51 protein-coding genes and 1 pseudogene (1 of these 52 running past the window's edge) are annotated in these 57671 nt (G+C 45.1%); 36 read left to right on the plus strand and 16 right to left on the minus strand.

The window, feature by feature from the left end; translation table 11 throughout:
• The first annotated feature begins 304 nt into the window (after positions 1 to 304).
• Both AACV20_RS01155 and AACV20_RS01160 read left to right on the plus strand, forming a co-directional pair.
• On the plus strand, positions 305 to 2377 hold the full coding sequence (locus tag AACV20_RS01155; protein ID WP_170907822.1) for a hypothetical protein: 2073 nt from the start codon (positions 305 to 307) through the stop codon (positions 2375 to 2377).
• Between the two features lie 13 nt (positions 2378 to 2390).
• Positions 2391 to 3584, plus strand: a complete 1194-nt coding sequence (locus tag AACV20_RS01160; RefSeq protein WP_088728801.1) for a HEPN/Toprim-associated domain-containing protein — start codon at positions 2391 to 2393, stop codon at positions 3582 to 3584.
• 138 nt (positions 3585 to 3722) lie between these two features.
• Here AACV20_RS01160 and AACV20_RS01165 read toward each other — a convergent pair whose 3' ends face one another.
• The 5 genes and pseudogenes from AACV20_RS01165 to AACV20_RS01185 form a co-directional block, all read right to left on the minus strand.
• Entirely contained in the window at positions 3723 to 5084 is a 1362-nt protein-coding gene (locus tag AACV20_RS01165; RefSeq protein WP_170907831.1) for a site-specific integrase, read from the minus strand.
• Entirely contained in the window at positions 5084 to 5614 is a 531-nt protein-coding gene (locus AACV20_RS01170) for a hypothetical protein (RefSeq protein WP_095470098.1), read from the minus strand. Before AACV20_RS01170 ends, AACV20_RS01165 begins: the two co-directional genes overlap by 1 nt.
• 11 nt (positions 5615 to 5625) lie before the next feature.
• A complete protein-coding gene (locus AACV20_RS01175) occupies positions 5626 to 8031 on the minus strand; it encodes an integrase (protein ID WP_170907823.1) in 2406 nt (801 codons plus the stop codon).
• The gene (locus AACV20_RS01180) at positions 8025 to 10364 is read right to left on the minus strand and encodes a hypothetical protein (RefSeq protein ID WP_170907824.1); all 2340 of its coding nucleotides are present in this window, start codon (positions 10362 to 10364) and stop codon (positions 8025 to 8027) included. The genes AACV20_RS01175 and AACV20_RS01180 overlap by 7 nt, the downstream gene beginning before the upstream one ends.
• Before the next feature lie 154 nt (positions 10365 to 10518).
• Positions 10519 to 11427 (minus strand): annotated as a pseudogene (locus AACV20_RS01185) (YifB family Mg chelatase-like AAA ATPase); the annotation flags it as partial.
• A gap of 477 nt (positions 11428 to 11904) precedes the next feature.
• Between AACV20_RS01185 and ilvG the strand changes: the two are divergent.
• From ilvG to acuI, 6 genes are all read left to right on the plus strand, one after another.
• Positions 11905 to 13551: an acetolactate synthase 2 catalytic subunit gene (ilvG, locus tag AACV20_RS01190; protein WP_017044151.1), complete on the plus strand. Its 1647-nt coding sequence runs from the start codon at positions 11905 to 11907 to the stop codon at positions 13549 to 13551.
• Positions 13551 to 13835 (plus strand): acetolactate synthase 2 small subunit, encoded by a 285-nt coding sequence (gene ilvM / locus AACV20_RS01195; RefSeq protein WP_010319930.1) that lies wholly within the window; start codon positions 13551 to 13553, stop codon positions 13833 to 13835. Before ilvG ends, ilvM begins: the two co-directional genes overlap by 1 nt.
• 12 nt (positions 13836 to 13847) lie before the next feature.
• Positions 13848 to 14786, plus strand: a complete 939-nt coding sequence (gene ilvE / locus AACV20_RS01200; protein ID WP_010319931.1) for a branched-chain-amino-acid transaminase — start codon at positions 13848 to 13850, stop codon at positions 14784 to 14786.
• A gap of 16 nt (positions 14787 to 14802) precedes the next feature.
• The gene (gene ilvD / locus AACV20_RS01205) at positions 14803 to 16644 is read left to right on the plus strand and encodes a dihydroxy-acid dehydratase (RefSeq protein WP_017046358.1); all 1842 of its coding nucleotides are present in this window, start codon (positions 14803 to 14805) and stop codon (positions 16642 to 16644) included.
• Positions 16645 to 16647: 3 nt separating this feature from the next.
• The gene (gene ilvA, locus AACV20_RS01210) at positions 16648 to 18186 is read left to right on the plus strand and encodes a threonine ammonia-lyase, biosynthetic (RefSeq protein WP_017046359.1); all 1539 of its coding nucleotides are present in this window, start codon (positions 16648 to 16650) and stop codon (positions 18184 to 18186) included.
• Positions 18187 to 18333: 147 nt separating this feature from the next.
• The gene (acuI, locus tag AACV20_RS01215; RefSeq protein ID WP_170889558.1) at positions 18334 to 19314 is read left to right on the plus strand and encodes an acrylyl-CoA reductase (NADPH); all 981 of its coding nucleotides are present in this window, start codon (positions 18334 to 18336) and stop codon (positions 19312 to 19314) included.
• Positions 19315 to 19360: 46 nt separating this feature from the next.
• On the opposite strand, the gene AACV20_RS01220 is transcribed toward acuI, so the two are convergent.
• Entirely contained in the window at positions 19361 to 20305 is a 945-nt protein-coding gene (locus tag AACV20_RS01220) for a LysR family transcriptional regulator (protein WP_013855564.1), read from the minus strand.
• A 156-nt stretch (positions 20306 to 20461) separates the two neighbouring features.
• A complete protein-coding gene (locus AACV20_RS01225; protein WP_010319936.1) occupies positions 20462 to 20647 on the minus strand; it encodes a hypothetical protein in 186 nt (61 codons plus the stop codon).
• 133 nt (positions 20648 to 20780) lie between these two features.
• Here AACV20_RS01225 and tusA point away from each other — a divergent pair, with 133 nt between their 5' ends.
• On the plus strand, positions 20781 to 21029 hold the full coding sequence (gene tusA / locus AACV20_RS01230) for a sulfurtransferase TusA (RefSeq protein WP_020977692.1): 249 nt from the start codon (positions 20781 to 20783) through the stop codon (positions 21027 to 21029).
• Between the two features lie 99 nt (positions 21030 to 21128).
• Here the strand turns inward: tusA and AACV20_RS01235 are convergent, their stop codons facing one another.
• On the minus strand, positions 21129 to 21389 hold the full coding sequence (locus AACV20_RS01235) for a hypothetical protein (RefSeq protein ID WP_170907826.1): 261 nt from the start codon (positions 21387 to 21389) through the stop codon (positions 21129 to 21131).
• 155 nt (positions 21390 to 21544) lie between these two features.
• Positions 21545 to 22099: a TMEM165/GDT1 family protein gene (locus AACV20_RS01240; RefSeq protein WP_017046363.1), complete on the minus strand. Its 555-nt coding sequence runs from the start codon at positions 22097 to 22099 to the stop codon at positions 21545 to 21547.
• A 414-nt stretch (positions 22100 to 22513) separates the two neighbouring features.
• On the opposite strand from AACV20_RS01240, the gene glyQ reads away from it, so the two are divergent.
• The 3 genes from glyQ (at position 22514) to AACV20_RS01255 (ending at position 26975) form a co-directional block, all read left to right on the plus strand.
• The gene (glyQ, locus tag AACV20_RS01245; protein WP_013855568.1) at positions 22514 to 23431 is read left to right on the plus strand and encodes a glycine--tRNA ligase subunit alpha; all 918 of its coding nucleotides are present in this window, start codon (positions 22514 to 22516) and stop codon (positions 23429 to 23431) included.
• A gap of 1 nt (position 23432) precedes the next feature.
• Positions 23433 to 25514 (plus strand): glycine--tRNA ligase subunit beta, encoded by a 2082-nt coding sequence (glyS, locus tag AACV20_RS01250; protein ID WP_019281084.1) that lies wholly within the window; start codon positions 23433 to 23435, stop codon positions 25512 to 25514.
• 213 nt (positions 25515 to 25727) lie between these two features.
• Entirely contained in the window at positions 25728 to 26975 is a 1248-nt protein-coding gene (locus tag AACV20_RS01255) for a valine--pyruvate transaminase (RefSeq protein WP_170907827.1), read from the plus strand.
• A gap of 68 nt (positions 26976 to 27043) precedes the next feature.
• Here the strand turns inward: AACV20_RS01255 and AACV20_RS01260 are convergent, their stop codons facing one another.
• The 6 genes from AACV20_RS01260 to dnaA form a co-directional block, all read right to left on the minus strand.
• Positions 27044 to 27481, minus strand: a complete 438-nt coding sequence (locus AACV20_RS01260) for an Hsp20 family protein (RefSeq protein ID WP_010319943.1) — start codon at positions 27479 to 27481, stop codon at positions 27044 to 27046.
• Between the two features lie 536 nt (positions 27482 to 28017).
• Positions 28018 to 28290 carry a GreA/GreB family elongation factor gene (locus AACV20_RS01265; RefSeq protein WP_017046366.1) on the minus strand — a complete coding sequence of 91 codons (273 nt, stop codon included), beginning with the start codon at positions 28288 to 28290 and terminating at the stop codon, positions 28018 to 28020.
• A gap of 507 nt (positions 28291 to 28797) precedes the next feature.
• Positions 28798 to 31215 (minus strand): DNA topoisomerase (ATP-hydrolyzing) subunit B, encoded by a 2418-nt coding sequence (gyrB, locus tag AACV20_RS01270; RefSeq protein ID WP_094147612.1) that lies wholly within the window; start codon positions 31213 to 31215, stop codon positions 28798 to 28800.
• A gap of 19 nt (positions 31216 to 31234) precedes the next feature.
• Complete coding sequence (recF, locus tag AACV20_RS01275) at positions 31235 to 32314, minus strand: DNA replication/repair protein RecF (RefSeq protein ID WP_094124052.1); 1080 nt, start codon at positions 32312 to 32314, stop codon at positions 31235 to 31237.
• A gap of 9 nt (positions 32315 to 32323) precedes the next feature.
• On the minus strand, positions 32324 to 33424 hold the full coding sequence (gene dnaN / locus AACV20_RS01280) for a DNA polymerase III subunit beta (protein ID WP_170907828.1): 1101 nt from the start codon (positions 33422 to 33424) through the stop codon (positions 32324 to 32326).
• 73 nt (positions 33425 to 33497) lie between these two features.
• Positions 33498 to 34901 carry a chromosomal replication initiator protein DnaA gene (gene dnaA / locus AACV20_RS01285; RefSeq protein WP_010319947.1) on the minus strand — a complete coding sequence of 468 codons (1404 nt, stop codon included), beginning with the start codon at positions 34899 to 34901 and terminating at the stop codon, positions 33498 to 33500.
• Between the two features lie 309 nt (positions 34902 to 35210).
• Between dnaA and AACV20_RS01290 the strand changes: the two genes are divergently transcribed.
• The 23 genes from AACV20_RS01290 (at position 35211) to glmU (ending at position 55365) form a co-directional block, all read left to right on the plus strand.
• Positions 35211 to 35960, plus strand: a complete 750-nt coding sequence (locus AACV20_RS01290; protein ID WP_026027668.1) for an amino acid ABC transporter substrate-binding protein — start codon at positions 35211 to 35213, stop codon at positions 35958 to 35960.
• Positions 35961 to 36035: 75 nt separating this feature from the next.
• Positions 36036 to 36707, plus strand: coding sequence for an amino acid ABC transporter permease (locus AACV20_RS01295; RefSeq protein WP_010319949.1), 672 nt, complete (start codon positions 36036 to 36038; stop codon positions 36705 to 36707).
• Complete coding sequence (locus AACV20_RS01300; RefSeq protein ID WP_013855580.1) at positions 36704 to 37453, plus strand: amino acid ABC transporter ATP-binding protein; 750 nt, start codon at positions 36704 to 36706, stop codon at positions 37451 to 37453. The genes AACV20_RS01295 and AACV20_RS01300 overlap by 4 nt, the downstream gene beginning before the upstream one ends.
• Before the next feature lie 196 nt (positions 37454 to 37649).
• Positions 37650 to 37787: a 50S ribosomal protein L34 gene (gene rpmH, locus AACV20_RS01305; protein WP_010319951.1), complete on the plus strand. Its 138-nt coding sequence runs from the start codon at positions 37650 to 37652 to the stop codon at positions 37785 to 37787.
• A gap of 12 nt (positions 37788 to 37799) precedes the next feature.
• Positions 37800 to 38156 carry a ribonuclease P protein component gene (rnpA, locus tag AACV20_RS01310; RefSeq protein WP_026027667.1) on the plus strand — a complete coding sequence of 119 codons (357 nt, stop codon included), beginning with the start codon at positions 37800 to 37802 and terminating at the stop codon, positions 38154 to 38156.
• Entirely contained in the window at positions 38123 to 38383 is a 261-nt protein-coding gene (gene yidD, locus AACV20_RS01315; RefSeq protein ID WP_010319953.1) for a membrane protein insertion efficiency factor YidD, read from the plus strand. Before rnpA ends, yidD begins: the two co-directional genes overlap by 34 nt.
• A gap of 2 nt (positions 38384 to 38385) precedes the next feature.
• The gene (gene yidC, locus AACV20_RS01320) at positions 38386 to 40008 is read left to right on the plus strand and encodes a membrane protein insertase YidC (RefSeq protein WP_017046370.1); all 1623 of its coding nucleotides are present in this window, start codon (positions 38386 to 38388) and stop codon (positions 40006 to 40008) included.
• A 112-nt stretch (positions 40009 to 40120) separates the two neighbouring features.
• A complete protein-coding gene (gene mnmE / locus AACV20_RS01325; protein WP_026028056.1) occupies positions 40121 to 41482 on the plus strand; it encodes a tRNA uridine-5-carboxymethylaminomethyl(34) synthesis GTPase MnmE in 1362 nt (453 codons plus the stop codon).
• Positions 41483 to 41525: 43 nt separating this feature from the next.
• A complete protein-coding gene (mioC, locus tag AACV20_RS01330) occupies positions 41526 to 41960 on the plus strand; it encodes an FMN-binding protein MioC (protein WP_013855584.1) in 435 nt (144 codons plus the stop codon).
• A 481-nt stretch (positions 41961 to 42441) separates the two neighbouring features.
• Positions 42442 to 44340: a tRNA uridine-5-carboxymethylaminomethyl(34) synthesis enzyme MnmG gene (mnmG, locus tag AACV20_RS01335; protein ID WP_010319957.1), complete on the plus strand. Its 1899-nt coding sequence runs from the start codon at positions 42442 to 42444 to the stop codon at positions 44338 to 44340.
• Positions 44337 to 44969: a 16S rRNA (guanine(527)-N(7))-methyltransferase RsmG gene (rsmG, locus tag AACV20_RS01340; RefSeq protein ID WP_010319958.1), complete on the plus strand. Its 633-nt coding sequence runs from the start codon at positions 44337 to 44339 to the stop codon at positions 44967 to 44969. The genes mnmG and rsmG overlap by 4 nt, the downstream gene beginning before the upstream one ends.
• Positions 44970 to 44983: 14 nt before the next feature.
• Positions 44984 to 45757 (plus strand): ParA family protein, encoded by a 774-nt coding sequence (locus AACV20_RS01345; protein ID WP_013855586.1) that lies wholly within the window; start codon positions 44984 to 44986, stop codon positions 45755 to 45757.
• A gap of 24 nt (positions 45758 to 45781) precedes the next feature.
• Positions 45782 to 46663: a ParB/RepB/Spo0J family partition protein gene (locus AACV20_RS01350; RefSeq protein ID WP_017044113.1), complete on the plus strand. Its 882-nt coding sequence runs from the start codon at positions 45782 to 45784 to the stop codon at positions 46661 to 46663.
• A gap of 188 nt (positions 46664 to 46851) precedes the next feature.
• Positions 46852 to 47241, plus strand: coding sequence for a F0F1 ATP synthase subunit I (locus AACV20_RS01355; protein WP_013855588.1), 390 nt, complete (start codon positions 46852 to 46854; stop codon positions 47239 to 47241).
• An 8-nt stretch (positions 47242 to 47249) separates the two neighbouring features.
• A complete protein-coding gene (atpB, locus tag AACV20_RS01360) occupies positions 47250 to 48080 on the plus strand; it encodes a F0F1 ATP synthase subunit A (protein WP_013855589.1) in 831 nt (276 codons plus the stop codon).
• 57 nt (positions 48081 to 48137) lie between these two features.
• A complete protein-coding gene (gene atpE, locus AACV20_RS01365; RefSeq protein ID WP_002540812.1) occupies positions 48138 to 48392 on the plus strand; it encodes a F0F1 ATP synthase subunit C in 255 nt (84 codons plus the stop codon).
• 76 nt (positions 48393 to 48468) lie between these two features.
• Positions 48469 to 48939, plus strand: a complete 471-nt coding sequence (gene atpF, locus AACV20_RS01370) for a F0F1 ATP synthase subunit B (RefSeq protein ID WP_013855591.1) — start codon at positions 48469 to 48471, stop codon at positions 48937 to 48939.
• A gap of 15 nt (positions 48940 to 48954) precedes the next feature.
• A complete protein-coding gene (atpH, locus tag AACV20_RS01375) occupies positions 48955 to 49488 on the plus strand; it encodes a F0F1 ATP synthase subunit delta (RefSeq protein WP_013855592.1) in 534 nt (177 codons plus the stop codon).
• Between the two features lie 13 nt (positions 49489 to 49501).
• Positions 49502 to 51043, plus strand: a complete 1542-nt coding sequence (gene atpA / locus AACV20_RS01380) for a F0F1 ATP synthase subunit alpha (protein WP_170907829.1) — start codon at positions 49502 to 49504, stop codon at positions 51041 to 51043.
• A gap of 63 nt (positions 51044 to 51106) precedes the next feature.
• Positions 51107 to 51973 carry a F0F1 ATP synthase subunit gamma gene (gene atpG / locus AACV20_RS01385; RefSeq protein WP_013855594.1) on the plus strand — a complete coding sequence of 289 codons (867 nt, stop codon included), beginning with the start codon at positions 51107 to 51109 and terminating at the stop codon, positions 51971 to 51973.
• Between the two features lie 34 nt (positions 51974 to 52007).
• Complete coding sequence (atpD, locus tag AACV20_RS01390; protein ID WP_010319968.1) at positions 52008 to 53411, plus strand: F0F1 ATP synthase subunit beta; 1404 nt, start codon at positions 52008 to 52010, stop codon at positions 53409 to 53411.
• 18 nt (positions 53412 to 53429) lie between these two features.
• A complete protein-coding gene (locus tag AACV20_RS01395) occupies positions 53430 to 53852 on the plus strand; it encodes a F0F1 ATP synthase subunit epsilon (protein WP_013855597.1) in 423 nt (140 codons plus the stop codon).
• A gap of 151 nt (positions 53853 to 54003) precedes the next feature.
• Positions 54004 to 55365: a bifunctional UDP-N-acetylglucosamine diphosphorylase/glucosamine-1-phosphate N-acetyltransferase GlmU gene (gene glmU, locus AACV20_RS01400; RefSeq protein ID WP_026028518.1), complete on the plus strand. Its 1362-nt coding sequence runs from the start codon at positions 54004 to 54006 to the stop codon at positions 55363 to 55365.
• Positions 55366 to 55427: 62 nt separating this feature from the next.
• Here the strand turns inward: glmU and punC are convergent, their stop codons facing one another.
• Entirely contained in the window at positions 55428 to 56633 is a 1206-nt protein-coding gene (punC, locus tag AACV20_RS01405; RefSeq protein WP_170907830.1) for a purine nucleoside transporter PunC, read from the minus strand.
• 148 nt (positions 56634 to 56781) lie between these two features.
• Here punC and punR point away from each other — a divergent pair, with 148 nt between their 5' ends.
• Positions 56782 to 57671, plus strand: partial view of a DNA-binding transcriptional activator PunR gene (punR, locus tag AACV20_RS01410; protein ID WP_094147384.1) — the 5' portion only. It continues 16 nt past the right edge of the window; the window shows 890 of its 906 coding nt (coding positions 1-890); the start codon lies at positions 56782 to 56784; the stop codon falls past the right edge of the window.

The following is a 57671-nucleotide window of genomic DNA, read 5'->3' on the forward strand; positions in this document are numbered from 1 at the left end:
TGACCAGTCTTCGTTACATTGTCAGACTCGCTACTTTATTCAGAGTCCTAGGTTCATCTGGTGATACAGATGGTTCACACATTAAGCGGTGAACAGCGCTTCATACGACCTCACGTCGCACGCCCCAAAATAATTTAGACGAATAACGCTGTGGCATATTTTGCACCTGAAACAGCTGTACATTTTATAATCCTTGAGCGTATGTAAACTTGAGCGCTTGATGCTTCTAGTTTTTCTCTGGCTTTACGACCTAGCATCGTACTAATATCATGTATAATATTTAAATTTCAAAGGGTTATAGAATATGGCCAAGGTGCTTGAAGAGACGTTTACAGAAAGCGTTCGTAAAGGGAAAATTAAGGCTCCGAATAGTAACCGTTTTACTGCTGAAAAGTGGAACAAAGAGTGGGGGAAGTTTGAGGCAGATGCTTCAGAAAGAGACCAGAAGGTTTACAAAGCGGGAATCATCATTGATAGCTTGCTAGGTGAGGTTCGTGGAAAGTTGGCAGAACTCTATTCTAAAGCCCCTAAAACAACTTATGAAAAACTGATGTTGTCTTATGTGGCTTCCTCTAACCGAACACTAGCAGTTGCAATTAAAAATACCATAAAGGAAGTGGAAGCTAACGTTCAAGATGCTAATGCTAAAGGAGCTAACGTTCATGCAGCAATGATTGAAGCCAATATGATGGGTGATAAGAAAAGTCTTGGAGAATTGGCTCATGGGGCTGTTGATGGCTTTCAGTTGGCAGTTCGAGTTTGCCTTGGGAAAGTAGAGAAAGGTGAAAAGCTAACAGTTTCTGAAAATCCAATAGATGAAATGTCGTTTGTAATGCAGGAGTCTGGGCTCTCACAACTCTATTCGGGATACCTACATTTGTGGCAATGTGTTCTATGGTCTGATTATGACTTGATTGAGTTAGATGACGAGCACAAAGTCTTCTCTATTCAGCAACCCAAATCAGAAATTGAGGTTTCATTTCTAAGTAGCTCGAATAGAAAAGATCGTCTTTCAGGGCAGAATACCATGCTCGCTTCAAGGCCAATGATTCGCTCTAAGTTTCTTGGTGATAAATTCGTTATGATGAAGCGCGAGAACAAAAGGCGAGTGGCTTACGTCGCAAACGTCAAAGATGCTGGGGATAAGCTAATTACATTCAATGCTGAATGGAGAATTAGAGAGTTAGACCTCCAATCCCATTACCCTGAGAAGTGGTTAACTGGCGACTACGGTAAAGGTTTCTCTCTTAATGAAAGCTTGAACGTATTCCGTTGTATGATGTTGATGGCGAATACTTTGAAGCATAAATTTCCTGAAGACGATAGCGCATTCACCATTAACAAACTCAAAGAGTTTTGCCCGACAGTTCCAATCTTCTCTTTGAAAAGAGCTTTGTGCGAGGCGACAGGTTTGGCTGCGGAAAAAATAGATAAAATTCTTGAGTTTATGACTATCAAAGCATCGCCTACTAGTGATTTGTGGTGCCAGCCTCTAATTAAGACCAGCAAGAACGAATATGCGATTGTTGTTAGTGCACTGTGCTCTCCTTCTATGTTTAGAGTTTTCGAAAGATGGGTTGATGACTTGGGTATAGACCTTGGGGAAAAGGGGTACACATACGAAGATACCGTTCTAGAAGAGCTGAATGATTCCCTAGAGAAGAACACTCTAATCACCGATTACGACAAGGGAGTTAGTAAAAGAATTAGACTCGATGCAGGTGAGGAAGAGTTTGACTTGTTAGCTCGTATTGATGACCTAGTCATCATTGGTGAGGCAAAGTCTATTGTTACCACTGACTCTGAAATATCTAAAGCTCGTGCTGCTGGTATCCTTGAACATGCAGGCCAGCAGGTCACAAGGAAAACAGAGTTTTTGAAAGCCAATTTGCAAGCAATTTTCGAGCGTTTGGGCTGGAATTACGACCCTAGCGTAGATTACAAATTTGCTCAGTGCATTTTGAATAGCGGGAGGGTTTTTGTTGGTTATGAGTTCGATGGTGTTCCTGTAATTGATGAGAAAATACTGAGAGCATACTTTGCATCTGACAAAGTGAACTTGTTCAGTTTTCCGTCAAGGCAAGGAGGAACTAAGACTATTGCTTGGTTGCAGCTCTACAGTAATCTTGATGAGTTGAAATCAAACTTTCAGATATATGCTTGCAATCCACCGCAGCTAAATGAAGATGCGGATTGTTTTGAATACAACGTAAACAAATTTCCGTACATGACGGAAGACTCATACAAGGTAATCAAAAACTACTTAGTGCTTAAACAGAGATCACCTATAGAAATGCTTGAACGAGAGCATCATTTCCCAGTTGTTAAGTCTGATGATTTTGATGCCGAATTTGCTAGTGTAGATGTTGTGATGTGATAGGGAGATTGCAGTGGGAAGTTATGCTGGTGTGAATATCGGTGATCATGAGCTCTGGTCATGGAAAAACTACTACGATCAGTGGTACTTCACCAAACAGGATCGAGTTAGGGAGGTCTCTAGCGATGATGAATCTAATAATTTCATTGGTTATAAAATTGACGCTAAGGCCTTGACTAGGAGACTGCAGTTAGCAGGATATGATCTTAATTCAGCACGCTATGATTTCGAAGAAGTGAAGGCTTCTTGGATTTCAGAGATGAAAGAGTCACTTGGATATGATCACGGTGAAGATAGTGCTTTAAGCCATGAAATTACTGAAAATTTAAAGGTAGTCGAGGCGCATAGCTTCGACGATTGGCTAAGAGCACTGCCTAGAGCGTTAGAGCTTTCTCAAAACAGGTTCGAAGATGGTAACTTTGACTCCAAAATTCAGATTGAAGGTGAGCCACTATTATCTTTTATGCTTTCAGAGTTTTACGGGGTGTACGATGGTAATCAGGGCTTTGCTGGGGCTATGTTTCCTTGTAAGAGAGTCGAAACTTATGCGCTAGTTTTACTCGAAATTTCATCAGATGATGTAGTGTGTACCCTTGATATAACAGACCTTGTCTCGGGTGGTTGGGTAGATGATTTTGATGACGTTGCCCAAGTACAAGTTGGTGAAACGCATTTCTACGGGCTATTAACTGCTTCATTGGATGAGTTGAATACTTTGAGCTCAACTTCTGAGAATCCTGTTCTACAGAGGATGGTATTTGCTAGTGTTATTACAACGATGGAAGCATACCTATCCGATACAATGAAACGTCATGTGCTAAATCGCGATGCGATAAAGCGAAGGTTCGTAGAGTCTCATACTTCATTCAGTAAGAAAATGAACAAAAGTGAAGTCTTCGCATTCTTAGACAACTTAGATAGAACTCTTAATGAAGAGATAGACAGGATATCCTTTCATAACATAGACATAGTGAAAGAGCTCTATAAAAGAGTGTTGCTTTGCGAGTTTCCAGAAGATCTCCTATCTAAACTACGCCCTTTGATATTCATAAGGCATGACATTGTTCATCGGAATGGGAAGAAGACTGACGGTAATATCGTTAGCGTATCCCAGCAAGATGTTGTCGAGCTAATTGAATTAGTCACAAATGTTACTAAAGCTATCGATCTTCAGATAATCGATGGGATGCTGGTTGATTTGGTCTGAGCTAGTACACATAAAGTTCGAAATGGGTACTCAGATGCGAAAGAGTCAGATTCAACATACTTTTCCTAATTTGTGAGTTAGTTCGAAAGTATTTTCTCTAGCTCATTTTTGTCCAAAAGTAAGTTAGCAACTTTATTATCACGATGAGACGATGCTTTTATCGATATCAGACCGAAAAGCTTCTAACAATATCTTGATCTCCACGAGCGCTGCGGTAGATGTTAACTCCTTCCTTGCTATCTGTTCTTCTAACAACTCGATCTGACGTTTAGCAAGCTCAACACTTGTCTTCAGAGAAACAGCGTTGTAAACCTCTGTGTAGCCGTGAATATCTGCAAAAGCCAGGTCAATGTAGATATCTAAAGAACTAAGATTTGTGTGACCTGTCCATTGCTGAAGCTGCATTTTAAATGTTTGCGTATGAAGCAGATGTTTTCGGAAGTCGTCTTTATTATTCACCTCTTTAGTGGTCAGAATAAGCTCTTTAAGCTTGTCAGTAATGAATGCGTGTCTCCACAGGTGAGGATGCAACTCACCCTCGATACCAAGCTCTTTTTTCCATAGGTTCATGTATGTTGTCCATGAATCGGCGGATAAGCGATGACCTGTCTTTAAGCTAATAAAGAGATAGTCATGCTGAACTTTCTTCTTCCTCATTACCTTCTTTCGAACTTTGATGTAATCCGCAATCACTGATAATAAAAGATGTGGGACAGGAACCTTTCGAGTTGTGTTATCGTCCTTACGCTTTAGAGTGGTAAGAGTGAGCATACCTGTGCGTCTAGCTTCCTCATAATCGGTCATTTTAATCAAATGAAGCTCCGATACACGACCACCTAGTTGCTCCATTGCTGTATATAGCGCCATGTCCCTTCTGCGCTTATCTTTGTTTTTCTGAGTCTTTATGAACTCCCACACATGCAAGGCATCATCTTCCGAAACAGGGTGGCGTTTCTTGATTTCATCTTTTGTTGGTACAGCAGGGTGCGTAATTTTGGTGCCTTCAATGAACCCTTTATAGCCTTCCTGTTTGCGCTTGTAAGGTTTTTCAAGTATTTGAATTGAGTTAGCTTTATCCTTACCAATAAAAGAACTCAAATCATGAAAGTCTTGGATAAACTGCAAAAAATCAAGACAGGTATGAGCAATCTTTATAACCGAATTATTACTGCGTTTTAGCTCACCGAGTGGTGTTCTCTCTGCTTGTAACGATTGAATAAAAAGGGTGAATGTTGCGTCTGTAAGCTGGCTAAATCGGCTCAATAGTGGCTGTTTTTCAATAAAGTGAACCAAGTGAATAATATCGTGTGCATATCCACGAATCGTGTCACTTTTTAAGTTTCTCACCATCAAACTATGGATGTAGGCATTGGCTTCATAGCAAGGCACATGGTTACTGTAGGTTACGAAAGGAATATCCAGTGGCTTACGAAAGACAAGCTTGCCATCAAACCCAAGATGACTCCATTGCTCAAAGTCTTTAAGCTTACGAACCGCCATCATACCTCTCCATTCAGAGTGTAATTCATCTGTGCTTCAATCTTCCGATTGTGTTCTCGATAAACCTCCTGTCGCTCTTCTACTGTTCCTTCATGGTTCGCTAGCTGCTTTAGCCTAGAGCGCAGCTCTGAGACCATAACGGTCAGCAAAGAATTGCTGCGCTGCGCTGCATCTAATTCAGACTCTAGCTCTGCGACTCTATGCTTTAAACCCACGACGGTTTGCTTGTTACCTTTAGAAGCTTTCTCATCGTGATGTGCAGCCTCTATCGCCAGTTTTGCATTAATACGAAGCTCATCTATGGATAAGAAGCCTCTCTCTAGAAGTGCTTCTGAGATACTTTTGACCGTGTTTAATGAGCATGATGTGATATTACGCTCTTGGTTCTGATACTTAGCGATGCCAGATTGGGATTTGAGAGCCTTCATCAGCTCTACATCATCTTTAAACTCAGCGGGAGATGTGATTATCTCTCTCAACAGCTTTTCTGTTTCAAGTACCTTGGTTTGGTTTTTCTCTAAAACTTTCATTAGCCGAATCCTTAATCAAGGTCTTTGATTTTTAAAATAAGATTAAAGGTTTGAGTGGCATTGCCATCACTATCATCTATGATAAAAAACTCTGGTTCCAGTGTGATTTGCCCCTCTTCCAGAAGGTGAATAACCTCTGTTTCAATGTCCTGCTCTTTTTGAATTTGGCTAATATGAGGAACGGTTAGGTAAGACTCATCATCGTAATCTCCTGCTGCCTCGCTCACTGACTCTATAGTAATAGGTGTTGAGCTATCACCAGTCAGCCGCTCAGCAATCATTTTGCGAACCTCTTCTATCCCTTCGAGCTTCGCAAGTTCAGAGGTGGAATCAACCACACCACGAACAATCACACTGGCTTTAGCCCCATTTAGTACCGCCCCAGTTTCCGATTCAGAGATATAGTGATACAGATGTTCCATGTCTGAATGTCCGAGCATCCAGCGCAGAGCATCCATGCCATCAAATCCTTTAGACCAGAAGAATGCCATTGCAAAGAAGCGGCGCAATTGATGCTGACGAACATAATTACGGCGATACTCACCGTTGTCGTACTCCACCAAGTCCGTTTCGACGTAATCACACAAAGCATCGAGGTGTGTATTGTAGGTAATGTGTACTACCTGACTTAACTGGCAATCTTTTGAGTTTAAATTATTAAATAGAGACAGCTTTCCTTTGGCTAAATTTAACTCATTAGCTTTGATGTTAAATTGCTCAAGTTGCCAAATGAACCTTGCGATAGCTAAGGGAATTGGCCTTTCTATTGTTGCGTTGACCCCTTTTGAGCCAGTTTTTTTTACCTTAAATATCAGGTTGTACTCTGCTTTTGCGCCATCTTCTGAAAAGGGATTTACATTAGGTGATAGATTACCATGTGACTTCAACTTGATTAATTCATCTTGTCTTCGAGCCATGATGGCACCCACCAAGACCTGTATTGCACCTTGCAGTACAGAGAACAAATCAAACAAGCTCTCATTAGCTCGAATCCGCTCAAAGCGATTTTCAACGCTATCAGCAAAGCCTTGAGCCTGTTTTATTCCTTTTTTCAGGTATTCACTACTCAGGCAATTGATCGCCTCCGTTTGAAACCAGTAACCTCGCTCCGAACGAGACATATCTCGATGCAATTCTTCATTCCAAGCAAGGGAGTCTTGGTGTGGACGGAGTGTGTTAGAATTTTTTACAGTAGATTTGCTTCTTGCTGTAGACAGCAGCGTTAACGTTTCGTCTAGCAAAGTAACAGCGCCTTCCTCTGTCGGTAGATGCTCTTTGGCAAACTCATAGCACTGACGAATTAAATTAAACACAAACTTAGGCGGCAAGGTGCGAGTACGCCCTACTTTTTTTAAGCTAACTAACTGACTAATGTGACCTGCACTGACACGCTCGGACAAGATTGAAGGACTTGCCGCATCTTTACGCTCAAGGTTGGTATGAATCAATCGAATGGCTTCAATGTATTTCGAGATAGTCCGTTGACTCGTGCCTGTTGAGGTATCTCTATTCTCAACTGCACGATACTCTGAGTATTGGTTTGGCGCTTTGAGGTGTAGTTCTGCGTAGTTGGGGAGATTAGTGTCGTGATAAAGCATCTTACCTTTAAACAACAACTCACCCAGCACAGTACTGTTGCCAGTGTATTTTATGGCTTCTCCAGTGTGATAATAACCTTGCTCAAAAAGCCAAGCACACGCCTTCTCTCTCTCTGCTAGAAATAAGAAACTTTCATCTTGCGCAATGTCTTGGGTAACGTAGGGAAACTTCTCTTTAAACGTTTGTGCATCTGAAACACTCTGGGAAGCGTTATCAAGTAATACCTTGGTGCGCTTATCAATCTCATACACACCTTGAAAATTTCCGTGCTCAGCGTATTTCGTCAAGATGTTCAACCAGAAGTCATCATTCACATTCAGAAGGTGATATTTTGCTATCTTCAATTCTTTCGAGTGCAGCAAGACGGCATTGATGAGAGCGATAACTTTGAGAACTTTTTGATAAGCCGTTGTTGGACTGATAATCTTCCCACCGTTTTCCAGCGGATTATCTGCCGCTGTGATCCAGTATTTAAAGCTGTTTAACAACTTTTGGTGTTTTTTATCCGTGAGTTTCTTACCATCATCTAAGCACACTGTATCCCAATGTATCGTTTTTGGGTGTTTGCCAAATGTTAGTACCCACTTGTTTTCAGGAAAGCGGGATTCTAACCATTCGGGCTGTCTATCATCGTAACCGTAGATGCCAGTATGGATATTCGTGATGATATCTAATGCTCGATAGTCATCATTTGCTACTGAGAAATTGATAATATCTTCAAGAGTTTCGGCACTTAGACCATTCAAAAGCGAATGGTCTAGCACGATGCTTTCAATGAGGTTAGCAATTGAGGTATTGTCGATAGCAACACTTAACATAGCAGCGCTCCTTTAATCGTGTCAGCATTCAGTTTGTTATTGGTTGCAATATCAAGCATTCCCATCAAATCATCATCAGCACTATGCTTGCCTGAACTCAGGGTATCTAAAACAAACACTGCTGATTGATACCAGTGAGCCACAATATCTAAAAAAGATTCCTCATCATCACTACTCTCAACGACAAGGCGTATCGCCATCAAAAGCTGCAAAAGAGAGGTGGAAATAGTGTAGGTCAACTGGTCGAACGCTAAGGATTCAGAGGTTTCATTATCAGTTGTGGTCTTTTGAACAAAACCGTGGTCGAAACGCTCTGGAATATTACTGATACCGTGATTGTTTAAGAATTCCTCAATGTCCTCTGTACTCATATTCACAGCATCAAGTCGATGCACTGAATCTTTCATGGCTTCAAGTAAAATAGCGTTCTGAAACTGACGTACCCAACGTGCATTAAAGAAGTCCATGAGTGGTTTAGGAAGGTAAGAGGTCAGTAGGTTTGCATCCTTCTTTTCATGACCAAGCGCCTCGGCAACGGCATCCATTGAACGTGTTTCCAAGTAAATTTGAAAGCCTCTGTGTCGTCTGATTGAGCGTAATGAATGGATGTCAGAAATAGCTTGGGCATCTTTCAGGGTGATATCGCTGCTCTTATCAAAGAGCGTTTTATCCTGAAGCCAATCATAAAAATCATTTGCCGATAAAAGAGTGGTATTGAGGGTGCTTGGGCGCGTCGCACTGGTAGTGGTTGCAGTCAAAATCATCTTTCGCCAACTCACATTCCCTTTTTGCCTCAGGTGTTCACGGCTCATGCGTGTATGCTGTATCAAGAACTCAACTATAGATTTAGAAAACTCATTGAGCACTACTTCTTGTTGCGCATTGGTAGACCCTTTGCGTGATTTGTAACTGACCGCAATGTGTTGATTACCAACTTTCTTATAGCCTACCATATTGCCATTTACATCAAATAAGTCCCACTTTGCTAACCAAGACGGTGTTATCAGAGGATGCTCCATCACAAGAAGCGTCAAAAGAACGTTCAGTATTGAAGGGTTTGGTAAGTTTAACTCTGCGGAGAGTTGGCTAGCATTACCGTGAAACCCCAAAAATGATAGATAGTTGTCTTTCGCAGCGATGCCATGTGCATAAAAGGTTGCGACTGTATTGTCTAACTTATCTGCACCAACACAGTTTTTATATTGAACATTGCCTAACGTGCCGTTCAGTGGTTTAACTAAGCCCGTGCTCTGAAAAACTTTATTTCTATCCTCTCGCTCTAAAAGCTCATCGAATTTCAAGAGACACACATGCTTGATATGCGCCATATCTCTATCTATACGTTGCTTAATAATTAAAACAGCCTCTTCATCTTTAATTTTAAGTGGGATGTTAGCAAACCATCTAAGGTTTTCTGGCTGCGTAGCATTGCCGCCAATAGAAAAGGTAGGCGCTGCATCTTTTGGGTCTTTCCAGTCTGGCACGATGAATGGCTTGTGAGGCTCAGCAAAAACACCCGTGTTGATGAAGCACTCGGTATAATAGTTACTGATATTTCGCCACTTAACATGAAAATCTTTTGGGCAGTTCTGGGCAGCTTGGGAGCGCACAAATAGCACTTTAAACAGCTTGTGGAAAAATAGCTGCACATGATTACGACTGAGAAGGATTTCTATTGATAGTCCGTCTCGGTCGTTATAAACAGTGGAGAAACCCACAAAAAGTTTTCTGAAGCCTGTTAATGCATAACTCAGAGATGATGATTTTTGAGTAAAAGCATAGTTTTTTAGAGCAAGATGAACCTTGTTTGTAAACGCTTCGCCAAAATTAACATAAAGCGTATCAAGGTGAGCCTCATGTTCTTTGCCTTCTTTTGATGTTACTTGCCAACCATCAAGGTAGTCAGCTTTTGATTTATCTATATTGTGCTTTCGAAACTGAGCTAGACAGCTCGAAACGTCTGTTGAGAATTTAGTGGGCGAAAGCTTTACGTCATTGAGGTCAAGTTGCTTATCTTGCGCAATGTAGCGGAAAAGGACTTTGAGTAGATTACCGTAGTTATATCGGTACCTGATAGTGATATCATCATTGCTATAAACAAATCCAATGAGCGACTGGAAGTGCGCATTAAGTGAACTTGAGTCATTCAGTATATCCAATGCACTGTAGTTACCTTGCCCAACCAAGTAGCAGTAAGCTGCATAAACATTCAATACAGGCTGTATTGTATTTTTGTGAACTGAGGATTCAGCAGCAAGTGTTAGGTAGTTAGAGTATTCGACTGACAGTGCAGTTTTTAATAAAGAAAGCTCATTTAGTGTTTTTACATTCACAACCACATTCCATAGATTGACAACTCATAACTACACTAGTTGTCATAGTGATTAGTGTCAATGTAAATTTAAGATATTAATTAGCGTTTTAATTATTAATATTCAACAATTTATTTAGTTTTTGATAACTTTTAATTATTGGGATTACGGACGTTTCATCAAGAAACAATAACCCATTGTGTGCCAAAGAAATTTCCCCCGGCCTCGGAATAGAACCGCCACCGACCAGCGCCGCCATTGAACTGGAATGATGAGGCGAGCGAAATGGCCTTTGCTTCCAGTTGTGCTGGTTGATGTCTTGTGGAGTCAGAGAAGCAACCGAAGCAGTTTCCATCGCTTCATCTTCATTCATTTCTGGTAATAAATCACACAACCGAGAGGCAAGCATGGTTTTACCCGTTCCGGGTGGACCGAGAAAAAGCAGGTTATGGTTGCCCGCGGCTGCGATTTCTAACGCTCGCTTTCCTTGCTGTTGACCAATGATATCTTGCAGATCGCGAGTATTTTTCGCTCGGCATAGTTTAGGTTCGGTTTGAAAAAGAGAGAGGGTTTGCTGGCCACACAAATCAGCACACACCTCAAGCAGCGTTTGCGCCGATTTATGCTGATCCTTTGCCACTAACGCGGCTTGATCACCATTACCATGAGGCACCACCAAACAGCGCTTGGCTCGATTCGCAGCTAAAGCGGCGGGTAACACACCTTTAACAGGACGCAACTCACCAGATAAGGCTAATTCACCAATAAACTCATACCCATCTAACTTCGTTAGCGCTATCTGCTGTGAGGCTGCCAAAATCCCCAACGCGATCGGTAAATCAAATCGACCACCCTCTTTGGGGAGATCCGCAGGGGCTAGATTGACCGTAATACGCTTGGCGGGAAACTCAAAGCGGGAATTAATGATAGCGCTGCGCACGCGATCACGAGACTCTTTGACCGTCGTTTCTGGCAAGCCGACCAACGTAAAACCGGGCATACCATTGCTAATATGTACTTCAACTGTCACTGTCGGTGCTTGCACGCCAACACTGGCTCGGCTGTGAATAATTGCGAGTCCCATTTCATTCCTTTGTTGTTGTTTAAAAAGTGTTCGTTCTGTTTCTGCGCCCTTATTTGCACACGAGAGATTGTTATATAGCTTGTTGTGATGCTGAAAGAATGTGAAAAAAGAATGAGTTTTTGCTTGTCATTTAACGGAATTGTGTGTTACCACTAGAGACGCAAACAATTTCGTAAGATATTACGCCAACTATTTTAAGAATTAAGTGATGAATTTGAACGCTCACATTAACCTACTGCTAAGCCTGATTATCGTGGTCATTATTGATTCCGCGCGGGGGCTAGTGGGCGCAAAATAACCACCAGATTCAAAAGACCCCCGCACTGAAAAGTCCGGGGGTTTTTTTACAACTATTAAACTAAAAAGTTCATACTGGTTGGTGATTATCCAACCCGATATGACAGGAAGAATGGGAGCGCACATGAAGTGCAAACACAACATGGTTTACTGTGCCATACACAGTTTGGGAGGGTTACGATGACAGGAGCACAACTGGTTGTAGCCGCATTAAAGCAGCAGGGAATCAAAACCGTTTTTGGTTATCCCGGCGGTGCTATCATGCCAATCTATGATGCATTATACGATGGCGGTGTAGAACACATCCTCTGTCGCCACGAACAAGGTGCAGCCATGGCGGCGATTGGCATGGCGCGCTCGACACAAGATGTCGCGGTGTGCATGGCCACCTCAGGACCCGGAGCGACCAATTTGGTCACCGGTCTTGCCGATGCATTTCTTGACTCAATCCCCCTCGTCGCCATCACCGGCCAAGTCGCAAGCTCGCACATTGGTACCGATGCTTTTCAAGAGATGGACGTGATTGGTATGTCACTCTCTTGCACCAAACACAGCTACCTCGTTACCGATATCCACGATCTCGCACCCACCCTTGCCGAAGCCTTTGAGGTAGCGAAAGCGGGTCGCCCCGGCCCGGTGATTGTGGATATCGCTAAAGATGTACAACTGGCAAAAACCCCCGTGACTGAGCTACCTGCGTTCACTGCGCCAGCCATGCCAGTTGCCAGCCAAGAGCAGCTTCACGCAGCGCAACAACTGCTTTCACAAAGCTCTCGTCCTGTATTGTATGTTGGCGGTGGCGTTCAACTGGCCAAAGCGACCGATTCCGTACGCGAGTTTTTACGCCTCAATCCGATGCCATCAGTAAGCACTTTAAAAGGCTTGGGCACGATTGAGCGCCATGACCCGCATTACCTTGGCATGCTTGGTATGCACGGGACTAAGGCGGCAAACTTGGTCGTTCAAGAGTGTGATTTGCTGATTGTGGTTGGAGCGCGCTTTGATGACCGAGTAACGGGAAAGCTGGATACTTTTGCACCACACGCCAAAGTGATTCATATCGATATCGATGCGGCCGAGTTTAATAAACTCCGTATCGCCAATGCGTCACTACGTGGTGACATCAATCTCATTCTTCCACAACTGGAACTGACGCGTGATATCGCACCGTGGGTTCACCACAGTGAAAGTTTGCGCAGTGGCTTTAAGTGGCGCTATGACCACCCGGGCGATCTCATTTTTGCGCCATTGTTACTCAAACAACTGTCCGACATGATGCCCGATTCAGCCATCGTCTCAACCGACGTTGGCCAACATCAAATGTGGGCCGCGCAGCACATTCAGCCGCGTGCTCCACAGAACTTCATCACCTCAGCTGGCCTTGGCACTATGGGCTTTGGGTTGCCCGCCTCAATGGGTGCTGCCGTTGCTCGCCCAGATGATCAATCCATTCTCATTTCCGGGGATGGCTCGTTCATGATGAATGTTCAAGAACTTGGTACGCTCAAGCGCCGCCAAATCCCGGTCAAGATGGTACTACTGAACAACCATCGTTTGGGTATGGTGCGCCAATGGCAATCGCTGTTCTTTGATGGCCGCCATAGTGAAACGATTTTGGATGACAACCCAGATTTCGTGATGCTAGCTAAGGCGTTCGATATTCCTGGCAAAACCATCACCAAAAAAGAAGAAGTTGAACCAGCACTTAAAGAAATGCTGGCCAGCAAAACAGCTTATCTGCTTCACGTTTTGATTGATGAAGAAGAAAACGTATGGCCGCTTGTACCACCGGGCGCCTCAAATAGTGATATGTTGGAGAACACCTAATGGATAGATACCTATTAGACATCAAAGCCGATGATAAACCGGTGCTATTAGAGCGTGTTCTGCGCGTGATTCGCCATCGTGGATTTGTGATAAAACAAGTGGCCGCAACGCAAAACCACGCCAGCAAAGTCGCCAGTGTTGAAATCATTGTTGATAGTGATCGCCCCATCAGCACACTGATCAATCAAATTGAAAAATTATGGGATATTCGCAGTGTCGATGTCACCCCAATAAAAAATAACGAACTACCGAATAACAATTTACAACAAAAGATTTGTGCATAAGGAAGGCAATAAATGGCAACAAAAACTGCAGATTACATTTGGTTCAACGGTGAAATGGTTCCGTGGGCAAATGCAAACGTTCATGTACTGACACACGCAATGCACTACGGCACCTCGGTGTTTGAAGGTGTGCGTTGTTATAACACTCCTAAAGGTCCAATCGTCTTCCGTCATAAAGAGCACGCTCAACGCCTGAAAGATTCAGCAAAAATTTACCGTTTCCCTATCCCCTATACGATAGAAGAGATCATGGAAGCGACACGTGAAACATTGCGCGTCAATAAACTGGATTCAGCCTACATTCGCCCACTTGGCTTTGTTGGCAACGTTGGCCTTGGCGTTTGCCCACCAGTGAATACTGAAATGGAGTTAATCATTGCCGCCTTCCCTTGGGGTGCTTACTTAGGTGATGAAGCGCTAGAAAATGGTGTGGATGCGATGGTTTCTAGCTGGCATCGCGCTGCGCCAAACACCATTCCAACCGCAGCCAAAGCGGGTGGTAACTATTTATCGTCTCTGCTTGTCGGTGGTGAAGCTCGTCGTCATGGCTATGCCGAAGGTATCGCCTTAAGCGTGGATGGTTATTTATCTGAAGGTGCAGGCGAAAACATTTTCGTCATCAAAAACGGTGTGCTGCTCACGCCACCAACCACCAGCTCCATCTTGCCGGGCATCACGCGTGATTCGATCATGACGCTGGCTAAAGAAATGGGTTACGAAGTGCGTGAAGTGAACATTGCGCGTGAAGCACTCTACCTTGCTGACGAAATTTTCATGACCGGCACCGCCGCCGAAATCGTCCCTGTACGGAGCGTAGACCAAATTACGGTTGGAGAGGGCAAACGTGGGCCAATCACGAAAGTGATGCAAGAAGCTTACTTTGGCCTATTTAACGGCACCACTGAAGACAAGTGGGGCTGGTTGGATTACGTGTACCCACAACCGAAGTAATAGAGGACGATAGACAATGCCAAAGTATAGATCCGCAACAACGACACACGGACGTAATATGGCTGGAGCGCGCGCATTATGGCGCGCCACTGGCGTCAAAGATGAAGATTTCGGTAAGCCGATTATTGCGGTGGTTAACTCGTTCACTCAATTCGTACCGGGCCACGTGCACCTCAAAGATATGGGTCAATTGGTTGCGGGTGAAATCGAAAAAGCCGGCGGCATCGCCAAAGAATTTAATACCATCGCGGTAGATGACGGTATCGCCATGGGGCATGGCGGCATGCTGTACTCACTACCATCACGCGAGTTGATCGCAGACTCTGTCGAGTACATGGTTAATGCGCACTGCGCTGATGCGATGGTCTGCATTTCCAACTGCGACAAAATCACCCCTGGGATGATGATGGCGGCACTGCGCATTAATATTCCCGTCATCTTTGTTTCTGGCGGGCCAATGGAAGCGGGTAAAACCAAGCTTTCTGATCAAATCATCAAACTCGATTTAGTCGATGCGATGATCCAAGGCGCTGACCCTAAAGTCTCCGATGCACAAAGTGAACAAATTGAACGCTCGGCCTGCCCAACCTGTGGTTCTTGTTCTGGCATGTTTACCGCCAACTCAATGAACTGTCTCACCGAAGCGTTGGGGCTTTCTCAACCAGGTAATGGTTCAATGTTGGCCACGCATGCCGATCGTGAGGCGCTCTTCATCAACGCAGGTAAACGCATTGTTGAATTAACCAAGCGTTACTACGAACAAGATGATGCATCCGCCTTACCGCGTAATATTGCCAACAAAGCCGCATTCGAAAATGCGATGGCGCTCGATATTGCCATGGGCGGCTCAACCAACACCGTATTGCACCTATTAGCAGGCGCTCAAGAAGGTGAAATCGATTTTGACATGGGTGATATCGACCGCATGTCACGCCGCGTACCTCATCTGTGTAAAGTCGCGCCATCGACTCAAAAATATCATATGGAAGATGTACACCGCGCGGGTGGCGTGATGGCGATTCTTGGTGAATTGGATCGCGCCGGTCTCATCAACAATCAAACTCGCACCGTGTTGGGTTTATCGATGAAAGAGCAGTTGGCTCAATACGACATTATGCAAACGCAAGATGAAGACGTCTTAACCTTTTTCCGTGCCGGTCCTGCGGGTATTCGTACCACTAAAGCTTTCTCACAACAATGCCGATGGGATCGCCTCGATGACGATCGCAAAGAAGGCTGTATTCGTACCAAAGAGCATGCTTTTAGCCAAGATGGTGGCCTAGCCGTCCTATCAGGCAACATTGCCGTTGACGGCTGTATTGTCAAGACAGCAGGGGTTGATGAAGGTAGCCTGAAATTTGCAGGCCCAGCCGTGGTCTTTGAAAGCCAAGAAAGTGCCGTTGAAGGTATTTTAGGCGGTAAAGTGAAGGCTGGTGATGTTGTCGTCATCCGCTATGAAGGCCCGAAAGGCGGCCCGGGTATGCAAGAAATGCTTTACCCAACCACGTACCTCAAATCAATGGGGCTAGGCAAAGAGTGCGCGCTACTGACTGACGGTCGTTTCTCTGGGGGGACTTCCGGTTTATCAATTGGTCACGTTTCTCCAGAAGCTGCGAACGGCGGAACGATAGGTTTGGTGAATTCTGGGGATATTATCGCCATCGATATTCCAAACCGCTCCATTACGCTCAACGTTTCAGAAGCTGAACTGGCTGAGCGCCGCGTAAAACAAGACCAGCTCGGTTGGAAACCTGTCAATCGCCAGCGTGAAGTCTCTTTGGCATTGAAAGCCTACGCAAGTATGGCCACCAGCGCTGATAAAGGGGCTGTTCGAGACAAATCTAAGCTAGAGGGCTAGCGGATGAGCGACTCAGGTAACGCAACTCAAACTGGCGCAGATTATCTGCGCCAGATCCTGCGCGCCCCCGTGTATGACGTCGCAACGGTGACGCCATTGCAGGATATGCCCCGCTTATCGGCGCGCATCAAAAATCGCGTTCAGCTCAAGCGTGAAGATCGCCAGCCTGTGCACTCTTTTAAATTACGCGGCGCTTATAATATGGTGTCGAGTTTATCTGAGGTGCAAAAACAAGCTGGGGTGATTGCCGCGTCAGCAGGCAACCACGCGCAGGGAATGGCTCTATCGGGAACAAAATTAGGCATTAAAACCACCATTGTGATGCCTAAAACTACCCCTGATATCAAAGTCGAAGCGGTGCGCGGTTTTGGCGGTTTGGTGATTTTGCATGGCAACAACTTTGATGAAGCCAAAGCCGAAGCGGAACGCTTGGCTCACGAGCAAGGTTATACGTTTGTCCCACCGTTCGATCACCCACTGGTCATTGCAGGGCAAGGCACGATTGGCATGGAAATGCTGCAACAAAATGGCCACCTTGATTACATTTTTGTACCAGTCGGCGGTGGCGGTTTAGCCGCTGGGGTCGCGGTGCTCATCAAACAGCTGATGCCAGAAATCAAAGTCATTGCGGTTGAACCTGAAGATTCTGCTTGTTTAAAAGCAGCACTCGAGGCAGGTAAACCCGTGGTGCTTGACCAAGTCAGCATGTTTGCCGACGGTGTCGCGGTAAAACGTATTGGTGATGAAACCTTCCGTTTGTGTCAGCAATACATTGATGGCCACATCACGGTATCAAGCGATGAAATCTGCTCGGCGGTTAAAGATATCTTCGAAGACACGCGTGCGATTGCCGAACCTTCTGGAGCGCTTGCTCTGGCTGGTCTGAAGAAATTCGCGGAAAAACATAAGCTGGTGGATAAACAGTTAGGCACCGTACTTTCAGGGGCTAACACCAATTTCCACGGCTTGCGTTACGTGTCGGAGCGATGTGAGCTAGGCGAAAAACGTGAAGGGCTTTTGGCGGTGACCATACCTGAACGTCAAGGCGCGTTTTTTGAGTTTTGTAATATCATTGGCGGTCGCGCGGTCACCGAGTTCAACTATCGCTATAACGATGACAAGCTGGCCAACATTTTCGTCGGTGTACGCCTGTTAAGTGGGCAAGAAGAGCTCGACAACATCATTCACGATTTACGCCAAGGTGGCTACCCTGTGGTGGATCTATCGGATGATGAAATGGCCAAACTGCATGTCCGTTATATGATTGGAGGCAAACCCTCTAAGCCGCTAAAAGAGCGATTATACAGCTTCGAATTTCCGGAATATCCGGGCGCTCTGCTGAAATTTCTCAGCACGCTTGGCACACACTGGAACATTAGCTTGTTTAATTACCGCAATCATGGCGCCGATTATGGCCGCGTATTGTGTGGTTTTGAACTCGAAGAGAGTGATTTAAACCGCTTCTCCGCTCACCTTAGAGAATTGGGTTACCAATGCAAAGATGAGACGGACAATCCTTCATACCAGTTCTTCTTATCCTAAAGCTCAATGCCAGTCCCACGACTGGCATTTTTTATGAGTGATGCATAATACGCATAGAACCAATGCTAAAGTTTCATTTTAGTCATAGTTAATTCAGTACTACACTTAGCGACATCTTATGCTTGCTGTGCCAATCTGGAGATCCGAATGTTTAAAGCGTTAATCCTTAATCAACAAGAAAAAAACACAGTTGCCACCATTGAACAAATCGACGAATCACAATTACCGCAAGGTGAAGTTTTAGTCGCGGTCGATTACTCATCATTGAATTACAAAGATGGTTTAGCCATTACAGGTAAAGGCAAAATCATTCGCAATTTCCCTATGGTACCGGGCATTGATCTTGCGGGAACCGTACTTGAATCTCAAGATACTCGCTACCAAACCGGTGATAAAGTTGTACTAACCGGCTGGGGAGTAGGTGAAAACCATTGGGGTGGTATGGCGCAAAAAGCACGCTTGAAAGCCGATTGGTTAGTACCACTCGCGCACGGCCTTGATAGCAAAAAAGCGATGATGATTGGCACTGCTGGCTTTACTGCCATGCTTTGCGTGCAAGCCATTTTAGATGCGGGTATTCAACCGGAAAAGGGTGAAATATTGGTGACGGGTGCCAGTGGCGGCGTGGGTTCAGTTGCTGTAACACTATTAGCTAAGCTAGGTTATACAGTTGCTGCGGTAACGGGTCGTGTTGAACAAAATGGTCCACTGCTAGAAAAACTAGGAGCAAGCCGCATTATTGATCGCAGCGAATTTGAAGAACCAGCTCGTCCGCTGGAAAAACAGATTTGGACTGGCGCGGTCGATACAGTAGGCAGCAAAATGTTAGCCAAAGTGTTAGCCCAAATGGACTACAACAGCACGGTTGCCGCGTGTGGTTTAGCGGGTGGTTTTGATTTACCCACCACCGTCATGCCGTTCATTTTGCGCAATGTACGCCTGCAAGGTGTCGACTCCGTCTCTTGCCCGCTAGAAAAACGCATGGCAGCATGGGAAAGCTTAGCGAAACTGCTACCTGCAAGCTACTTTGAGCAAGCGTGTGAGGAAATCACCCTCGAACAAACAGCGCAGTACGCTGAAACGATCACCAATGGTCAAGTGACTGGTCGCGTGGTGATTAAGCTTTAAACCATTCATTCATCAAGCTTTGGTCTTACTCAAAGCTTGATGATTTTTACCCCTCTAACTGCATCTCTTCAATACGCTTAGCAATCAACCGACTGCACTCTTGTTTGACGATCTGCCTTAACCATTCTTGGGCAGGAGAATGCTCACATCGCGAGTGCCAAATCATAGAGTAGTCAAACGGCGTAAACTGAAACGGTAACGGCTTCACCACCAATGCGTAACGCTCTGCCACTAAATAGGCCAGATCCGCAGGCACCGTAATAATCAATGGCATGGTATCAACAATCGCTAGCGCGGCTTCTAAATGATAGGCTCTGAGCACCATTTTCCGTTTAGGCTGCCCACTTAATGCTTGCTCAATTAAGGCATTAACACCATCACTGATCGCAATCATCGCATGAGGGTATGTCAGGTAATCCGCTAAAGAGATCTGCCGATTCGCCAACGGATGGTGTTGGGAGAGCAAACAAAGCACACCGACTCGCCCAAGTACCTCACTCATCAATGGTGCTACTGGCGACGTTGGGCGACAAATCGCTAAATCAGCCCCTTCATAAGTCAGTTGATCGGCCAACCTATCATGCTGCAAAGGTAAAAACTCAAACGACACGTTTGGTGCCTCTTGATATATCCTTGGTAAAGCAAACGGTAAGATGGTCTGCATTGCGTAATCTGTCGTGGCAATGGTGAAGGTTTGTTCACATTGCTGGGGGTCAAATTCAACAGGTGAAAGGATTTGACGTAGAGACTCCAATGGCTCGCCTAAGGCGCGATTAAGCTCCAGCGCTTTTTCAGTCGGAATGAGATGCTGACCTTGGCGCGTAAAAAGAGGATCATTGAGCAGATCACGTAACCGACCTAATACACGGCTCATGGCTGACTGACTAAGATTTAAACGCTGGGCCGCTTTACTGACACTGCTCTCTTCTATCAACACTCTCAGTGCAATCAATAAATTCAGATCGCGACGATAGATATCTTCCAACTCCATGCAATAACCCCACTTTTGTCATTGGTAAATAGGCTCAGTGTACGCGTTAGGCAAAAAAAATCCCGCCTTTCAGCGGGGAAGCCCAAGAAAATGGGGATAGTGTCGGAATGTGTTACGTGTCGTATTAGTGCAATGCGTTGATCAATATGTGATGGATTAGTGATTCTGCTCTTCTGAGATGCCTTTCCAAAGATGCATCTCAAGCCAGATCCCAACCAGTGACGCACTGACACCAAAAAGTGGCATCCATGACGTTTCTGCAGGCGTTCGCATCACTAAGGCACAAAATGAGATAAAGCAGAGAACCGAATAAATGGTTAACCTATCAAGCGCTGTTAACATAAGTGCCTCACTAAATTGTTATCAACTTGTTAAGTAAGTTAAAACAAAAAGATCACTTTGCCAAGTGGTTATTGAATATTTTTTCCTCGCCAGTATTATCTACGCCTTGCGATAACATCGATTAGGTTTGAATATGACATTTGATCCGGCACTTGCCACACAAATACTCGAAGCCGAAGGATTGCGCTGTCCCGAGCCTGTAATGATGGTCAGAAAAACCATTCGAACCATGCAAGATGGCGAAATTTTACTAGTGAAAGCCGATGACCCGTCAACCACTCGAGACATTCCCAGTTTTTGCCGCTTTATGGATCATCAGTTAATTGCGGAGAAAGTGGATACATTGCCCTATCTCTATTTGATTAAGAAAGGATTGAGTTAAGCCTCGATCTAAGTGATGCGTACGCAAAAGAAAAGGCGACCTCAAAAAGGCCGCCTTTTGCTATTAATTCATTGATTCATTGATTCATTGCGCTGCACACTACTCATTAAACTCGATGGTGCGGATCTCTGATTGCAGTTTTGTGACCTGCTTTTGCAGGGTTCGAATTTCATCGTGCATCGGGATAATGTGCGCGACTCGGATCCAAGATTCCACCATTAAGCCACACAATATGATTGCGCCGGCCACCATGGGTAGCCACATTTCCGTCAACGCCATACCCAACAACGTCAGCACAAAACCGAACGTAAACAAGTAACTTTGGCTCTTGGCGGTCATTCCCATATAACGTGTCAGCATATGCATTCCCTCTTAGACTTGCATCATCTAGCACTACAGTAACATGACCAGTATGGCATAAATTTGTCACTCATCACGCAACCGTAGACGTTGGGCGACAAGTTGAGTAATAAATTGTGTCACGCTCACTCGCCCAATCATCTAATCGATTGGAATTACCAAATCGCCGCGCCGATCGCTAATATCAAAAAGAGTACCGCCGTGATTTTACGAATAAGTCCTAGCGGCATTTTATCGGCGGATAATTTACCAATCAGCACCACAGGTACGTTAGCCAGCAACATACCAATCGTCGTTCCGAGCACCACCCACAGTAGAGCATCCGCATATTGCGCACCAAGAATAGACGTTGCTATTTGGGTTTTATCGCCAATTTCAGCGACAAAAAAGGCGATGAAGCTAGCGACAAAAGGGCCTCGATTGGTAATTTTTTCATCACCGTCGAGTTTGTCTGGAATTAACACCCAACCCGCCATGGCAAGGAAGCTAGCGACCAACACCCATTTAAGGATTTCTGGTGACAGGTAGTCGGCAACGACCACGCCCAGCCAAGCAGCGAGTGCATGGTTAACCATCGTTGCGACAAAAATGGCGGCAATAATAGGCAAAGGTTTACGATAACGACTGGCTAGCAGCAGAGAAAGCAGTTGGGTTTTATCGCCAATTTCAGCTAAGGCGACGGTAGTAATTGAAATAGCTAATACGCTCACGACAGGCTCGATGGGGCGGGATAATTATAATAACCATAGACAAACGCCACTCCCCGCCCCGGTTTGTGATGTTTGTCTAAGGTCTTGCTAAGCTAAAATGACTTTAGCCTCGAACGCCACGGTGATTTGGCACCAATTATGTTGACGAACGAACCGTTAAGATAAGAAATCTCACTGGTAAGCTACTCCCCAAAGACGGCGCAATTCTAATCAGGCCGAGTGAAAATCTCAAGTTAGAAATAAGTCAAAATCGTTCATGTGCAGGAATTTGGCACAATCGATGCGATAAATTCGACCAAAACGGATTTTCGACCATTAATTAAGCAAGATTACCCCTACTCGCTGAGCGAATATCTGGGTATACTTGTTCGTTATTTTCATCCATTCAGACAGAAGAATCGCGCGAACCTGACTATGCAAAAATACGATATCAAAACCTTTCAGGGTATGATCCTCGCGCTGCAGGATTATTGGGCCCAACAAGGCTGTACCATTGTTCAACCATTAGACATGGAAGTTGGTGCAGGAACCTCTCACCCAATGACATGCCTGCGAGCTTTAGGCCCAGAGCCCATTGCAACGGCGTATGTTCAACCCTCTCGTCGTCCAACGGACGGTCGTTATGGTGAAAACCCAAACCGCCTGCAACACTATTACCAATTCCAAGTCATCATCAAACCTTCACCAGACAACATTCAAGAGTTGTATCTGGGGTCTTTAGAGGTGCTCGGTGTTGACCCACTAGTACACGATATTCGTTTCGTGGAAGATAACTGGGAAAACCCAACCTTAGGTGCTTGGGGTCTTGGCTGGGAAGTGTGGCTAAACGGCATGGAAGTAACTCAATTTACTTACTTCCAACAAGTCGGTGGCCTTGAGTGCAAGCCTGTCACCGGCGAAATCACTTACGGTATTGAACGTCTCGCCATGTATATTCAAGGCGTGGATTCAGTGTATGACTTAGTCTGGACAGATGGCCCATTAGGTAAAGTCACCTATGGTGACATTTACCATCAAAATGAAGTTGAACAATCAACTTACAACTTCGAACACGCGGATGTCGATTTTCTTTTCACTTTCTTCGACCAGTGCGAAAAAGAGTGTAAGCATCTACTTGAGCTAGAAAAACCGCTGCCACTTCCTGCCTATGAGCGTATTTTGAAAGCGGGCCATGCCTTTAACCTATTGGACGCGCGTAAAGCGATTTCGGTGACAGAACGTCAACGTTACATCCTACGCATCCGTAACCTGACCAAAGCGGTTGCAGAAGCGTACTACGCATCTCGTGAAGCACTTGGCTTCCCTATGTGTAAAAAGGGTGAGGACAAATAAGATGGCAAAAGAATTTCTAATTGAATTAGGCACAGAAGAGCTACCACCAAAACAACTTCGCACTTTGGCTGAAGCGTTTGCGGCTAACTTTGCCGCAGAATTGAAAACCGCTGAACTGGCACACGAAGGCATCAAATGGTTTGCAACCCCTCGCCGTTTAGCACTGAAAGTGACCAACTTGGCCCAAGGTCAAGCGGATAAAGTGGTCGAAAAACGTGGCCCCGCTATTTCTGTTGCTTTTGATGCCGATGGCAATCCAACCAAAGCAGCACAAGGCTGGGCGCGTGGTAACGGCATTACTGTTGAGCAAGCGGATCGCCTAACAACAGAACAAGGTGAATGGCTACTGTTCAAACAGGAAGTCAAAGGCCAAGATGCCAAAGCTATTGTGGTTGAACTTGCCGCCAAAGCGTTAGCAAACTTGCCTATCGCCAAACCCATGCGCTGGGGTGATAAAGAAACACAATTTATCCGCCCAGTAAAAACTCTGACTATTTTGATGGGTGATGAACTGATCGAAGGTGAGATCTTAGGCGTAGCTTCTGCGCGCACCATTCGTGGCCACCGCTTTATGGGCGAAAAAGAGTTCACCATCGATTCAGCAGAGCAATACCCAGCGATTTTAGAACAGCGCGGTAAAGTAATCGCCGATTACGATGCACGTAAAGCAATAATTATTGCGGATGCACAAAAAGCAGCGCTACAGGTTGGCGGTGTTGCCGATCTTGACGATGACTTGGTTGAAGAAGTGACCTCACTGGTTGAATGGCCAGTGGTGCTGACGGCGAAATTTGAAGAAAAATTCCTTAAAGTACCGTCAGAAGCTTTGGTTTACACCATGAAAGGTGACCAAAAATACTTCCCGGTTTATTCTCATCAGATGAGCGATGCGAATAAGCAATTGCTGCCTAACTTTATTTTCGTCTCTAACATCGAGTCGAAAGAGCCTCGCCATGTTATCGAAGGCAACGAGAAAGTCGTTCGTCCACGCTTAGCGGACGCGGAATTCTTCTTTAATACCGATCTCAAAAGCAAATTAGTCGATCGTCTACCACGACTAGAAACCGCGATTTTCCAGCAGCAGTTAGGTACGATTAAAGATAAAACTGACCGTATTACTGAACTGGCTGGTTACATTGCAGAACAGATTGGCGCGGATGTAGAAAAATCAAAACGTGCGGGCTTACTGGCTAAATGCGATTTGATGACCTCAATGGTGTTTGAATTTACCGACACGCAAGGCGTGATGGGTATGCATTATGCTCGCCATGACGGAGAAGCAGAAGAAGTCGCCGTTGCACTAAACGAACAGTACATGCCACGCTTTGCTGGCGATGCTCTGCCAACCAATGGCGTTTCCGCCGCTGTGGCAATCGCAGACAAGCTAGACACCATAGTCGGCATCTTCGGTATTGGCCAAGCACCAAAAGGCTCGGATCCCTTTGCTCTGCGTCGCGCATCACTGGGTGTACTGCGCATCATCGTTGAATACGGCTATAACTTGGACTTAGTTGACCTCGTAGCAAAAGCGAAATCGCTGTTTGGTGATCGCCTTACCAACGACAACGTTGAGCACGATGTAATTGAGTTTATGCTTGGCCGTTTCCGTGCTTGGTATCAAGATGAAGGTTTTAGCGTCGACATCATCCAAGCGGTACTTGCTCGTCGTCCAACCAAACCCGCTGATTTTGACAAACGTGTTAAAGCAGTTTCCCACTTCCGTGAACTGGAAGCGGCTGAAGCCCTAGCGGCGGCAAACAAGCGTGTCGGTAACATTTTAGCGAAATTTGACGGTGAACTGGCTGCAGAAATCAACCTAACACTTCTTCAAGAAGCGGCCGAAAAAGCCTTAGCGGAAGAAGTGGAAGTGATGACCGAAGCACTAGAACCTGCTTTCGCTACCGGTGATTACCAACAAGCACTGAGCAAGCTGGCAGCACTACGTGAACCTGTTGATGCTTTCTTTGATAATGTCATGGTGATGGCAGACGATGAAGCATTAAAACAAAACCGTTTAACGCTGCTCAACAACTTGCGTAATCTGTTCCTACAAATTGCTGATATTTCACTGCTGCAAAAGTAGTCGCTGATATTTCGGCACACAAATTAATCTATCAAAGCCCAGCGGCCATCCGCTGGGCTTTTTGTTTTATCTGACCGCAGTGTGTTATTTGGCGAAAAATAGTGCTTTGACTCGCAAAAACATTGGGGTATGTTCAAGGATTACTCGATGGGCGTGGCATCGTTTCATGCCCCTTTATGCAAGCAAATACAAGAATGAATTAGGCAGTCAGCAATGCAGTTTTCGAAATTTGGTGAAAAATTTAATCAGTATTCCGGTATTACCCAGTTAATGGACGATCTCAATGATGGCCTGCGCACTCCCGGAGCCATTATGCTCGGCGGTGGTAACCCAGCTGCCATTCCCGCCATGATTGACTACTTTCATCAAACCAGTGCTGACATGCTTAGCAGTGGTGAATTGATCGCTGCCCTCGCCAACTATGATGGCCCACAAGGTAAAGATCTGTTCGTTAAATCTCTCGCAAAACTGCTCAAAGAAACCTATGGCTGGGAAATCAGTGAAAAGAACATCAGCTTAACCAATGGCAGCCAGAGTGGATTTTTCTATCTATTTAATCTGTTTGCTGGCCAGCAAGCTGATGGTTCACATAAGAAAATTTTACTGCCATTAGCGCCTGAATATATTGGTTATGGTGATGCCGGGATAGATGAAGATATTTTTGTCTCCTATCGCCCAGAAATAGAACTACTCGACAATGGCTTATTCAAATACCACGTGGATTTTGAAACCTTGAGCGTGGATTCGTCGGTAGCCGCCATTTGTGCTTCCCGTCCAACCAATCCGACGGGAAATGTGCTCACAGAACAAGAGATCCACAAGCTCGATAAGCTGGCTAGAGAGAACAATATCCCACTGATTATCGACAATGCATACGGCGTTCCATTTCCCAACATCATTTTTGAAGAGATTGAGCCCTTTTGGAATGACAACACCATTTTATGCATGAGCCTTTCGAAACTGGGTTTACCCGGTGTGCGCTGCGGTATCGTCATTGCCAACGAAACCATTACCCAAGCATTAACCAACATGAATGGCATCATTAGCTTAGCGCCAGGCAGCATCGGCCCAGCCATTGCTCATCACATGATTGAAAAAGGCGATCTATTAAGGCTCAGTCGTGATGTGATCAAGCCCTTCTACCAGCAGAAATCACAAAGAGCAGTCGAGTTACTCAAGCAAGCCATTAGCGACCCGCGCTTTCGTGTCCATAAACCAGAAGGGGCGATCTTTTTATGGCTCTGGTTTGATGAGCTCCCCATCACCACTATGGAACTTTACCAACGTCTAAAAGCCAGAGGAGTATTGATTGTACCGGGTGAATATTTCTTTATTGGTCAACAAGACGATTGGCAACACGCGCATCAGTGTCTGCGCATGAACTACGTGCAAGATGATGAAGCCATGCAAAAGGGCATTCAAATTATTGCTCAAGAAGTGGCATTAGCTTATCAACAGTAATTCATCCTTTCTGCCATGAAAAAGAGCGCCAAAAGGCGCTCTTTCACTACTTTAATGTGGCCAGTAACTTAATTGTTCTCAATTAAGTTTTTGCCATTAATCGCAATTTTACGTGGTTGCATCGCTTCAGGTGTTTCACGTTCAAGATCCACGTGTAGCAAGCCATTTTCCATTGTGGCTCCGAGTACTTTGACATAGTCGGCCAATTGGAATTTACGTTCAAAATCGCGCTCAGCAATACCTTGGTAGACGTAGTTTTTATTCTCTTCGGGTTTACGTTCGCCACGCACAATCAGCGTATTTTCTTGTTGAGTAATCTCAATCTGCTCTTCAGAAAAACCAGCTACCGCCATCGTGATGCGATATTTATTGTCGTCTTGCTGTTCAATATTGTACGGAGGGTAACCCGCAGAGCTATTCTTCGCTGAACTGGATTCCATCATGTTTAATAGACGGTCAAAACCAATTGCGTTGCGGTATAAAGGAGTGAAATCTACTGTTCTCATCATACTATCCTCATCATAAGCAATAGCCTTAGCGCATAGGCGCTAAGCCGTTAGCAGCCATTCTTTCAACATGGAGCTAACAACACATTTAATGATCACAACACAAGGCTCCTCTTAAGAGAGCAAACCTGTGTCGCCATTCCAGAGGTCCTTACGGCATCCTCTTCATTGATAGATATAGGGGCACTAAAATTCTTTTCAAGGATTTTTTGAAAAATTTTTTAGTCCTCGCTAAAGCGAACAGAAACTAGAAAGAGGACATCGAATCAAACTGATACTCCGTAGAGTTACAAAGCCTTCATTAGCAGGATATAGAGTCAATACAGAGACATAATAAAGCCTAACGATATCATTAGGCTTTATTTTGCACTTTAACCGATGAAAACTTATTTTATTTTCCGCGTTTTTTCCTTTCTTTAATTACACTGCTTTCTTCCATTTTTTCTTGCTTTAATTTCCGCTTTTCTTTTAGGCTAAGTTGCGCTTTTTTCATATCTTTCTTACTCATAGTAATCTCCTTATTTTAACGAAGAAATTTAATTTACACACGTTAGTGACTTTTCAGGAAGAATATTAACCACTTTATATTCTCGCTCTTTTCCTAAAATATATAATTTAAAACACTCTTGTTCACGTAATCCAAAAATAGAAGCGCCTAAATAAGAGTAAAGTGATACGAGACCATCATTAGGGTTGTTCCGCTCACCAAGCACTATAATAATTTGATAAGGTTGACACTTTTCTGTATCAACAAAGCTGACCCTATCTCCAACGTTGACTCGGCGCTCTGCCGTAGAATATCTGGCCAATGATTCTGCTTCTATTCTCTCGAAAAGAGTCAGTAAAATCAGTGGAGACTGATAGGTAACAAATAAGCTTGTTATTATTTTACTTTTGAAAAAAACAAGCCAATGCTTAAATAAGTTGATATTTATTACTCCTTACAATAATTCCAAAAATAGATTAGATAATATCCGAAAGTTAGACCTTCGGATTTATTACTGTAAGATAAATAACAAACCCACATCTCCTAAAAAGTAATTAATGAATACTATATCGGCCAAAAAATATAATTCAAGCTCATAAAAACCTCTAAAAACATGGAATAAAATAAAATAGTAGATACTTTTTTTTATTGAGAGAAAATCCCAATAAAAAAACGTTTATGACCTTTTATCCTTGAAGACAACCTAAGATAAGTAGAAAGTGTTGATGCTAAAAATGGTTGCTCCCACGTTGGGTGACTTTGTATTGACCATAAAAAAACACCGCTCTTGCGAAACGGTGTTTTTTGGGATTTGCTTTATAGCAACGACTTAGACATCGAGGTTGGCAACTTTTAAGGCGTTCTCTTCGATGAATGCGCGACGCGGCTCAACTTGATCACCCATCAAGGTGGTAAACAGTTCATCAGCACCAACAGCATCTTCAATCGTGACTTGCAGCATACGGCGAGATTCAGGATCCATCGTCGTTTCCCACAACTGATCTGGGTTCATTTCACCTAGACCTTTGTAGCGTTGCAGGCTTAGGCCACGGCGAGACTCTTTAATTAACCAGTTCAACGCATCAACAAAGTTATCGACAGGTTGAATACGCTCACCACGTTGAATGTAAGCCCCTTCTTCAACTAAGCCATAAAGTGCTTCAGAAAGGTCCGCCAGCTTGCTGTACTCTTTCGAATTGAGCAAATCAGCACTTAATAGATGTTGGTGCGTTACACCATGAGTGCGCACTACAATCTTAGGCTGATAAATACCAAGGTCCGCATTGTGCTCAGTTTCAATGCTGTATTGGCTTGCGCCAACTTCTTTCGCATTTAACTGCTCCACCAGCTGTTTGCCCCACGCTTCTACTACTGCAGAATCAGCGCATTGATCAACAATGATACGCGGCATATAGATGAATTCATGGATCAAGGCGTAAGGGTAGCGGCGGCTCATGCGCTCCACCAGCTTAATGGCGACATTGTATTGCTTAACCAAGGTTTCTAACGCTTCGCCTGCTAATGCTGGCGCTTGAGGGTTAACATGCAGTGAGGCACCATCCAATGCCAAAGCAACTTGGTATTGGTTCATCGCATCTTCATCTTTAATGTACTGCTCTTGCTTGCCTTTTTTCACTTTATACAAAGGCGGTTGAGCAATGTAGATGTAGCCACGCTCAATAAGCTCAGGCATTTGACGATAGAAGAAGGTCAACAGTAGCGTACGGATGTGCGAACCGTCGACATCCGCATCGGTCATGATGATGATGTTGTGATAACGCAGTTTGTCTGGGTTATATTCATCACGGCCAATGCCACAGCCTAATGCGGTGATAAGCGTTGCGACTTCTTGCGAAGAAAGCATTTTGTCGAAACGAGCTTTTTCAACGTTAAGAATTTTACCTTTCAGCGGCAAAATCGCTTGGTTTTTACGGTTACGTCCCTGCTTGGCAGAACCGCCAGCAGAGTCCCCTTCCACTATGTACAGTTCAGATAGTGCAGGATCTTTTTCTTGGCAATCGGCGAGTTTACCCGGCAAACCGGCAAGATCTAACGCACCTTTACGACGTGTCATTTCACGCGCTTTACGCGCCGCTTCACGAGCACGAGCCGCATCAATGATTTTTGAACAGACCATTTTGGCTTCACTTGGGTTTTCAGCCAAAAACTCCGCCAATTTCTCACCCATTGCTGACTCAACCGCAGATTTCACCTCGGATGAAACCAATTTATCTTTAGTTTGGCTAGAGAACTTAGGATCCGGCACTTTCACTGAAACCACCGCGGTTAAGCCTTCACGAGCATCATCACCCGAGGTCGCCGCTTGCGCTTTTTTCGAGAAGCCTTCCTTATCCATGAAGGTGTTTAGGGTACGAGTTAACGCCCCACGGAAACCCGCTAAGTGGGCACCACCATCACGTTGAGGAATATTGTTGGTAAAGCAGTAAATGTTTTCTTGGAAACCATCGTTCCACTGCATCGCCACTTCCACGGTAATCCCATCGTCACGCTCAGAGCTGAAATGGAATACTTTTTCATGGATCGGCGTTTTATTGCGGTTTAAATGGCCAACGAACGCTTTAATACCACCTTCATATCTGAAATGGTCTTTTTTATCTTCTTCGCGTTCATCAAGCAATTTGATGGATACACCAGAGTTTAGGAAAGAGAGCTCACGCAGACGCTTAGCTAAAATATCGTAATGGAATTCAATGTTGGTAAAGGTTTCAGCACTTGGCCAAAAACGCAGGGTTGTCCCGGTTTTATCGGTTTCACCCACCACAGCCAACGGTGCTTGTGGCACACCGTGACAATAAGTTTGTGTGTGAATAGCGCCGTTACGATAGATAGTCAGTAGCACTTTTTCAGACAGCGCGTTGACGACGGACACACCGACACCATGCAGACCACCCGAAACCTTGTATGAGTTGTCATCAAATTTACCGCCCGCATGCAGAACCGTCATAATAACTTCCGCGGCAGAAACTTGTTCTTCTTCGTGAAGGTCGGTAGGAATACCACGGCCATCATCGCTAACTGAAACTGAATTGTCTTCGTGAATAGTCACTACGATGTCTTTACAGTGACCTGCCAACGCTTCATCAATTGAGTTATCCACCACCTCAAAAACCATGTGGTGCAGACCGGTGCCATCATCCGTGTCGCCGATGTACATTCCTGGACGTTTACGAACCGCGTCCAGACCCTTCAGTACCTTAATACTCGATGAATCGTAATTATTCGACATGAGTTACTCTCTCACTATTTTATCCGTGCTCTATTGTGCCATGTTCCACATGAAACATCTTGCTGTTTGACTCAATCATGTCTGCAACTTGGCCTTGCGTAATAGAACTTACAAAAACTTGTGCCCCCGTCGATTTTAAGCAATCCGCTAAACGCTTACGACGATGGCTATCTAATTCGGAAGCAAAGTCATCAATTAAATAGATGCATTGCTTACCTGTCAGCTCGGTTAAGTGTTGTCCTTGTGCGACGCGCAGTGCACACACCATTAATTTAAGCTGACCGCGTGATAGAACATCTTCAACCGGTGTTCCATTGACCTTTATTTTTAAATCCGCTTTATTCGGGCCACTGAATGTGTAGCCTAGCGATTGATCGCGTTCGAAGTTTTTCTCGAGGATTTGTTGATAGGGCGTCTCTTTTTCCCAACCACGATAATACTTCATTTGCACATCAAATTCTGGCAAAAAACTGCGACACAACACCTCGGCAACACACTTCATTTGCGTCACATAATGTGTGCGCCATGCATCGATTTGTTCAGCCAAGCGCGCCATCTCCTGATCCCAGTAACTGAGTTCACGATAATGGGTTGCCGTTTTTAACAACGCATTGCGCTGCTTATTGAGGCGCTTAAAACGCCCCCATGCATCATAAAAGGCAGGTTCACTATGAAATACCCCCCAATCAATAAATGCACGTCGTTGTTTTGGTCCATCGGTGAGCAGATCAAACCCTTCCGGATGAATCAATTGCAAAGGTAAAACTTGTGCCAGTTGCGCCAGTTTTTGCCCAGATTGACCGCCTATTTTAACCTCTGTTGAACCGTCACGCTGCTTATTAATGCCAATCGGTAGCTCAAATTGATCCGAGGTCAAAAAACGCCCATGCACAAACAGCTCCTGGCACTCATTTTGTATGACGCGTCCGGTTAAGGCGCTTTTGAACGAGCGACCATGACCCAGCAGGTAAATCGCTTCCAGTACACTGGTTTTTCCGCTGCCATTAGGGCCAATAAGAAAGTTAAAGCCTGATGATAATGGGATATCACAGGCTTTAATATTACGAAATTGTTGGACGATTAAACGAGTCAGCGGCATTACGCAAACTTAAAGTCGGATCGGCATGACGACATACATCGCGCTGTCGTCATCGCGATTTTCAATCAGCGCGCTGGCGTTGGCGTCAGACATCGATACACGAACCTGTTCACAACGTAATGTGTTCAGTACATCGAGCACATAGCTGACGTTAAAACCGATTTCGATGGCGTCGCCTTCAAAGATGACATCCAACAACTCTTCCGCTTCTTCTTGCTCTGGGTTGTTGGCGGTAATGCGCATTTCATTATCCGCAAGATTAACCCGTACCCCGCGAAACTTTTCATTTGAGAGAATCGCGGCACGAGAAAATGCCTGACGTAACTCATCACAGCCCGTTTCTAAGGTTTTGGTCGTTTGCTGCGGCATAACGCGGCGATAATCAGGGAAGCGGCCATCAACCAGCTTAGAAGTGAAGATGAAGTTATTCACTTGGGCGCGCAAATTTGAGCTACCAATTTGCAGCACAACCGGCTGTTCTGGCGCATCAAGTAACTTGACCAGTTCCTGTACCCCTTTACGCGGCACGATGATCTGTTTATTGGCAAAATCCGCGCTGAGTGCCGTTTGCGAAACCGCCATACGGTGTCCATCGGTTGCCACAGAGCGCAAGGTTGAACCGTCGATTTCAAATAGCATACCGTTCAGGTAATAACGCACATCTTGGTTAGCCATCGAAAACTGGGTTTTCTCAATTAAACTGCGCAGTTCTGCCTGAGTGAGCGACACTTCCACTTCACTTTGCCAATCTTCAATATTAGGAAAGTCACTGGCAGGTAAGGTTGCCAGAGAGAAACGGCTACGGCCAGAACGCATCTGAATGCGATCGCCTTCCAATACCACAGTGATCACGGCGCTATCGGGCAAGCCGCGACAAATATCTAAAAATTTACGCGCAGGGACAGTGATGCTTCCTGCTTCGCACTCACCTTCAAGTGTCACGCGGCTAATCAGTTCGACTTCAAGATCGGTCGCCGTCATCGACAGCTCGTTCTCTTCCACTTTGAGCAACAAATTACCAAGAATTGGCAAAGTCGCACGTCCGCCTAATGTTCCAGATACTTGCTGAAGTGGCTTAATGAAGTGGCTACGTTCAATAGTAAATTTCATAGTTAGCTCTTACGATGTTATCGGGCAACCCTAAATGTGAGGGTTAAAATAGCTGATATAAGAAGGTTGTGCATCAAGAAGACAGGGTACGAATTAAATTCGAATAGTCTTCTTTGATGTCGTGGCTCTCTTCACGTAACTGCTGGATTTTACGGCAAGCGTGCAGCACTGTCGTATGATCTCGGCCACCAAACGCATCACCAATTTCAGGCAAGCTGTGGTTAGTCAGCTCTTTAGCCAGTGCCATCGCCAACTGGCGTGGACGAGCAACCGAGCGAGAGCGACGTTTAGAAAGCAAATCCGCCACTTTAATTTTGTAGTATTCCGCCACGGTCTTTTGAATGTTATCAATGGTGACCAATTTTTCTTGCAAAGCTAATAAGTCACGCAGCGCTTCACGCACAAAATCGATGGTGATCGGACGGCCGGTAAAGTTAGCGTTGGCGATAACACGGTTTAGTGCACCTTCCAATTCACGCACGTTGGAACGTAAGCGTTTGGCAATAAAAAAGGCAACTTCATCGGCAAGATGAATTTGGTGATCTTCTGCCTTCTTCATTAAAATCGCGACACGCGTTTCAAGCTCTGGTGGCTCAATCGCAACCGTCAAACCCCAACCAAAACGAGATTTCAGGCGATCTTCCACCCCATTGATCTCTTTAGGGTAGCGGTCGGAAGTCAAAATGATTTGTTGGTTACCTTCAAGCAATGCGTTAAAGGTATGAAAGAACTCTTCTTGCGAACGCTCTTTATTGGCAAAGAATTGAATATCATCGATCAAGAGTGCATCAACACTGCGGTAATAGCGTTTGAACTCTTCAATCGCATTATTTTGAAGCGCTTTCACCATATCTTGCACGAAACGCTCTGAGTGCATGTAAATCACTTTTGCATTCGGGTTGTTATCAACAATCGCATTACCAACTGCGTGCAATAAGTGTGTTTTACCTAGCCCTGTACCACCGTATAAGAAGAGTGGGTTATAGGCCGCGCCAGGGTTATCAGAAACTTGACGCGCTGCAGCCAAACCAAGTTGGTTCGATTTACCTTCAACGAAGTTATTGAACTTATGTTTAGGGTTAACGTTTGATCTGTGATTGATGTCTGCCACAACCGTGTCGTTTTCCCACGTACGATGTACTGGTTTACGCGCTTGTAACTGTGCAGGAGCTGAAGATTCAGCCGCGACATCCGCTTGAGTACGAACGGGAGCAGCTTTAGGCGCGCTGACCCGGCGACTACCCACTTCAAAACGCAGGTTCGGGGTATCGTGGCCACAATGCTCTTGCAGTAGTCGGTTGATGCTGTTGATGTATTTATCGCGCACCCAATCAAGCACAAATCGGTTTGGGGCGAATAAAGTGAGAGTATTGTCATTGAGCTCCGCTTGTAACGGACGTACCCACATGCTGAATTCCGCTGCTGGTAACTCTTCTTGAAGCTGTTGCAAACATTGCAACCAAAGCGAAGATGACACGGTTGCCCTCACCCTAAGTAAATGATCGAAAAGACTGGCGATTTTACCTGTTGATAACCAAGATCGCCAGCGATTGATCCGTGATCCAGTGAATAAGATCGAAGTTATTCACACAATTCGCGCTTGATTTTTGTCGATCTTCACAATTAGCACCACTTTACCCACACGATGATCCACATATACAAGGATCCTCTATACTTATCCCCAATTGTGTCACTATGTTCGGTTATGGTTAATAACTACTGGTTATTTATTCTATTGAGTGCTTTACCAGTAACATCCCTCTCTATAAATATAAGGAGTTTCAAGATGAAAAACTGGGTTAAAGTCGCCATTACTGCAATTGCACTATCCGCTGCAAGCGTACACGCGGCAACGGAAATAAAAGTCGGCATGTCAGGGCGCTATTTTCCATTCACTTTTGTCAAACAAGACAAGCTGCAAGGCTTTGAAGTGGATGTTTGGGATGAGATAGGTAAACGCAATGATTACGATGTAAAATATGTTACTGCTAATTTCTCCGGTCTCTTTGGCCTGCTTGAAACTGGCCGAATTGATACCATTTCAAACCAAATCACCGTCACAGAAGCACGTAAAGCGAAATACTTATTTGCTGACCCGTATGTCATCGACGGTGCACAAATTACCGTTCGCAAAGGTAATGACAGCATTAAAGGGATTGACGATCTTGCTGGCAAAACGGTCGCGGTCAATTTAGGCTCAAACTTCGAGCAGCTACTGCGCAGCTTTGACAAAGACAATAAAATCATCATCAAAACTTACGATACTGGCATTGAACATGACGTTGCTCTTGGCCGTGCCGATGCGTTTGTGATGGATCGCCTTTCGGCTCTGGAATTGATTAAAACAACGGGCTTACCGTTACAATTGGCTGGTCACCCTTTTGAAACCATTGAAAACGCTTGGCCGTTTGTTAACAACGAGCAAGGCCAAAAACTGCAAGCTGAAGTGAATCAAGCGTTAGCCTCGATGCGCGCTGATGGCACACTGAGTGCGATTTCTGAAAAATGGTTTGCTGCCGATATCACCAATAAGTAAATTCCCCTATTATCAAAAGATAGGATTGAGGTGGAACCACACATTCCACCTTTTTTGTTTTAAAAAGGTAAGCCGATGGGATTTGATTTTCACTATATGCTTGAGCTGATGCCAATACTGCTCAGGTATTTAGGCACCACCATGGAGATGGCGACTTGGGGCTTAGTGTTTGCTTTGATCCTGTCGGTCATTTTAGCCAATATTCGTGTGTTCAAAGTGCCCATTTTGGATCCGCTAAGCCAGCTGTACATCAGCTTTTTCCGCGGTACTCCCCTGCTGGTACAACTATTTCTACTCTACTATGGTCTGCCGCAAGTGTTACCGTGGATGGTCGGTTTAAATGCATTTAGCGCCGCGGTGATCGGGCTAACTCTTCACTTCGCCGCTTATATGGCAGAAAGTATTCGCGCCGCCATTTTGGGTATTGATCGCAGCCAAATGGAAGCGAGTTTGTCTGTGGGTATGACCACAAGCCAAGCAATGCGCCGCATTATTTTGCCGCAAGCTACTCGTATCGCGTTGCCATCATTAATGAATTACTTCATTGATATGATCAAATCGACCTCATTAGCTTTTACATTAGGAGTCGCTGAGATCATGGCCAGAGCGCAGATGGAAGCTTCGTCAAGCTTTCGCTTCTTTGAAGCTTTCCTCGCCGTTGCATTAATTTACTGGGCCGTAGTGGTGGTACTGACTCGGGTACAAATTTGGGCTGAAGAGAGACTCAATAAGGCGTATGTACGATGATTAAACTCGATAATATTCATAAGCGCTTTGGCGATACTGAAGTGCTCAAAGGCATCAGCTTAGCAATAGAAAAAGGTGAAATCATCGTCATTATTGGCTCAAGCGGTACAGGTAAATCGACCTTACTGCGCTGCGTCAACTTCCTAGAACGCGCAGACCAAGGCTCCATTACTATTGATGATGTCACCGTCGACACCCAGCAACAGACCAAAGCAGATGTATTAGCACTGCGCAGAAAAACAGGCTTTGTTTTCCAAAACTACGCGCTGTTTGCTCATATGACAGCGAGGCAAAATGTCGCCGAAGGGCTCATTACGGTGCACGGTTGGAAAAAAGATCTCGCCCTGACCCGCGCACAGCAGATTTTGGATGACATCGGTCTTGGGGATAAAGGAGAGAGTTATCCCGCAGCGCTTTCTGGTGGCCAGCAGCAGCGCGTTGGGATCGGTCGTGCGATGGCGCTACAACCAGAATTGCTGCTATTTGATGAACCTACGTCAGCACTCGATCCTGAATGGGTTGGCGAAGTGCTTGCTTTAATGAAGAAATTAGCTACTCATCACCAAACAATGCTGGTGGTTACCCATGAGATGCAGTTTGCAAAAGAGGTAGCCGATCGCGTGATCTTCATGGCCGATGGGCAAATTGTAGAGCAAGGCTCTCCACAGGATATCTTTGGTAATCCACAGGATCCTAAGCTCAAGAAATTTTTAAATCAGGTGGGGATCGACGAAGGATCCTTGTGATTTAAAGGAGACTGCGTATAATCCCCCGACCGGAATTTTAGTGAACCCAATCGTTGACACTTATTGTGACAGTGATTACAATTCCGCCTCTTTGTTGAGAGGCGTCGGATTCCTTTCTTTCTATTAAAGAAGCGAAAATATGCCCACGCCGGGTTTATTTGAACCTAAAAACTACTGATCAGTAAGGTAATTACACATGTCTAAACGCACTTTTCAACCTACCGTTCTAAAGCGCAAGCGTACTCACGGTTTCCGTGCACGCATGGCAACTAAGAATGGCCGTAAGGTTATTAATGCACGTCGTGCTAAAGGCCGCGCGCGCCTGTCAAAATAATTCGCGATTATTTTGAATACGTACGCGTTCAATCGGGAGTTACGTTTGTTAACTCCCGAACATTATAAAAAAGTCTTCCAGCAAGCGCACAGCGCAGGCTCCCCCCATTTCACTATCATTGCTCGCGAAAACGCTCTTACCCACCCAAGGTTAGGGTTGGCCGTCCCCAAAAAACAGATCAAAACTGCTGTTGGCCGTAATCGCTTCAAACGCCTCGCTCGCGAAAGCTTCCGTAATAAACAGCATCAACTTCCTAACAAAGATTTTGTTGTGATTGCGAAAAAGAGCGCGCAAGATTTAAGCAATGAAGAAATGTTCAAACTATTTGAAAAATTATGGCATCGCCTGTCTCGCCCTTCGCGTGGTTAGCAATCGGATTCGTCCGTCTTTACCAAGGAATCATCAGTCCTCTGCTTGGACCACGCTGTCGTTTTACTCCAACCTGTTCAAACTATGCGATAGAAGCGTTGAAAGCTCACGGTTTTGTAAAAGGGTGTTGGTTATCAGGCAAACGTCTATTAAAATGCCACCCTTTGAACGAAGGGGGTTTTGACCCCGTTCCGCCACCAGTCCAAAAACAAGACAGAGATAATTAACGATGGATTCTCAACGTAATATCCTGTTAATCGCCTTGGCACTCGTTTCTTTTTTACTTTTCCAGCAATGGCAAGTAGCAAAGAACCCAGCACCTCAAGCGGTTGAGCAGGCACAAAATAGCAGCACTTTAACTGCACCATCTATGGCTGATGAGTTAGACCCAGCACCAGCAGTAACCAATGCGTCTGCAAAAACCATCACCGTCAAGACTGATGTACTGACTCTGTCAATTGACACGGTAGGTGGTGATGTAGTGAAGGCCGAGCTGAATAAGTACGATGCTGAACTCAATTCAGAAGACCCATTTGTGCTACTTAAAGACATTCCTGGTCACCAGTTTATCGCGCAAAGTGGTTTAGTGGGACCGCAAGGGATCGATTTAAGCAGCAACAATCGTCCAAACTATACTGTTAGCGCCGACACCTTTGCTCTAGCGGATGGTCAAGACGAACTGCGCATTCCCATGACTTATCAAGCCAATGGCCTTGAATACACCAAAACCTTCATCCTTAAACGTGGCAGCTACGCCTTGGATGTTGAATTTGATGTAGTCAACCAATCTGGTAATAACGCGACACTGGGTATGTATGCACACCTACGCCAAAATTTATTGGACGCTGGTGGCAGCTTGGCTATGCCAACTTACCGTGGCGGTGCTTACTCAACACAAGATACACGTTATAAGAAATACAGTTTCGATGATATGCAAGATCGTAACTTGTCACTGCCTTTAGTTAACGGTGAAGGTTGGGCGGCGATGATCCAACACTACTTTGCCAGCGCGTGGATCCCACGTGATGCAGCAGGGTCAAACTTATACACTCGCGTGATTGGCAACTTAGGTGATATTGGTGTTCGCATGCCAAATAAAACCATCGCCAACGGTGAAAAAGCGACATTCTTAGCCACACTTTGGGTCGGTCCAAAACTGCAAGATGAGATGGCTGCAGTTGCGCCAAATCTTGATCTAGTTGTCGACTACGGCTGGTTATGGTTTATTGCAAAACCACTACACATGTTGCTTTCATTCATTCAAAGCTTCGTTAGCAACTGGGGTGTAGCAATCATCTGCTTAACCTTCATTGTTCGCGGTGCTATGTACCCACTGACCAAAGCACAATACACCTCTATGGCAAAAATGCGCATGCTGCAACCGAAGCTGCAAGCAATGCGTGAGCGCATCGGCGATGACCGCCAACGCATGAGCCAAGAAATGATGGAGCTGTATAAGAAAGAGAAAGTAAACCCACTCGGTGGTTGTTTACCTATCTTCCTGCAAATGCCTATCTTCATTGCGCTTTACTGGTCATTAATGGAATCGGTTGAACTGCGTCATTCACCTTTCTTTGGTTGGATTCATGACCTTTCAGCACAAGACCCATACTACATCTTGCCACTGCTGATGGGTGTGAGTATGTTTATGATCCAGAAAATGAGCCCGACGACAGTCACTGACCCGATGCAACAGAAGATCATGACCTTTATGCCGGTTATGTTTACGTTCTTCTTCTTGTTCTTCCCATCAGGTTTAGTGATTTACTGGTTGGTATCGAACATCGTTACCTTGATCCAGCAAACCTTGATTTACAAAGCGCTGGAGAAAAAAGGCTTACACTCTAAGTAGCCACTTCAGCAAGAAGTCACACTGACAAGTGAAACAAAGGCGACCTTTTGGTCGCCTTTTTGTTTTTGGCTGATTACAATTGCGCTCATACACCCCTATGTTAGGTACCCTTATGTCTACAGACACCATTGTTGCTCAAGCAACCGCTCCAGGCCGAGGTGGCGTGGGGATTATTCGCGTCTCAGGCCCGAAAGCCGCTCAAGTCGCGCTTGAAGTAACCGGGAAAACGCTAAAACCTCGTTATGCGGAATACTTGCCTTTTAAGCATCAAGATGGCACCGAACTTGACCAAGGCATCGCGATCTATTTTCCTAACCCTCACTCCTTTACCGGCGAAGATGTGCTCGAACTACAAGGACACGGCGGTCCGGTCGTCATGGATATGCTGATCAAACGCATTTTGGCTATCAGTGACTTGCGCGCAGCGCGCCCGGGTGAATTTTCTGAGCGTGCGTTTTTAAACGACAAAATGGATTTAACCCAAGCGGAAGCGATTGCCGATTTGATTGACGCCAGCTCTGAAGAAGCGGCCAAATCCGCCCTTCATTCATTGCAAGGTCAATTTTCCAAACGCATTCATACCTTGGTCGATTCCCTAATCCACCTGCGAATTTACGTTGAAGCAGCGATTGATTTTCCTGAAGAGGAGATCGATTTTCTTGCCGATGGTAAAGTTGCCGCAGATCTGCAAAATATCATCGACAACTTAGACGCCGTGCGCAAAGAGGCGAATCAAGGGGCCATTTTACGCGAAGGGATGAAAGTGGTGATAGCAGGGCGTCCTAACGCGGGCAAATCGAGTCTATTGAATGCGCTTTCAGGCAAAGATTCAGCCATCGTTACAGACATAGCAGGAACCACGCGTGACGTGCTGCGAGAGCACATCCACATCGATGGCATGCCACTGCATATCATCGATACCGCTGGTCTACGTGATGCCAATGACGAAGTCGAAAGAATAGGTATTGAGCGTGCTTGGGATGAAATAGCAAAAGCAGATCGTGTGCTCTTTATGGTTGATGGCACCACCACCGATGCCACCGATCCGAAAGAAATTTGGCCAGATTTTGTCGATCGATTGCCTGAAAACATCGGTATGACGGTGATCCGCAACAAAGTCGATCAAACCAAAGAATCACTCGGTATCTGTCATGTTAATTCTCCAACCTTAATCCGCCTGTCGGCAAAAACTGGAGAGGGAGTTGATGCTCTGCGTACTCATCTCAAAGAGTGCATGGGCTTTGCTGGGGGCAATGAAGGCGGCTTTATGGCCAGACGACGCCATTTGGACGCGCTAGAGCGCGCCGCACAGCACCTCATGATTGGTCAGCAGCAGCTCGAAGGCTACATGGCTGGTGAAATCTTAGCGGAAGAACTGCGTTTATCGCAGCAACATCTAAACGAGATAACGGGCGAATTTAGCTCCGATGACTTGTTAGGGCGCATCTTTTCGTCGTTCTGTATCGGCAAATGATCGCAGTGAGAAGCTTGATCACTCTTAATTATAGGAATATCTCATGATCCATATCATCACTGGCAGCACCTTAGGAGGCGCTGAATATGTCGCCGATCATCTCAACGATCTACTGCAAGAGCAAGGTTATACTACGACTATCCACAACCAACCCAACTTAAGTGAACTCCCCGCACAAGGGACTTGGCTCATTGTCACCTCCACGCATGGAGCGGGTGACTACCCAGACAATATCCAACCTTTTATCGCTTCTTTGCAATCAACACCACCGAATACGAGCGAGTTAAAATATGCCGTGGTAGCACTTGGCGATTCAAGCTATGACACGTTTTGCGCAGCAGGTAAGCATGCATATCAACTGCTTGAGGATATAGGTGCAACGCCAATTAGCGACTGTTTCACCATAGATATATTAGAATATTCCGTTCCTGAAGATGCCGCTGAAGTATGGCTCAAACAGCACATCGAACAATTCTAGCGAATGGCATAAAGTCACCAAGCGGCCTGTGAGCCGCTTTTTTTGTACCCTTAAGCTCTGTGTATAACTGTCTCAATACTCGCCATAGAAAAGTTAAGTCCATTTTAAATATTTTAATGTGTATAACTATGCTGTTATTCGGTGATTAACCTATAGTTATCCAATTAATAACTTATGCATTTCACGACCCTGTGCATAACTGGCCTTTTTGATCCCAGCTAATACACGATTAGATCATGTCAGGATCACAGCTTGTGATCCTCTTAAAAACCATGATCTTGTTGATCATTTATCGGTTATCCACAGATATGCTCGATCCTAATAATAGATCTAATAAAAGATCTCTATATAGATCTTATATATTATTAACTTACCAAGTTCAGATTAAAAAAGCAGAAAAGCGATTTTCTAGCCAGTGGAAAGCAGGTAGAATACGCCTCTTTTGTCAGTCCATGCTTCATTGAATACCTGAGGTCGGTTCATGCTTTATCACGAAAAATTTGACGTCATTGTGGTCGGTGGTGGCCATGCTGGAACGGAAGCCGCTCTCGCTGCAGCTCGTACTGGTCAAAGTACGCTATTGCTTACCCATAACATTGAGACTCTAGGACAGATGTCGTGCAATCCTGCGATTGGCGGAATTGGTAAAGGACATCTGGTTAAAGAAGTCGATGCCATGGGCGGTTTAATGGCACAAGCGATTGATCATGCAGGTATTCAATTTAGAACACTCAATGCCTCAAAAGGGCCAGCGGTTCGAGCGACTCGAGCCCAAGCAGATCGTGCGCTTTACAAATCGTATGTGCGTGATGTGCTTGAAAACACGCCAAACTTAACTTTGTTCCAACAAGCGGTCGATGATCTTATCGTTGAAAATGATCGTGTAATGGGCGTTGTGACTCAAATGGGCCTCAAATTCCACGCCAAAGCGGTGGTGTTGACGGTAGGCACCTTCCTTGGTGGAAAGATCCACATTGGTCTTGAAAACTTCTCAGGAGGCCGCGCAGGAGATCCTCCATCGATCGCATTAGCGCAACGTTTACGTGAACTGCCGTTTCGAGTCGATCGTTTAAAAACGGGTACGCCACCAAGGATCGATGCGCGCAGCGTGGACTTCTCAGTGTTAGAAACACAACACGGTGACAACCCAACGCCTGTTTTTTCCTTCATGGGACAACGTGAACAGCATCCACGTCAAATACCATGCTACATCACGCATACCAACGATAAAACGCATGATGTGATCCGTGCCAATCTTGATCGTAGTCCGATGTACGCAGGAGTCATCGAAGGTATCGGCCCACGCTACTGTCCATCGATCGAAGACAAAGTCATGCGTTTTGCCGACAAAAATAGCCATCAAATTTTTATCGAGCCTGAAGGTTTGACCACGACAGAACTCTACCCTAACGGTATTTCCACCAGCTTACCGTTTGATGTACAAGTGCAGATCGTTCGCTCAATGAAAGGGTTTGAAAACGCACATATTGTTCGTCCGGGTTACGCCATCGAGTACGATTTTTTCAATCCACAAGATTTAAAACAAACCTATGAAACCAAATTCATCAGTGGTTTGTTCTTTGCTGGTCAAATCAACGGCACCACCGGATACGAAGAAGCGGCAGCGCAAGGGTTAATGGCTGGTTTGAATGCAAGCTTATTTAGCCAAGAAAAAGAAGGCTGGAGTCCACGCCGTGATCAAGCTTACATGGGCGTGTTGATCGATGATCTTTCCACTATGGGTACCAAAGAACCTTATCGTATGTTTACCTCTCGCGCTGAATATCGCTTACTGCTACGCGAAGATAATGCCGATTTGCGTTTAACCGAAAAAGCCAGAGAGTTAGGTTTAGTCGATGATGCGCGCTGGGCGCGTTTTAATCAAAAAATGGAAAACATGGAAATCGAGCGTCAACGTTTGAAACAAACGTGGATGAACCCGAACTCCGTTGGTGTTGATGCACTGAATGCGTTGCTCAAAACACCCATGTCTCGTGAAGCAAGTGGTGAAGATTTACTACGTCGACCTGAAATCACCTATCAACAGCTCACGTCGCTTGAGTCATTTGCACCAGCATTGAACGATAGTGAAGCGGCTGAGCAAGTTGAAATTCAAATCAAATACGATGGTTATATTCAGCGTCAGCAAGATGAGATCGACAAATCATTGCGCCATGAGCACACTAAATTGCCGCTGGATCTTGACTATAAACAGGTCAAAGGCTTGTCCAACGAAGTGATCCTTAAGCTTAACAATGCCAAACCTGAAACGGTTGGTATTGCCTCTCGTATTTCTGGTATTACACCAGCTGCTATTTCTATCTTATTGGTTTATTTGAAAAAGCAAGGTGTACTGAAGAAAGGGGAAGACGCCGCATGAGCGAGTTAAGAACGCGTCTCGATGATTTAATTGGTCAAACCGATCTCGAGGTCAATGAGCAGCAACGTAGCCAATTAGTCGGTTACGTGGAACTGCTGAATAAATGGAACAAAGCCTACAATCTCACCTCAGTGCGCGATCCTATGGATATGTTGGTGAAACATATTTTAGATAGTATAGTGGTAAGTCCTCACTTACAGGGTGAGCGTTTTATCGACGTTGGTACTGGGCCTGGTTTACCTGGAATACCTCTCGCTATCATGAATCCTGATAAAACCTTTTACTTACTCGATAGTTTAGGTAAGCGCATTCGTTTTATTAAACAAGTTCTGCATGAGCTTGGTATTAAAAATGTGACCACGATTCAAAGTCGAGTCGAAGAGTTTCAGCCTGAAGTAAAATTTGATGGCGTACTGAGCCGTGCGTTTGCTTCAATGCTCGATATGGTGGAATGGTGTCACCATTTACCAAAAGAAACATCGGGCCGATTTTTAGCCCTGAAAGGACAACGGCCAGATGAGGAAATAGCCACACTACCTGAGTGGTGTTCTGTGACTGATGTCAAAGCTTTGAAAGTTCCTGAGTTGGAAGGTGACCGTCATCTTGTAATCTTATCTCGCAAGGGATAACAGCGAGGCATACCGTGGGCAAAATCGTAGCAATCGCCAACCAGAAAGGTGGCGTAGGAAAAACAACAACGTGCATTAACTTAGCGGCCTCTATGGCGGCGACTAAGCGTAAAGTTTTAGTGATCGATCTCGACCCACAAGGCAATGCAACGATGGCCAGTGGTGTTGATAAGTATCAAGTAGATGCAACCGCGTACGAATTGTTGGTCGAAGACACCCCTTTTGATGAAGTCGTGTGTCGCAAAACAACGGGACACTACGATTTGATTGCGGCAAACGGAGACGTGACAGCCGCTGAAATCAAATTAATGGAAGTCTTTGCTCGCGAAGTGCGTTTGAAAAATGCCCTCGCGCCAGTTCGTGATAACTATGATTTCATCTTTATTGATTGTCCTCCTTCTTTAAATCTTCTTACAATCAACGCCATGGCCGCAGCGGATTCTGTGTTAGTGCCAATGCAATGTGAGTATTTTGCATTAGAAGGTTTAACGGCGTTAATGGATACCATCAGCAAGTTAGCCGCGGTAGTCAACGAAAACCTGAAAATCGAAGGGTTACTTCGAACGATGTACGATCCGCGTAATCGCCTAGCCAATGAAGTATCCGATCAACTGAAAAAGCACTTTGGAAACAAAGTCTATCGCACCGTTATTCCTCGTAATGTCCGTCTTGCTGAAGCGCCAAGTTATGGCAAACCAGCAATGTACTACGACAAGTATTCAGCTGGAGCAAAAGCGTATCTCGCCTTAGCTGGCGAAATGCTTCGTCGAGAAGAAATACCCGCATAATCTCAACTAAAGGAATTCGTCTACATGACTAAACGTGGTTTAGGAAAAGGATTGGATGCATTGCTCGCAACCAGTTCTCTTGCTCGTGAAAAGGAGCAAGCCGCCTCACATAGCCAAGCACTCTCTTCTGATGGCGAATTAATGGATATTGCGGTATCAAATTTGAAACCTGGCATGTATCAACCACGTAAAGATATGTCGGCAGAAGCGTTGGAAGAGCTATCTGCGTCTATCCAATCGCAAGGTATTATCCAGCCGATCGTAGTAAGACGTTTAGAGCTTGGCGGCTATGAAATTATTGCAGGTGAACGCCGTTGGCGCGCTGCAAAACAAGCAGGTTTAAAGCAAGTGCCCTGTTTGATCAAAAATGTCCAAGATCGCGCTGCGATTGCGATGGCACTGATAGAAAATATTCAACGCGAAGATTTGAATGCGATTGAAGAAGCACAAGCTTTAGAGCGGTTGCAAGACGAATTTAAGCTCACTCACCAACAGGTGGCTGATGTGATTGGTAAATCACGCACTACCGTGAGTAACTTATTACGCTTAAATCAATTGGCGGATGGCGTGAAGCGTTTAGTGGAAACCAAGCAGCTTGAAATGGGCCATGCACGAGCATTATTGATGCTCGAAGGCGATCAACAAATTGAAATTGCACAACGTGTGGCCGCAAAACAGCTGACCGTGAGACAAACTGAGCAATTAGTGAAAAAGTGTCTAACACAGCCTTCTGAGGACGGATCGGCATCGGAAGACTTAGATGCACAACAAATGTCACAAAGATTGAGTGAAATGTTAGGGGCTAAAGTGTCGATCATTCGTTCAAAAGGTGGCAAAGCCAAAATGACGATTAGTCTTGATGAGCCTCACAAATTAGAGCAACTAATTGCCAAGCTAGAAAGCTAAATGAGATAATTGATTTAAGTCAATTATGCAAAAAACGTTTTTTTATTTGAAAGTTGTCGGTTTGTAAACAAAATTGTAACTTTTTGCTGTCTTTCAATTGCAATCAGTTCGACTCACCGTATAATTTTCGCCAATTTCCCAGCCCTATGTTGTAGATGAGCTGAGGATATTATTAGAGGTACGAATACATGGTAGCTGCGTTGGCTAGACCAGGACGAGAGCTTGCTAAGCGATTGTTAATGATCCAGTCTGGCGCGGTTATTTTTGTGGCGGCAGGAATGGCGGTAGCTGTAAATGCTGAATGGGGCTTTTCTGCGCTGATTGGGGGTGGCATCTTTGTCATTGCCAATGCGGTTTTTGCGCTGTGTGCTTTTATGTTTAGTGGAGCTCGTGCTGCGAAGCAAGTCGCGGCCTCTTTCTACACTGGCGAAGTACTCAAGATCCTCATCACAGTTGCACTGTTCTGTGTTGCCTACATGTATATGCAGGTGGAACTCGTTCCCCTCAAACTAACCTATTTGCTGGCTCTAGGTATTAATATCTGTGCGCCAGTGCTATTCATTAACAACAAAAAATAGGATGAGTTATGGCTGCGCCAGGTGAAGCGCTAACATCGTCCGGATACATTGAACACCACTTGACGAACCTCTCTCTTGCGAAGATTTCTGAGCATTACGATTTGGGGCTGTCAATTAGTGAGACGAGTTTCTGGAACGTACATATCGATAGCCTGTTTTTTTCCTTGTTTACTGGCTTAATATTCCTATGGATATTTCGCTCTGTAGCAAAGAAAGCAACAGCGGGTGTACCCGGTAAGCTGCAGTGTTTTGTTGAAATATTGGTAGAATTTGTCGATCAAAACGTCAAAGACACCTTTCATGGACGCAATCCACTTATAGCACCGCTGGCACTGACTATCTTTTGTTGGGTATTGTTAATGAACATCATGGACTTAGTGCCCATCGATTTCTTACCGTATCCAGCACAACATTGGCTTGGTATCCCTTATCTAAAAGTGGTTCCGTCAGCTGATGTGAATATCACCATGGCTATGGCTCTAGGCGTATTTGCTCTGATGATTTACTACAGCATCAAAGTGAAAGGCCTAGGTGGTTTTGCGAAAGAATTAGCTCTACATCCATTCAATCACTGGACCATGATTCCGTTTAACCTACTTATTGAAGTGGTATCGTTACTTGCGAAACCTCTCTCACTCGGTATGCGTCTATTCGGTAACATGTTCGCAGGTGAGGTGGTATTTATTCTTATCGCAGCGATGCTACCATGGTGGCTACAATGGATGGGTTCACTACCGTGGGCGATTTTCCATATTCTGGTAATTCTGATTCAATCTTTCGTGTTCATGATGCTGACTATTGTTTATCTATCAATGGCACACGAAGATAGTGATCATTAATTTTTTAAAGCTTTTTATTTGGGCACATAAGCCAACAACTATAAATTGGAGATAGTAATGGAAACTTTACTGAGCTTTTCTGCAATCGCCGTAGGTATTATCGTCGGTCTTGCTTCTCTTGGTACAGCGATTGGTTTCGCACTTCTAGGCGGTAAATTCCTTGAAGGTGCTGCTCGTCAACCAGAAATGGCTCCTATGCTACAAGTTAAGATGTTCATCATCGCGGGTCTACTTGATGCGGTTCCTATGATCGGTATCGTAATTGCGCTTCTATTCACTTTCGCGAACCCATTTGTTGGTCAACTAGGTTAATCAACCGATCACACAAATTGATGATTTGTCGTTGATTAATACTTTTCGTTGGTGAACAAATAGAGGGGTAGCTGTTGTGAATATGAACGCAACTCTGCTAGGTCAAGCAATCGCGTTTGCACTGTTTGTGTGGTTCTGCATGAAATATGTATGGCCGCCAATCATGAATGCGATCGAAGAACGTCAGAAGAAAATTGCTGACGGTCTTTCAGCCGCTGAGCGTGCTGCTAAAAACTTGGATCTAGCACAAGCCAACGCTTCTGAACAAATGAAAGAAGCGAAGCGCACTGCAACTGAGGTCATCGAACAGGCAAATAAACGTAAAGCTCAAATTTTAGACGAAGCACGTGAGGAAGCTCAGGCAGAACGCCAGAAAATCCTTGCTCAAGCGGAAGCTGAACTTGAATCTGAACGTAACCGTGCCCGCGATGAGCTGCGTAAACAAGTTGCAACTCTGGCTGTAGCTGGTGCTGAGAAAATCCTTGAGCGTTCTATCGATAAAGATGCGCACAAAGATATTCTCGACAACATTACTGCAAGACTTTAAGGATGGGGGCGCTTTATGTCTGATTTGACTACAATTGCACGCCCCTATGCTAAAGCAGCATTCGATTTTGCGGTAGAGAAAAAGCAACTTGACCAATGGGGTCAGATGTTAGCTTTTGCTGCCGAGGTCGCAAAGAACGAGCAAATGAAAGAGCTACTAACGGGCTCTGTTTCGGCTGAGAAATTAGCGGAAATTTTCATCGCAATTTGTGGCGAACAGTTTGATGTTTATGGCCAGAACCTGTTAAAGGTGATGGCTGAGAATGGCCGATTAAAGGCTCTTCCTGATGTTAGTGAACAGTTCTTTGCTCTGAAACAAGAGCATGAGAAGCAGATGGATGTTGAAGTGATTTCAGCAACTGAGCTTTCTGATGAACAGCTTGTCAATATCAGCACCAAACTTGAGCAGCGTCTTGAACGCAAAGTTCAGCTGAATTGCAGTATAGATGAGACCCTACTTGGTGGGGTTATAATTCGAGCCGGAGACCTTGTCATCGATAACTCAGCCCGCGGTCGTTTAAACCGCCTGAGCGATGCATTACAGTCTTGATGGGGATTGGAGCATGCAACTTAATTCCACGGAAATTAGCGATCTAATTAAACAACGTATCGAATCTTTCGACGTTGTTAGTGAAGCTCGCAATGAAGGTACTATCGTATCGGTAAGCGATGGTATCATTCGCATTCACGGCCTAGCGGACGTGATGCAAGGTGAAATGATTGAATTACCGAGTGGCCGTTATGCACTTGCACTTAACCTTGAGCGTGACTCGGTTGGTGCGGTTGTCATGGGCCCATATGCTGACCTTAAGGAAGGCATGAAAGTAACAGGTTCTGGTCGTATTCTTGAAGTGCCAGTTGGTCCTGAATTGTTAGGTCGCGTAGTGAATACACTCGGTCAGCCTATCGATGGTAAAGGTCCTATCGAAGCGAAATTGTCTTCACCTGTTGAAATGATTGCACCTGGTGTAATCGACCGTAAATCAGTCGATCAACCAGTACAAACCGGCTATAAGTCAGTTGACTCTATGATCCCAATCGGTCGTGGCCAACGTGAACTTATCATCGGTGACCGTCAAACTGGTAAAACAGCAATGGCGATCGACGCAATTATTAACCAAAAAGATTCAGGTATTTACTCTATCTATGTTGCGATTGGCCAAAAAGCCTCAACTATCGCTAACGTAGTACGCAAATTAGAAGAGCACGGCGCGCTTGCAAACACAGTTGTGGTTGTTGCATCGGCTTCTGAGTCCGCGGCATTGCAATACCTTGCGCCATATGCAGGTTGTGCAATGGGTGAATACTTCCGCGATCGCGGTGAAGATGCACTGATTGTTTATGATGACTTATCTAAACAAGCGGTTGCTTACCGTCAGATCTCACTACTACTCAAACGCCCACCAGGCCGTGAAGCATTCCCAGGTGACGTTTTCTATCTCCACTCTCGTCTACTTGAGCGTGCTGCTCGTGTCAGCGAAGGGTATGTAGAACGTTTCACTAAGGGTGAAGTGAAAGGTAAAACCGGTTCTTTAACCGCGCTACCTATCATTGAAACACAAGCGGGTGACGTTTCAGCATTCGTACCGACTAACGTAATCTCGATTACCGATGGTCAGATCTTCCTACAAACTGAACTATTCAACGCGGGTGTTCGCCCAGCCGTTGACCCTGGTATTTCAGTATCTCGTGTAGGTGGTGCCGCTCAGACGAAAATCATCAAGAAACTGTCAGGTGGTATCCGTACCGCGCTTGCACAGTACCGCGAACTTGCTGCATTTGCTCAGTTCTCGTCAGATCTTGATGAAGCGACGAAGAGACAGCTAAACCATGGTCAGAAAGTAACAGAGCTGATGAAGCAGAAACAATATGCTCCGATGTCTGTGTTTGACCAAGCGTTGGTTATCTTTGCGGCAGAGCGTGGTTATTTAAATGATGTTGCGTTGAATAAACTGGCTGATTTTGAATCTGCTCTACTGTCGTATGCTCGTGGTCAATATGTTGATCTTGTAAAAGATATCGACAAATCGGGTGCTTATAACGATGAAATCGAAGCTCAGTTCAAGAAACTGGTTGACGATTTCAAGGCAACCCAGACCTGGTAATTGGTGGGTGACCTTAGGGTCACCACTGACCAATAACGGATTACCTTAAAAGAGAGTAAAACGATGGCCGGCGCAAAAGAGATACGTAATAAAATCGGTAGTGTTAAAAGCACGCAGAAAATTACGAAAGCGATGGAAATGGTAGCAGCTTCAAAAATGCGTCGTTCGCAAGACGGCATGGAAGCTTCTCGTCCATACGCTGAAACAATGCGTAAAGTGATCGGTCATGTGGCGAGTGCAAATCTAGAATATCGTCATCCTTATCTAGAAGAGCGCGAAGCCAAACGTGTTGGTTACATCATTATTTCAACAGACCGTGGTTTGTGTGGTGGTTTGAACGTGAACTTGTTCAAAAAAGCTCTACATGACATGAAAGATTGGTCGGAGAAAGGTGCTGAGGTTGAGCTGGCAATTGTGGGCTCAAAGGCAACGGCTTTCTTTAGAAACAGTGGCGCTAAAGTCGCTGCTCAAGTCTCTGGTTTGGGCGATAGCCCAACCTTGGAAGATTTGATCGGTTCCGTTGGTGTTATGCTGAAGAAATATGATGCAGGTGAGTTGGATCGCCTATACGTAGTGTTCAACAAATTTGTGAATACTATGGTTCAAGAACCAACGATCGATCAATTACTACCTTTGCCTAGATCGAATAGCGAAGAGATGAAACGCGAACATTCTTGGGACTACATCTATGAGCCTGAACCAAAGCCTCTACTCGATGCACTATTGCTGCGTTATGTAGAGTCTCAGGTTTATCAGGGTGTGGTTGAGAATCTTGCTTGTGAGCAAGCTGCTCGAATGATTGCGATGAAAGCAGCTACCGATAACGCAAGCAACTTGATTGATGATTTACAGCTTGTGTATAACAAAGCCCGTCAGGCGGCGATTACACAAGAACTATCGGAAATCGTTTCTGGTGCAGCAGCGGTTTAAGCTTAGGTAAAACAAACAGTTTAGAGGATTAACGATGGCTACAGGTAAGATCGTACAGATCATCGGTGCGGTAGTCGACGTAGAGTTCCCACAGGGCGAAGTACCAAGTGTTTACGATGCTCTGAATGTTGTGGATTCAAAAGAACGTCTCGTTCTTGAAGTTCAACAGCAGCTTGGCGGTGGCGTGATTCGCGCAATCGTAATGGGTAGCTCTGATGGTTTACGTCGTGGTTTGGTAGTTGAAAATACTGGCGCTCCAATTTCAGTACCAGTCGGTATTAAGACTTTAGGTCGTATCATGAACGTGCTTGGTGATGCGATTGATGAGCGTGGTGAAATCGGTGCGGAAGAGCTTTACTCTATCCACCGTCCAGCTCCAAGCTATGAAGAGCAATCAAACGAAACTGCTCTTCTTGAAACCGGTGTAAAAGTAATCGATTTGGTTTGTCCATTCTCTAAGGGTGGTAAAATCGGTCTATTTGGTGGTGCAGGTGTAGGTAAGACCGTTAACATGATGGAGCTTATCAACAACATCGCACTGCAACACTCAGGTCTTTCAGTATTTGCGGGTGTTGGTGAACGTACTCGTGAAGGTAACGATTTCTACTATGAGATGCAGGAAGCAGGTGTTGTAAACATCGAAGAGCCTGAAAAATCAAAAGTAGCGATGGTTTACGGACAGATGAACGAGCCACCAGGCAACCGTCTACGTGTTGCACTGACGGGTTTGACAATGGCAGAACGTTTCCGTGACGAAGGTCGGGACGTACTTCTGTTCATCGATAACATCTACCGTTACACGCTTGCCGGTACGGAAGTATCAGCACTGCTAGGTCGTATGCCTTCAGCGGTAGGTTACCAACCTACTCTTGCAGAAGAGATGGGTGTGCTTCAGGAGCGTATTACGTCAACTAAGCAAGGTTCTATCACGTCTGTACAGGCGGTATATGTACCAGCAGATGACTTGACGGACCCGTCTCCAGCCACAACGTTCGCGCACTTGGATGCAACGGTTGTACTTAACCGTAACATCGCAGCAATGGGCCTATACCCAGCGATCGACCCACTCGATTCAACGTCTCGTCAGCTAGACCCACTCGTCGTAGGTCAAGAGCACTACGACATCGCTCGTGGCGTTCAGCAGACGCTTCAGCGCTACAAAGAGCTGAAAGACATCATTGCGATCTTGGGTATGGACGAGTTGTCTGAATCGGATAAGCAAGTTGTATCACGTGCACGTAAGATTGAACGTTTTCTAACTCAGCCTTATCACGTAGCTGAAGTATTTACAGGTGACCCTGGTGTTTACGTACCTCTAAAAGAGACGCTACGTGGCTTCAAAGGTCTTCTATCTGGTGAATACGATGACATTCCAGAGCAAGCGTTTATGTACTGCGGTACTATCGACGATGCGATTGAGAATGCTAAGAAGCTATAAGGCTAACTAGGAGGCGATATGGCAGCAATAACCTTTCACCTAGACGTCGTCAGTGCAGAGAAGAAAATCTTCTCTGGCCAAGTCGAAACGTTTCAGGTGACCGGTAGCGAAGGTGAACTGGGAATTTTCCACGGTCACACACCGCTGCTGACCGCTATTAAGCCTGGTATGGTGCGTATCGTTAAGCTACACGGCCACGAAGAAATTATTTATGTTTCGGGTGGTATTGTCGAAGTGCAACCGGGTACTGCTACAGTACTGGCTGATACGGCAATTCGTGGTGAAGAACTAGACGCAGCTAAGGCAGAAGAAGCCAAACGCAAAGCTGAAGAGAATATTTCAAATCAGCATGGCGATATGAACTTCGCACAAGCGGCCAGTGAACTGGCTAAAGCCATGGCTCAGTTACGAGTTATCGAGCTGACCAAAAAACGTCGTTAATGTGTTTTATAATTAAGACGTGATGTAAAAAGGCGACCTATAGGTCGCCTTTTTGCTTATTTTTTAACAGAAAATTATGTAGTTAAATTAACTATCTCTTTAATTACCGCTAAAATGCGGCTTAACTTTTTTAACGGTCAATAGGTTGTCAATGAAATTTAGCGCAGTGATCCTCGCAGCAGGTAAAGGTACTCGAATGTATTCTAATATGCCTAAAGTGCTGCACAAACTGGCGGGTAAGCCAATGGTGAAACACGTAATTGATACGTGCAATAGCTTAGGTGCCCAAAATATCCACTTGGTTTATGGTCATGGTGGTGAGCAAATGCAGCAAGCGCTTGCCGAAGAGTCGGTTAACTGGGTGCTGCAAGCGGATCAATTAGGAACTGGCCATGCCGTTGATCAAGCCTCGCCTCATTTCCAAGACGATGAGAAGATCCTCGTGTTGTACGGTGATGTTCCATTGATCTCGGAAGAAACCGTGGAAAGCTTGTTAGATGCACAGCCTAATGATGGAATAGCCTTGCTGACAGTGGTACTGGATAACCCAACCGGTTATGGCCGTATCGTGCGTAAGCATGGCCCTGTGGTGGCAATTGTTGAACAAAAAGATGCCACTGATGAGCAAAAGTTAATTAAAGAGATCAATACGGGCGTGATGGTGGCAACGGGGCGCGATCTCAAGCGCTGGTTGTCAGGCTTAAGTAATGAGAACGCACAAGGCGAATATTATCTGACAGATGTTATCGCTGCAGCGCACAATGAAGGCCGCGCAGTTGAGGCTGTTCATCCTGCAAGCTCTATTGAAGTGGAAGGGGTAAATGATCGCGCTCAACTGGCTCGTTTAGAGCGTGCTTATCAAGCAACACAAGCGAAAAAGCTATTAGAACAAGGTGTGATGCTACGCGATCCTACGCGTTTTGATCTGCGTGGTGAATTACAGTGTGGGATGGATGTTGAGATTGATGCAAACGTCATCATCGAAGGAAATGTCTCTTTGGGTGATAACGTAATTATCGGCATGGGTTGCGTGCTTAAAGATTGCGAAATTGATGACAACACAGTGATCCGCCCATACAGTGTCATTGAAGGGGCAACCGTTGCAGAAAACTGTACCGTTGGGCCTTTTACCCGTTTACGTCCTGGTGCTGAACTGCGTAATGATGCACACGTGGGTAATTTCGTAGAAGTAAAAAATACTCGTTTGGGTGAAGGTTCAAAAGCCAATCACTTAACTTATCTTGGTGATGCTGAAATTGGCCAGCGTGTTAATGTCGGAGCTGGCGTTATTACTTGTAATTACGATGGTGTCAATAAATTCAAAACCACAATTGGTGATGATGTGTTTGTCGGTTCAGACAGCCAGTTGATTGCTCCTGTAACGATCGCCAATGGTGCAACGATTGGTGCTGGCACTACGCTAAGCAGTAACGTTGCTGAAGGTGAGTTAGTCATCACTCGCGCGAAAGAGCGAAAAATCAATGGTTGGAAGCGTCCTGTTAAGCGTAGCTAACAAATGAACGATTAAAAAGCCGCTTATAATGAGCGGCTTTTTATCAGTTCTTATTAAAAGACTTACTCTTCATCGCTGACTACGCGTGCATTATCTGGTGCGGTGAAGTGTTGAGAAAGTTCGCGGTTCGAGACGATATAACCAATCCATAGCCCGCCCATACAAATCATAATTGCAATACCCGTCACCATTTGTGCTTGGCTGGCCAACGTTGCGACCAATGCGCTGGCTAAACTACTAACGCAGATTTGTAAGCTATTTTGTAAACCCGCTGCAGTGGCTGGGCTTTGTTTGGCACTCGATAGTGCGCGGTTCACCACGATAGGGTAAAGCGCTCCGTTGGCAACTGCTATTAAGCAAAACGGTGCCAAAATTGGCCAAATTGAGGTCAGTTGCCACTGTGATGCAATGAATACTAATAAAGTGGCAACGCTGAAGAGGCCAATCAACTGCTTGAGCACTTTTTCGTCACCAAATTTATTCACTCCCACCTTACCTAAGTAGCCACCAACCATGAAAGCGATCGTTTGAGGAATAAAACTCAAACCGATATCTTTAGCGGCATAACCAAGGCGTGCCATAATCTCTGGCATCCCAGTCAAGTAGGCAAAGAAGGCCGCAGAAGCACAAGCAAACATCATCACATTACCCAAGTAGGTTTTAGTGCTGAGCAGAGCTTTGATATCTTGCTTAATTGAGGTTTGTTTGGGTTGTGATTGTTCATTTTTTTGAGCAAAAGTACAGGCTACAAGCGCAACGCCCATTAATGTCAATGCCACAAAAATACTGTGCCAACCAAAGTTATCGGCCAGTAAGACGCCTAATTGAGGTGCAAGCGCGGGTGAAAGCGCGACCAAAGGCATGATGGTGGCGAATATTTGCTGGCTTGTTTTAGCTGGGTAGCGTTGAATTACCATTGCTTGCCAGATCACTGCGGGAGCACACACCCCTAAAGCTTGCACAAAGCGCAACGCTAATAATTGCCACACCTGCTCGCTAAAAGCTAAACCAAATGATGCCAATGTGAAGAGAACTAGGCCAGCCGCTAAAGTGTTACGGTGACCATATTTATCGGAAGCTAAGCCCCACACCAGTTGACCTAATGCCATGCCGACCAGAAAAACGGTGAGAGACAAGGCTATTTGCTCTGGCCCTGTGGCAAAGTCCATTTCCATCGCTTTAAAGGCAGGGAGGTACATGTCTGTGGCAATGAAGCCAAGCATAGAGAGCGCGGCTAAGTACAGCAACTGTAATTTTGATGCTTTCATTTTTATTACCATTCAAAAAAATTAATCAATATTTGGCCAGCATTAATCTATGCCAACCTTAATTTATCTACTCATCTATTCTATTTTTCGTTTAATATTAAATGAAACGCTAAATTTGTTGGTTATTCATCAAAAAAATTGAAGGCTTATGTTTTCTAAATCCTCATTAGAAATGCTTGATACTGTCGCACGGTTGGGTAGTTTTACCGCCGCTGCGGAAGTTTTGCATAAAGTGCCGTCAGCGATCAGCTACGGCGTTCGCCAAGTCGAACAAGATTTGGATGTGCTGCTGTTTCGCCGTTTACCTAGAAAGGTGGAACTGACGCCCGCTGGTGAGCTGTTTATGGTGGAGGCTCGCCAATTGCTTAGGCAGATGGAAGAGATTCGTTCACAAACTAAACGCGCGGCGCATGGTTGGCAGAAAACGCTAAAATTGACGCTTGATAACGTGGTTAAACTCGACAAAATGAAACCGCTGGTGGAAGATTTTTATCGCACGTTTGAGTTTGCTGAGCTGCAAATCAACATGGAAGTGTTTAATGGCTCATGGGAAGCTATTGCGCAAGGTCGAGCTGACATTGTGATTGGTGCAACCTCTGCGATTCCTGTCGGTGGTGATTTTGAAGTGCGTGACATGGGTGTGTTGGATTGGGCATTTGTAATGTCTCCTCGTCACCCTTGTGCTCAAGAGCCCTATTTAACCGAAGATTTTGTCAGTCAGTTCCCGGCGATTTGTTTGGATGACACGTCAAGTGTATTACCCAAGCGACATACGGATCACTACCCGCAGCAACGGCGTTTACTTTTACCGAATTGGTATAGTGCGATTGAATGCTTAAAAAATGAAGTCGGTGTGGGCTACATGCCAAGACACATTGCACAACCTTTGATTGTTGATGGTGGGTTGGTTGAACGGGTTCTCACCGTTGATAAACTGCTTAGTCAATGCTGTTTAGTATGGCGCAAAGATGATAATCATAAATTGATCGAGTGGATGGTAAATTATCTGGGCAGTAGCGATCAACTTTATCGTGATTG

This window comes from Vibrio sp. B4-6, assembly GCF_963888245.1.
Lineage (GTDB): Bacteria > Pseudomonadota > Gammaproteobacteria > Enterobacterales > Vibrionaceae > Vibrio > Vibrio anguillarum.

Coding starts and splice junctions, on each gene's coding strand:
- ilvD (WP_017046358.1), top strand. CDS start 14,803: ATGCCAAAGTATAGATCCGCAACAACGACACACGGACGTAATATGGCT.
- AACV20_RS01225 (WP_010319936.1), bottom strand. CDS start 20,647: ATGTTAACAGCGCTTGATAGGTTAACCATTTATTCGGTTCTCTGCTTT.
- rpmH (WP_010319951.1), top strand. CDS start 37,650: ATGTCTAAACGCACTTTTCAACCTACCGTTCTAAAGCGCAAGCGTACT.
- ilvM (WP_010319930.1), top strand. CDS start 13,551: ATGGATAGATACCTATTAGACATCAAAGCCGATGATAAACCGGTGCTA.
- AACV20_RS01170 (WP_095470098.1), bottom strand. CDS start 5,614: ATGAAAGTTTTAGAGAAAAACCAAACCAAGGTACTTGAAACAGAAAAG.
- ilvE (WP_010319931.1), top strand. CDS start 13,848: ATGGCAACAAAAACTGCAGATTACATTTGGTTCAACGGTGAAATGGTT.
- AACV20_RS01155 (WP_170907822.1), top strand. CDS start 305: ATGGCCAAGGTGCTTGAAGAGACGTTTACAGAAAGCGTTCGTAAAGGG.
- AACV20_RS01300 (WP_013855580.1), top strand. CDS start 36,704: ATGATTAAACTCGATAATATTCATAAGCGCTTTGGCGATACTGAAGTG.
- AACV20_RS01260 (WP_010319943.1), bottom strand. CDS start 27,481: ATGAGAACAGTAGATTTCACTCCTTTATACCGCAACGCAATTGGTTTT.
- AACV20_RS01290 (WP_026027668.1), top strand. CDS start 35,211: ATGAAAAACTGGGTTAAAGTCGCCATTACTGCAATTGCACTATCCGCT.
- rsmG (WP_010319958.1), top strand. CDS start 44,337: ATGAGCGAGTTAAGAACGCGTCTCGATGATTTAATTGGTCAAACCGAT.
- gyrB (WP_094147612.1), bottom strand. CDS start 31,215: ATGTCGAATAATTACGATTCATCGAGTATTAAGGTACTGAAGGGTCTG.
- atpG (WP_013855594.1), top strand. CDS start 51,107: ATGGCCGGCGCAAAAGAGATACGTAATAAAATCGGTAGTGTTAAAAGC.
- atpD (WP_010319968.1), top strand. CDS start 52,008: ATGGCTACAGGTAAGATCGTACAGATCATCGGTGCGGTAGTCGACGTA.
- yidD (WP_010319953.1), top strand. CDS start 38,123: ATGGCATCGCCTGTCTCGCCCTTCGCGTGGTTAGCAATCGGATTCGTC.
- AACV20_RS01295 (WP_010319949.1), top strand. CDS start 36,036: ATGGGATTTGATTTTCACTATATGCTTGAGCTGATGCCAATACTGCTC.
- punC (WP_170907830.1), bottom strand. CDS start 56,633: ATGAAAGCATCAAAATTACAGTTGCTGTACTTAGCCGCGCTCTCTATG.
- AACV20_RS01355 (WP_013855588.1), top strand. CDS start 46,852: ATGGTAGCTGCGTTGGCTAGACCAGGACGAGAGCTTGCTAAGCGATTG.
- AACV20_RS01395 (WP_013855597.1), top strand. CDS start 53,430: ATGGCAGCAATAACCTTTCACCTAGACGTCGTCAGTGCAGAGAAGAAA.
- dnaN (WP_170907828.1), bottom strand. CDS start 33,424: ATGAAATTTACTATTGAACGTAGCCACTTCATTAAGCCACTTCAGCAA.
- acuI (WP_170889558.1), top strand. CDS start 18,334: ATGTTTAAAGCGTTAATCCTTAATCAACAAGAAAAAAACACAGTTGCC.
- atpH (WP_013855592.1), top strand. CDS start 48,955: ATGTCTGATTTGACTACAATTGCACGCCCCTATGCTAAAGCAGCATTC.
- atpB (WP_013855589.1), top strand. CDS start 47,250: ATGGCTGCGCCAGGTGAAGCGCTAACATCGTCCGGATACATTGAACAC.
- mnmE (WP_026028056.1), top strand. CDS start 40,121: ATGTCTACAGACACCATTGTTGCTCAAGCAACCGCTCCAGGCCGAGGT.
- AACV20_RS01350 (WP_017044113.1), top strand. CDS start 45,782: ATGACTAAACGTGGTTTAGGAAAAGGATTGGATGCATTGCTCGCAACC.
- atpE (WP_002540812.1), top strand. CDS start 48,138: ATGGAAACTTTACTGAGCTTTTCTGCAATCGCCGTAGGTATTATCGTC.
- AACV20_RS01175 (WP_170907823.1), bottom strand. CDS start 8,031: ATGTTAAGTGTTGCTATCGACAATACCTCAATTGCTAACCTCATTGAA.
- tusA (WP_020977692.1), top strand. CDS start 20,781: ATGACATTTGATCCGGCACTTGCCACACAAATACTCGAAGCCGAAGGA.
- glyQ (WP_013855568.1), top strand. CDS start 22,514: ATGCAAAAATACGATATCAAAACCTTTCAGGGTATGATCCTCGCGCTG.
- ilvA (WP_017046359.1), top strand. CDS start 16,648: ATGAGCGACTCAGGTAACGCAACTCAAACTGGCGCAGATTATCTGCGC.
- recF (WP_094124052.1), bottom strand. CDS start 32,314: ATGCCGCTGACTCGTTTAATCGTCCAACAATTTCGTAATATTAAAGCC.
- mioC (WP_013855584.1), top strand. CDS start 41,526: ATGATCCATATCATCACTGGCAGCACCTTAGGAGGCGCTGAATATGTC.
- glyS (WP_019281084.1), top strand. CDS start 23,433: ATGGCAAAAGAATTTCTAATTGAATTAGGCACAGAAGAGCTACCACCA.
- AACV20_RS01235 (WP_170907826.1), bottom strand. CDS start 21,389: ATGCTGACACGTTATATGGGAATGACCGCCAAGAGCCAAAGTTACTTG.
- atpA (WP_170907829.1), top strand. CDS start 49,502: ATGCAACTTAATTCCACGGAAATTAGCGATCTAATTAAACAACGTATC.
- glmU (WP_026028518.1), top strand. CDS start 54,004: ATGAAATTTAGCGCAGTGATCCTCGCAGCAGGTAAAGGTACTCGAATG.
- mnmG (WP_010319957.1), top strand. CDS start 42,442: ATGCTTTATCACGAAAAATTTGACGTCATTGTGGTCGGTGGTGGCCAT.
- AACV20_RS01255 (WP_170907827.1), top strand. CDS start 25,728: ATGCAGTTTTCGAAATTTGGTGAAAAATTTAATCAGTATTCCGGTATT.
- AACV20_RS01220 (WP_013855564.1), bottom strand. CDS start 20,305: ATGGAGTTGGAAGATATCTATCGTCGCGATCTGAATTTATTGATTGCA.
- yidC (WP_017046370.1), top strand. CDS start 38,386: ATGGATTCTCAACGTAATATCCTGTTAATCGCCTTGGCACTCGTTTCT.
- AACV20_RS01165 (WP_170907831.1), bottom strand. CDS start 5,084: ATGGCGGTTCGTAAGCTTAAAGACTTTGAGCAATGGAGTCATCTTGGG.
- ilvG (WP_017044151.1), top strand. CDS start 11,905: ATGACAGGAGCACAACTGGTTGTAGCCGCATTAAAGCAGCAGGGAATC.